The sequence below is a fragment of the Roseibium sediminis genome, assembly GCF_008711325.1.
Taxonomy (GTDB): Bacteria; Pseudomonadota; Alphaproteobacteria; order Rhizobiales; family Stappiaceae; genus Roseibium; species Roseibium sediminis.
On sequence record NZ_VXDB01000001.1, the window covers coordinates 1 to 57,671 of the forward strand.

General features: G+C 55.4%; 47 protein-coding genes (1 of these 47 running past the window's edge). 30 read left to right on the forward strand and 17 right to left on the reverse strand.

Translation table 11 applies throughout. The features are described from left to right. From F0155_RS00005 to F0155_RS00020, 4 genes are all read right to left on the reverse strand, one after another. On the reverse strand, positions 1 to 1,876 hold a 1,876-nt coding region (locus F0155_RS00005; RefSeq protein WP_150522416.1), incomplete at its 3' end, for a cadherin repeat domain-containing protein. A gap of 129 nt (positions 1,877 to 2,005) precedes the next feature. Beyond that, positions 2,006 to 3,313 (reverse strand): HlyD family type I secretion periplasmic adaptor subunit, encoded by a 1,308-nt coding sequence (locus F0155_RS00010; protein ID WP_150522417.1) that lies wholly within the window; start codon positions 3,311 to 3,313, stop codon positions 2,006 to 2,008. A 54-nt stretch (positions 3,314 to 3,367) separates the two neighbouring features. Next, positions 3,368 to 5,575: a peptidase domain-containing ABC transporter gene (locus F0155_RS00015; RefSeq protein WP_150522418.1), complete on the reverse strand. Its 2,208-nt coding sequence runs from the start codon at positions 5,573 to 5,575 to the stop codon at positions 3,368 to 3,370. Further along, on the reverse strand, positions 5,572 to 7,272 hold the full coding sequence (locus F0155_RS00020; RefSeq protein ID WP_150522419.1) for an ABC transporter transmembrane domain-containing protein: 1,701 nt from the start codon (positions 7,270 to 7,272) through the stop codon (positions 5,572 to 5,574). Before F0155_RS00020 ends, F0155_RS00015 begins: the two co-directional genes overlap by 4 nt. A 414-nt stretch (positions 7,273 to 7,686) precedes the next feature. Between F0155_RS00020 and F0155_RS00025 the strand changes: the two genes are divergently transcribed. After that, on the forward strand, positions 7,687 to 8,028 hold the full coding sequence (locus F0155_RS00025) for a RidA family protein (protein WP_208999060.1): 342 nt from the start codon (positions 7,687 to 7,689) through the stop codon (positions 8,026 to 8,028). Between the two features lie 51 nt (positions 8,029 to 8,079). Here the strand turns inward: F0155_RS00025 and F0155_RS00030 are convergent, their stop codons facing one another. From F0155_RS00030 to F0155_RS00045, 4 genes are read right to left on the reverse strand one after another with little or no spacing between them, the layout of a single operon-like run. After that, on the reverse strand, positions 8,080 to 8,310 hold the full coding sequence (locus F0155_RS00030; protein ID WP_161599729.1) for an Hpt domain-containing protein: 231 nt from the start codon (positions 8,308 to 8,310) through the stop codon (positions 8,080 to 8,082). Between the two features lie 7 nt (positions 8,311 to 8,317). Then, complete coding sequence (locus F0155_RS00035; RefSeq protein ID WP_150522422.1) at positions 8,318 to 9,541, reverse strand: HlyD family secretion protein; 1,224 nt, start codon at positions 9,539 to 9,541, stop codon at positions 8,318 to 8,320. Between the two features lie 3 nt (positions 9,542 to 9,544). Further along, the gene (locus tag F0155_RS00040; RefSeq protein ID WP_150522423.1) at positions 9,545 to 10,807 is read right to left on the reverse strand and encodes a glycosyltransferase family 2 protein; all 1,263 of its coding nucleotides are present in this window, start codon (positions 10,805 to 10,807) and stop codon (positions 9,545 to 9,547) included. Next, complete coding sequence (locus F0155_RS00045; RefSeq protein WP_150522424.1) at positions 10,804 to 13,584, reverse strand: TackOD1 domain-containing metal-binding protein; 2,781 nt, start codon at positions 13,582 to 13,584, stop codon at positions 10,804 to 10,806. Before F0155_RS00045 ends, F0155_RS00040 begins: the two co-directional genes overlap by 4 nt. 238 nt (positions 13,585 to 13,822) lie before the next feature. Between F0155_RS00045 and F0155_RS00050 the strand changes: the two genes are divergently transcribed. From F0155_RS00050 to F0155_RS00070, 5 genes are all read left to right on the forward strand, one after another. After that, positions 13,823 to 14,212, forward strand: coding sequence for a response regulator (locus F0155_RS00050; protein WP_204934364.1), 390 nt, complete (start codon positions 13,823 to 13,825; stop codon positions 14,210 to 14,212). A gap of 53 nt (positions 14,213 to 14,265) precedes the next feature. Further along, positions 14,266 to 16,530 carry an ATP-binding protein gene (locus F0155_RS00055; RefSeq protein WP_161599730.1) on the forward strand — a complete coding sequence of 755 codons (2,265 nt, stop codon included), beginning with the start codon at positions 14,266 to 14,268 and terminating at the stop codon, positions 16,528 to 16,530. 330 nt (positions 16,531 to 16,860) lie between these two features. Continuing rightward, positions 16,861 to 19,161, forward strand: a complete 2,301-nt coding sequence (locus F0155_RS00060; protein ID WP_161599731.1) for an ATP-binding protein — start codon at positions 16,861 to 16,863, stop codon at positions 19,159 to 19,161. 214 nt (positions 19,162 to 19,375) lie between these two features. Beyond that, on the forward strand, positions 19,376 to 22,132 hold the full coding sequence (locus tag F0155_RS00065) for a hybrid sensor histidine kinase/response regulator (protein WP_150522428.1): 2,757 nt from the start codon (positions 19,376 to 19,378) through the stop codon (positions 22,130 to 22,132). A gap of 392 nt (positions 22,133 to 22,524) precedes the next feature. After that, positions 22,525 to 23,790 carry a beta-propeller fold lactonase family protein gene (locus F0155_RS00070; protein ID WP_150522429.1) on the forward strand — a complete coding sequence of 422 codons (1,266 nt, stop codon included), beginning with the start codon at positions 22,525 to 22,527 and terminating at the stop codon, positions 23,788 to 23,790. An 84-nt stretch (positions 23,791 to 23,874) separates the two neighbouring features. On the opposite strand, the gene F0155_RS00075 is transcribed toward F0155_RS00070, so the two are convergent. The 3 genes from F0155_RS00075 to F0155_RS00085 all read right to left on the reverse strand — a co-directional run bounded on the left by F0155_RS00075 (position 23,875) and on the right by F0155_RS00085 (position 26,131). Further along, entirely contained in the window at positions 23,875 to 24,441 is a 567-nt protein-coding gene (locus tag F0155_RS00075) for a cytochrome b/b6 domain-containing protein (RefSeq protein WP_150522430.1), read from the reverse strand. Positions 24,442 to 24,448: 7 nt separating this feature from the next. After that, positions 24,449 to 25,402, reverse strand: coding sequence for a cytochrome P460 family protein (locus F0155_RS00080; RefSeq protein ID WP_150522431.1), 954 nt, complete (start codon positions 25,400 to 25,402; stop codon positions 24,449 to 24,451). 105 nt (positions 25,403 to 25,507) lie between these two features. Further along, entirely contained in the window at positions 25,508 to 26,131 is a 624-nt protein-coding gene (locus tag F0155_RS00085; protein ID WP_150522432.1) for a cytochrome P460 family protein, read from the reverse strand. A gap of 243 nt (positions 26,132 to 26,374) precedes the next feature. Here F0155_RS00085 and F0155_RS00090 point away from each other — a divergent pair, with 243 nt between their 5' ends. Then, positions 26,375 to 27,010: a peroxiredoxin-like family protein gene (locus F0155_RS00090; protein ID WP_150522433.1), complete on the forward strand. Its 636-nt coding sequence runs from the start codon at positions 26,375 to 26,377 to the stop codon at positions 27,008 to 27,010. A gap of 71 nt (positions 27,011 to 27,081) precedes the next feature. Here F0155_RS00090 and F0155_RS00095 read toward each other — a convergent pair whose 3' ends face one another. After that, positions 27,082 to 27,972 carry a LysR family transcriptional regulator gene (locus tag F0155_RS00095; protein WP_150522434.1) on the reverse strand — a complete coding sequence of 297 codons (891 nt, stop codon included), beginning with the start codon at positions 27,970 to 27,972 and terminating at the stop codon, positions 27,082 to 27,084. Positions 27,973 to 28,399: 427 nt separating this feature from the next. Further along, on the reverse strand, positions 28,400 to 29,287 hold the full coding sequence (locus tag F0155_RS00100) for a LysR family transcriptional regulator (protein WP_150522435.1): 888 nt from the start codon (positions 29,285 to 29,287) through the stop codon (positions 28,400 to 28,402). A 437-nt stretch (positions 29,288 to 29,724) separates the two neighbouring features. Here F0155_RS00100 and F0155_RS00105 point away from each other — a divergent pair, with 437 nt between their 5' ends. After that, positions 29,725 to 30,501, forward strand: coding sequence for an IclR family transcriptional regulator (locus F0155_RS00105; RefSeq protein WP_150522436.1), 777 nt, complete (start codon positions 29,725 to 29,727; stop codon positions 30,499 to 30,501). 112 nt (positions 30,502 to 30,613) lie between these two features. Here F0155_RS00105 and F0155_RS00110 read toward each other — a convergent pair whose 3' ends face one another. After that, positions 30,614 to 31,675, reverse strand: coding sequence for a Gfo/Idh/MocA family protein (locus F0155_RS00110; RefSeq protein WP_150522437.1), 1,062 nt, complete (start codon positions 31,673 to 31,675; stop codon positions 30,614 to 30,616). Further along, entirely contained in the window at positions 31,672 to 32,124 is a 453-nt protein-coding gene (locus tag F0155_RS00115; RefSeq protein WP_150522438.1) for a MaoC family dehydratase, read from the reverse strand. Before F0155_RS00115 ends, F0155_RS00110 begins: the two co-directional genes overlap by 4 nt. A 112-nt stretch (positions 32,125 to 32,236) precedes the next feature. On the opposite strand from F0155_RS00115, the gene F0155_RS00120 reads away from it, so the two are divergent. The 15 genes from F0155_RS00120 to F0155_RS00190 all read left to right on the forward strand — a co-directional run bounded on the left by F0155_RS00120 (position 32,237) and on the right by F0155_RS00190 (position 45,528). Further along, the gene (locus F0155_RS00120; RefSeq protein ID WP_150522439.1) at positions 32,237 to 32,800 is read left to right on the forward strand and encodes a MaoC family dehydratase; all 564 of its coding nucleotides are present in this window, start codon (positions 32,237 to 32,239) and stop codon (positions 32,798 to 32,800) included. After that, complete coding sequence (locus F0155_RS00125; RefSeq protein ID WP_150522440.1) at positions 32,793 to 33,926, forward strand: ABC transporter substrate-binding protein; 1,134 nt, start codon at positions 32,793 to 32,795, stop codon at positions 33,924 to 33,926. Before F0155_RS00120 ends, F0155_RS00125 begins: the two co-directional genes overlap by 8 nt. After that, on the forward strand, positions 33,923 to 35,098 hold the full coding sequence (locus tag F0155_RS00130) for a CaiB/BaiF CoA transferase family protein (protein WP_150522441.1): 1,176 nt from the start codon (positions 33,923 to 33,925) through the stop codon (positions 35,096 to 35,098). The genes F0155_RS00125 and F0155_RS00130 overlap by 4 nt, the downstream gene beginning before the upstream one ends. Before the next feature lie 75 nt (positions 35,099 to 35,173). Further along, positions 35,174 to 36,496 (forward strand): ABC transporter substrate-binding protein, encoded by a 1,323-nt coding sequence (locus tag F0155_RS00135; RefSeq protein WP_150522442.1) that lies wholly within the window; start codon positions 35,174 to 35,176, stop codon positions 36,494 to 36,496. Positions 36,497 to 36,571: 75 nt separating this feature from the next. Further along, positions 36,572 to 37,471: a carbohydrate ABC transporter permease gene (locus F0155_RS00140; protein ID WP_150522443.1), complete on the forward strand. Its 900-nt coding sequence runs from the start codon at positions 36,572 to 36,574 to the stop codon at positions 37,469 to 37,471. Beyond that, a complete protein-coding gene (locus F0155_RS00145; protein ID WP_150522444.1) occupies positions 37,468 to 38,325 on the forward strand; it encodes a carbohydrate ABC transporter permease in 858 nt (285 codons plus the stop codon). The genes F0155_RS00140 and F0155_RS00145 overlap by 4 nt, the downstream gene beginning before the upstream one ends. A gap of 4 nt (positions 38,326 to 38,329) precedes the next feature. Next, positions 38,330 to 39,424 (forward strand): ABC transporter ATP-binding protein, encoded by a 1,095-nt coding sequence (locus F0155_RS00150; RefSeq protein ID WP_150522445.1) that lies wholly within the window; start codon positions 38,330 to 38,332, stop codon positions 39,422 to 39,424. Beyond that, positions 39,424 to 40,542 carry a mandelate racemase/muconate lactonizing enzyme family protein gene (locus F0155_RS00155; RefSeq protein WP_150522446.1) on the forward strand — a complete coding sequence of 373 codons (1,119 nt, stop codon included), beginning with the start codon at positions 39,424 to 39,426 and terminating at the stop codon, positions 40,540 to 40,542. Before F0155_RS00150 ends, F0155_RS00155 begins: the two co-directional genes overlap by 1 nt. Position 40,543: 1 nt before the next feature. Continuing rightward, the gene (locus F0155_RS00160; RefSeq protein ID WP_150522447.1) at positions 40,544 to 40,873 is read left to right on the forward strand and encodes an L-rhamnose mutarotase; all 330 of its coding nucleotides are present in this window, start codon (positions 40,544 to 40,546) and stop codon (positions 40,871 to 40,873) included. Then, complete coding sequence (locus tag F0155_RS00165) at positions 40,866 to 41,516, forward strand: RraA family protein (protein WP_150522448.1); 651 nt, start codon at positions 40,866 to 40,868, stop codon at positions 41,514 to 41,516. The genes F0155_RS00160 and F0155_RS00165 overlap by 8 nt, the downstream gene beginning before the upstream one ends. 11 nt (positions 41,517 to 41,527) lie before the next feature. Then, positions 41,528 to 41,854, forward strand: coding sequence for a UxaA family hydrolase (locus F0155_RS00170; RefSeq protein ID WP_150522449.1), 327 nt, complete (start codon positions 41,528 to 41,530; stop codon positions 41,852 to 41,854). Next, positions 41,851 to 43,044, forward strand: coding sequence for a UxaA family hydrolase (locus tag F0155_RS00175; protein ID WP_150522450.1), 1,194 nt, complete (start codon positions 41,851 to 41,853; stop codon positions 43,042 to 43,044). Before F0155_RS00170 ends, F0155_RS00175 begins: the two co-directional genes overlap by 4 nt. A gap of 25 nt (positions 43,045 to 43,069) precedes the next feature. Then, complete coding sequence (locus tag F0155_RS00180; protein WP_150522451.1) at positions 43,070 to 43,807, forward strand: SDR family oxidoreductase; 738 nt, start codon at positions 43,070 to 43,072, stop codon at positions 43,805 to 43,807. Between the two features lie 16 nt (positions 43,808 to 43,823). After that, positions 43,824 to 44,675 (forward strand): fumarylacetoacetate hydrolase family protein, encoded by an 852-nt coding sequence (locus tag F0155_RS00185; RefSeq protein ID WP_150522452.1) that lies wholly within the window; start codon positions 43,824 to 43,826, stop codon positions 44,673 to 44,675. A gap of 4 nt (positions 44,676 to 44,679) precedes the next feature. Further along, positions 44,680 to 45,528 carry an amidohydrolase family protein gene (locus F0155_RS00190; RefSeq protein ID WP_204934366.1) on the forward strand — a complete coding sequence of 283 codons (849 nt, stop codon included), beginning with the start codon at positions 44,680 to 44,682 and terminating at the stop codon, positions 45,526 to 45,528. 6 nt (positions 45,529 to 45,534) lie between these two features. Here F0155_RS00190 and F0155_RS00195 read toward each other — a convergent pair whose 3' ends face one another. Then, complete coding sequence (locus F0155_RS00195) at positions 45,535 to 48,747, reverse strand: 2Fe-2S iron-sulfur cluster-binding protein (RefSeq protein ID WP_208999061.1); 3,213 nt, start codon at positions 48,745 to 48,747, stop codon at positions 45,535 to 45,537. Positions 48,748 to 48,835: 88 nt separating this feature from the next. Beyond that, a complete protein-coding gene (locus F0155_RS00200; RefSeq protein WP_150522454.1) occupies positions 48,836 to 49,285 on the reverse strand; it encodes a MarR family winged helix-turn-helix transcriptional regulator in 450 nt (149 codons plus the stop codon). Positions 49,286 to 49,398: 113 nt separating this feature from the next. Between F0155_RS00200 and F0155_RS00205 the strand changes: the two genes are divergently transcribed. From F0155_RS00205 to F0155_RS00235, 7 genes are all read left to right on the forward strand, one after another. Beyond that, entirely contained in the window at positions 49,399 to 50,415 is a 1,017-nt protein-coding gene (locus F0155_RS00205) for a TRAP transporter substrate-binding protein (protein ID WP_161599732.1), read from the forward strand. 5 nt (positions 50,416 to 50,420) lie between these two features. Then, complete coding sequence (locus F0155_RS00210; protein ID WP_150522456.1) at positions 50,421 to 50,915, forward strand: TRAP transporter small permease; 495 nt, start codon at positions 50,421 to 50,423, stop codon at positions 50,913 to 50,915. Next, the gene (locus tag F0155_RS00215) at positions 50,912 to 52,216 is read left to right on the forward strand and encodes a TRAP transporter large permease (protein WP_150522457.1); all 1,305 of its coding nucleotides are present in this window, start codon (positions 50,912 to 50,914) and stop codon (positions 52,214 to 52,216) included. Before F0155_RS00210 ends, F0155_RS00215 begins: the two co-directional genes overlap by 4 nt. A 163-nt stretch (positions 52,217 to 52,379) precedes the next feature. After that, positions 52,380 to 53,699 (forward strand): extracellular solute-binding protein, encoded by a 1,320-nt coding sequence (locus F0155_RS00220; RefSeq protein ID WP_150522458.1) that lies wholly within the window; start codon positions 52,380 to 52,382, stop codon positions 53,697 to 53,699. Positions 53,700 to 53,838: 139 nt separating this feature from the next. After that, the gene (locus F0155_RS00225; RefSeq protein ID WP_161599733.1) at positions 53,839 to 54,732 is read left to right on the forward strand and encodes a carbohydrate ABC transporter permease; all 894 of its coding nucleotides are present in this window, start codon (positions 53,839 to 53,841) and stop codon (positions 54,730 to 54,732) included. Further along, a complete protein-coding gene (locus F0155_RS00230; RefSeq protein WP_150522460.1) occupies positions 54,729 to 55,556 on the forward strand; it encodes a carbohydrate ABC transporter permease in 828 nt (275 codons plus the stop codon). The genes F0155_RS00225 and F0155_RS00230 overlap by 4 nt, the downstream gene beginning before the upstream one ends. Positions 55,557 to 55,560: 4 nt before the next feature. Next, on the forward strand, positions 55,561 to 57,671 hold the 5' portion of the coding sequence (locus tag F0155_RS00235; RefSeq protein WP_150522461.1) for an alpha-mannosidase. 1,033 nt of this gene lie beyond the right edge of the window; the window shows 2,111 of its 3,144 coding nt (coding positions 1–2,111); its start codon is at positions 55,561 to 55,563; its stop codon lies off the right edge, out of view.

A 57,671-nucleotide genomic window follows, 5' to 3' on the forward strand; every position in this document is an offset into this window, starting at 1 on the left:
TTGACCCATCCGTCGAGGTCGCCTGGACAATGACTGTGACGCTCGTTCCAGCCTCGTAGTCGAGCTGAGAACTGTCGGCGACGGTCACAACACCTGTGGAAGCATCGATAGCAAACGGACCATCCGTGATGACATTGCCGGAACCATCAACAAGCTGATAGCTGACGCTGTCCGTGCCATCCGCATCAGAGGCAGAGGCCGTGATCCCGACAAGCGTTCCAGCGGCAGCAGACTCGGAGACCGTGTTGGTCGCAGAGTTGTTGTCTGTAACAGCAGTGACATCGAACTCGTCCACATCGGTCAGATTGACCGTGAACGTCTCGGTGGAGGTCGAGCCGTCCGTTGACGTCGCCTGAACATTGACCGTGACGCTCGTTCCGGCTTCGTAATCGAGCTGCGAGCTGTCGGCGACCGTCACAACACCTGTGGAAGCATCGATGGCAAACGGGCCGTCGGTGATGACATTGCCCGAGCCATCAACAAGCTGATAGCTGACGCTGTCTGTACCGTCGGCGTCGGAAGCAGACGCCGTGATCCCGACAAGCGTTCCAGCGGCGGCAGATTCAGACACCGTGTTTACCGCAGAATTGCTATCGGTGACAGCTGTGACATCGAACTCGTCAACATCGGTCAGGTTGACCGTGAACGTCTCCGTCGAGGTCGAGCCGTCCGTTGAGACGGCCTGGACAATGACCGTGACAGAGGTACCTGCCTCGTAGTCGAGTTGAGAACTGTCGGCGACGGTGACAACGCCGGTCGTGGCATCGATGGCAAACGGACCGTCCGTAATGACATTGCCCGAGTCATCGACCAGCTGGTAACTGACGCTGTCTGTGCCATCGGCGTCGGATGCAGACGCCGTGATCCCGACGACGGTACCAGTGGCGGCAGATTCAGACACCGTGTTGGTCGCAGAGTTGCTGTCGGTCACAGCGGTGACATCAAACTCGTCAACGTCGGTCAGGTTGACCGTAAAGGTCTCCGTTGAGGTTGAACCATCCGTCGAGACAGCCTGAACGATGACCGTGACGCTCGTTCCAGCCTCGTAATCGAGCTGAGAACTATCTGCGACAGTGACAACACCCGTGATGGCATCGATGGCAAACGGGCCGTCCGTGATGACATTGCCCGAGCCGTCGACCAAATAGAACCGGACGCTATCGGCGATATCTGCATCCGATGCTCGTGCAGTGATGCCTACACGTGTCCCGACTGCAGCGTTTTCGGAAATGGTATTGGCAGCGACGTTGGTGTCTTCCACCGCGCTGACCGAGCTGAAATTCTGTTCCTGCGCTCCGCTCCCGTCCGGGTCGGTCGCGGTCTCGTCTGCTTGGGCAACGTCTTCCGACGTACCTTCTTCAACCGCAAGGGCTTCACCTTGAACAATATCGGCAGGTGAAAAGGTCTGAACCAGAGGGGTGGAACCGCTTTTTACAGGGGCAGAAAGCGCTTCACTTTCACCACCGTTCAGCTGAAGCGAAAACTCTTCGCCAGCTTCGATTTCAGCCGCCTGTTTTTCTGTTACGGCTTCTTTTTCGCCGGTCTCATCTGCAACCCGAGTATCAGATTCTGAATAATTCATTGTCTGGGTGTCGGTGGTAACCTGAACCCTTTCGACGTCTGACAGGTCACCTGTCTCGGTAGAGGCGGTCCGACCAGCAGAGGCCGGTCGCGAAAACCCTAGAAGAGACGCCAGACTGACCGCCAGAGCAGACGGAGAGATCTTCAGTGCCTCCCCTTCTTCCTGCGGTGCTTCGTCGGCGAAATCACGCCGGTTCTTGCCGCTGAAGACGTCCTCGGCCTCAGAGGTCGAGCGGGCCAGTTCCGCTTCAACTTCCTCAATACGCTGCTTCTGGGACTGATCGTCTTCTTTCACGACTGCAACTCCAAATCAAATGCATCGCGGACAATAACTTGCGGTGAATTAGACACCCCCGGACTGGGCCTGTCAGTGCAATTCCGGGAGCATCCTTAAACCTTTGCTAAGTCCTTCGCAGACATCGCATCACGCTTCCGTAAAGGCCTTGTCGGAAATGACACGCAGCGGCTTCAGCATGTATTCAAAGATGCTTTTCGAGCCCGACTTGATGTCAGCTACTATTGTCATGCCCGGCATGACCTGAAAGCCTGCGGACGAAGCACCTACGTGCTCCTTGTCAAGCTTCAGCTTCACGGTGAAGACCGCGCTGCCATCGTCCTTGACCACGCTGTTCGGCGAGATTTTCTCGACAATTGCCTCGATGCTTCCAAAACGGACATAGTCAAAAGTCAGGACCTTGACCTTTGCAGTCTGGCCGACCTGGATCAGACCGATTTTTTCGGCAGCCACCTCGATTTCCGCGTAGGCTTCTCGGTCGACAGGAACCACATCCAGCAAGACCTGCCGCGGCGAGATCACTTCACCGGGTCCGCGAACCGCAATGTTGTCGACCAGGCCGTTCACCGGAGCCTTGACAAAGGCACGTCCGATCCGCGAACGAAGCTGTTCGATCAGGGCCTTCAGTTCTGCTTGTTCGGTCTGCAGCTGGGCGATCTGGTCTGCCGCCTGCACATTGAGTTCCGATTCCAGTTCGGCCAATTGGGCACGGCTGCGCGCATTACGAGCGTCCGCCTGCTCAACCGCATTCTCCATGCGAATGATTTCGACTTCCTTCTCAATGCGTTCGCGCTGAATACCCTCGAATTGACGCCGGCTAACGATGCCCTTTTCAAGAGCTTCCGACAGCGTAACGCCCTGTTGAGCCACGATCGCCAAATCCTGCCGCAGCTTCTCCAACTCCAGCAAGTAGCCCTCACGCTGACGATCTGTCAGACGGATATCGGCTTCCACCACTTCCCGGCGTTTGTCGCGATAAGCCTTGGCGTTGAGAAACGCCTGCTTCTGACTATCGGCAATGAGACTGAACCCGGTATCGCTGCCGGGATCGTAATCCACATTGCCGGAGATCGCCTGTTGCAAGCGCGAGACAGTCAGCTCTACTGCAGCCAGTCGAGCGGTTGCCTTCCTCAGCTCCGCGTCGCTTTCGGTCGTATCCAGCTCCGCAATGATGCTGCCTGCGGAAACAAGTGTCCCGCTTTCAACGTTGAGATTGCGAACGATGCCGCCCTCAAGATGCATGACATGCTGCACCTTGCCTGACGGCAGGATGCTGCCACCACCCGATACCACCTCATAGACAGGTGTGTAGCAGGCCCAACCGATGAACCCTGCGACAGCCAAGGCCGTAAGAAGAATCGACACACGAGCCGGGCGGGTTGCCTTGCGCTCTTCAAGCAATGCGCTCGTGGTGAAATTATCAAATTTTGCGGGCATGAGCTTGTCTCCGCGCTTTCATATTGGAGAAATCTGTAGCGAACATCATGACGGCTATCCCGCCATCGCTTGTTTTCGCAGGGGCTGCAAAATGCCCCGTTCAAGCTTGAGAACCGTGTCGGCCAATTCGGCCTGCTGCTCATGGGAGGTGACCATGATGACCGTCACCTTTCCGCGGCAACTTTCCAGGAACCGACCCAGCACATCGTTCAGTTCTGTTCCGCTGGCGCGTGGCGGCTCGTCCAGCAGAATAATCTGCGGCTTGCGCAACATGGCCTGCGCTAGCCCCAGCGCCTGGAAAAACCCGACCGGGAGATGTGATTGGCTTGCTTCGTTCAATCGCGTGTCAAAACCGCTTGGCAGGGGTTGAATGAAATCATAAAGGCCAAGCGCATCCATGACCGAGCGAATATCCTCATCCGTCGCGCCGGGGGCACACAGACGCAAATTCTGCGAAATCGTGCCGTGGAACATTTTCGGGTTCTGCTGCACATAGCCGACATCTGCCCGAAGATCCGAAGCCGGAATCTGCGAGATGTTCACCCCGTCCAGCTGAATGGTCCCGGACTGCGGTTGGTAGAGGTTGAGGATGAGTTTCACGAAGGTAGATTTCCCCGATCCACTCTTGCCAAGTATGGAGACAAAGTCTCCTTGACGGATCGACAGGGACACGTTGGTCAGTGCCGGAGCAGAAGCGCCCGGGAAACGGAAATACACCTGCTCCATATCCAGATTGCCGCGAAGGCGAGCACGGGAGCGTCGACCGGAGCTCACCGGTTCTTCCGGCAATTTCATGAAGCGGTCAAATCGACGGACTGTATCGGCAACATCCGACAGCCGCATCATCATGAGAAAGCCCTGCTGGATCGGTGTGAGGACACGCCAGGTCAAAATGGTGACGAGGATCAGACCACCAACAGTCAACGAGCCGTTAATGACCAGCATTGCCCCAAAAATGACTGTCAGCCCGCCAATCATCGTGACCAGCGTCGTCGAAGACGTCGACAACATGCGATTGGCAGATTGCACCCGCATCTTGGCGAGACTGGATTCCCGAACGATCTGGTCAAACCGTGTCAGCACGGACTCTTCACACCGGAAGTGATGCACCGTCGGCAGTTTGGACAGGACGTCGAGAGTAAACCGGTATTGGGCCGAGCGGCTTTTTGAGGTCTTTTCGGACAACCGGCGCAGGTGCGGCAACCAGAACGCCCCAATGACCGCAAAAACAACGATCAAACCGACAGAGACAAAGGCTAGCGGCCCTCCGACCACAAACAATACACCCAGCAGCACCACGATAAACGGAGCATCCAGCACCAATGCCGAGAGCGTTCCGCCGAAAATATCGCGAAAGTTCTCGAATTGCTTGAGGCTGGCCACCTGCGCACTCACCGAAGAAGCGGCAATCGTATTGTAGGGAAGCTTCAGAAACTTCTCGAAAACCGCGCAGCAGATTACGAAATCGAGACGGCTTGCCAGATAGGCAATCATGTTTGCCCGAATGTTCCGGAACCAGAGTTCGAGAACAACCAGAGCGCCGATCCCGACGGCTATCATCGTCAGCGTGTCCATCGCCTGACTGGGCAGAACCGTGTCGTAGATGAACATGACTGCAAGCGACGACAGCAAGGTGGCCCCGTTGATGAACAGGGAAACCAGAAACAGAACTGTCAGGTGCGTCTTGAACCGGCGCAGCAAGCCGGAAAAGGTCGTTTCTTCAGTAGCCGGATCGATTTCCTCGTTCTTTTCAAGGAACACCACCACATCGAATGTAACCCATTGTTCCTTGGAGCCGAACCGTTGACGAACACCGGCCTTTGTAAGGAACAGCTTACCATTTTTATCCCGGTCGACGACGAGAATCTCACCCCGCCGTTCGATCAGGGCCGGCAGGTGATACTGGGCGATCTCTTCCAGTCTGGCCGACTGGATTTCGCTCTTAAGCCCAAGACGAGCACAGGTCTCCCGAATTTCGGTCAACCCGAACTTTTCCGGCAGGTGAGGAAATGCCTGCGCAAAATCTTCAACCGAAACGCTCCAGGACCGGCGCTTGAGCACCGTTAGCAACGCTTCCACCACGTCGGAGGAAATTGGTTGGCTGTGAGCGTCCGGAGCCGTCATCAAGCGCCGCATGCTTCCAATGGCGCTCTCCTGATCCTCCGTGAACTCGGCACCGAATTCCGCATTCAGGCGGGCCCGAAGGCCGCTGATGGTGGTATCACCCCGTACCACCGTATTTGCTGTGGTTTGATTGGTCATGACGCCACCTTTCCATTGTTCGGAAGTGCTTTGCGTCGCACCGGTTTGCGCGCCTTCAAGGCAGGCATCGGCTTGAGAAGACCACCGTCAACCAGATAGGTCCGATCACACATATTGGTATACGCAGGATTATTTGAGGAAATGACCAAGGCCACATGCTCGCGCTGGCGCAGCAGATAGTTGCGCAATCGCTCATCAGCATCAGCGTCGAGATTTTCATTCGGATTATCGAAGAGGATCAGCTTTGGTGACCCCAAAAGACAAGCAATGATCGAAACGGTGTCCAGAACGGATCGCGACAGACCGTTTTGTACACCGGTCTGAAGCTTGGCCGACAGCCCGCCCGGATGGCGCGCGAAGTACTCAAGAACGCCGAATTCGTCAGCAAGCGCAATTGCTTCGTCGTAGTATTTTTCCTTGTTGAAACGGCACAAGTTGTCGAGGATCGTGCCATCAAGAAGGACATGACGGCTCGGCAGATAGGCGACCTGATCGCGATACTGCCAGTAGTCCATCTCTTCGATATTCCGGTTGTTGTAGCGCACATAACCACTTGTCGGCGTCAGGTCTCCAGCGATCAGCGGAAGGATCTGAAGTCGGCCCGAACTCTGCGAACCGGAAAGTCCAACGGCCTCACCAACCTTGCAAGACAACGAAACGCCGGCAAGCCCGACACGGGCCCGACCGGATGGCTTCGTCTTGACGTCAAGAACATCGAGGCTCTGGAAGTCATCTATACTCCCGATCCCGGAGGGTCTACCTTCAATCTCGAAGATTTTCTTGATTTCACGTTCGTTCTGACGGGCATCGTGATTGCCCAGCAAAAGACCATCCAGCTTAAGGATCGGCGAGACGACACGGCTGGCCAGAAGCGTACAGGCAGCCAACGTACCCACCGTCAGCTGATCATTGATATAGAGATACGCGCCTGCACACCCGGCAACGATCGGCGCACTTTTCACACATGTACCGACAAAACCCTGCGCAAGCTGGGTCGTGCCGATCAGCTGATTGTTGAACCGGGCACCGGTCACCTTCATGCGTTCGTAGCGGCGTGCCATGAACGGACCAATTCCAAGTCCCTTGATCGCATCCATGCCACCAAGAACTTCCAACAGGAAGGAATGGCGACGGCCCTCGAGTTCAGAGCGGCGATCCACCGTCTTTCGCGATTGGCGCGAGCTGATCCAGGAAGCAAACAGGGTGACCGAAACAACACCCAGGAGGCAAATTGCGATGAGCGGCGCAAAAAAGCCGATGAACCCCAGGAACAGGATCGAAAAGGGAATGTCGAGGAGGGCCGTGGCGGAATCGCCGGATCGGAACTCTCTCACCTTGTCTATGGCCGCAAACCGATCAATGTGTGTTCCAGTCGCTTCCCGCTCGGCCTGCCGCAGGTCGGCTTGCAGGTAACGGGAGAGAGCCGCACGGGACGTATCATGTTGATAGGTCGCACCGGAGGAGATCAGCAGCTTCGACAGCGCCGTTCGGGCAGTGAATTCGATAACCGCAGCCACGACGATTGCAATACCCAGCACGAACAGCGTCGTGTAGTTCTGCGCCGGGATGGCCCGATCATAGATTTGTAGAAAGGATAAGGGCAGCACCAATGCGCTGATATTGGCAACCAATGAGGCCACCAGAATGTAAATACTGTAGGCAGAGTTGCCTCTGCGCATAACTTGCGGTTTGAACATTTGATACTTGCCGCTACTAGATACAAAAAACGGGCACGCGCTTTCCGCGACCAATTCAAACCTTGAAAGTGGCAACCCTGTAATCCGCCGATGCCTTCCCAAGAGTCACCCATAGACTTGCATCAATTGGTGTATCTATTATTAATGAGAAAGCAGGTTTTATCAGGGGTAAATTAATGCAACCGCAGATTTATATCATCACTTCTATCAAATACATTCATATTACTTAAGGGGTTTTCACAAAGTAATCTTGGACCGATAACGTTAAGACATTCAGCCCAACGCAACTCTGCGTCGTACCCTCCCCACGCTACACAAGTACAAGCTCTCCCCTTGACCAGCAGCAACATTTCCCTCTATCGACCGGACCGCGGCAGATGTTTCAGCCGCCCCGCCCCCAGCAACAGGAATTCAATGATGATTGAACGGATCGAAACCGGCACACGCATGAGCAAGATCGTAAAGCACAATGGCGTGGCGTATCTATGTGGTCAGGTTGGAGCAGGCACCACAGTTGCCGAACAGACACGCGACTGCCTTTCCCGTGTTGACGCCCTGCTTGAGCAGGCCGGCTCCTCCCGCGAGAAGATGCTTCAGGCCATCATCTGGCTGGCTGACATGGCAGACTTTGCAGAGATGAACGAAGTCTGGGACGCCTGGGTCCCGGCGGGGCATGCACCGGCAAGAGCCTGCGGCGAAGCAAAACTCGCTCGGCCGGAACTGAAGGTAGAAATCATCATAACGGCAGCCTGCTGAGGCTGCTGTCGGCCGAAAAGCTGAAGCCTGCATGCGATAACCGTGTTCGCTTCAAGAGCTAGCGCCATGAAGGGTCTGGTTATACAGCTTTGAATCATCCGGTTTGACGCCGTTTATAAGCCGCGCCAAACCGGTCAGCACTTCCAGTTGCCGCGCTTCATAAACCCCATCCTGCTCCGACGGCCATTCCTTCAGTCCGGCTTCGAATTCAGTGGCTGACTGATTGATAGCTGAAAACCCGATAGACCCGCTACTCCCCTTGAGTTTGTGCAGGACACCCATCGCCTCCTCATTCGGCTTCGTCCCGACCGTCCGGTCTCCATAAAGAGAGAGAAACTCGCCGAACATCTGCTTGATCGTGGTGCAGTGTCTCTCCACCAACATGTTCAACTGCGCGGAAGACATTTTCTATCCTTTCGTTGAATGCAATCTTCCCGGTCGGCACATAATCGGGCAGTGTTTCACCACTATTGCTCCAGATTTCAGCCAGTTTGTCACCCAAAGCCCTGCCCAATCCCTCGATGGTTTCCATCTTTCGCTTGATGGTAATTTTCGTGTGTAGCGGCAAGTCCAGTTCCTCAACGCGGATTCTTGCCAGTTGGCTTTTTTCCGGCGGTTTGAACGAATTCTGGAACTCCTTCGGCAACTCATCCGAAACCGGCAAGACATCCTCAACAACACCTTGAACGGTCCTTGCGCCGGAATAGACCAACACTTGTTCGCCAACGGTTACGGGGAACAAATGTCGATTGGGCAGATAGGCCTGTATGAACCTTTGGCCGGTGTAAACTGACAAGATGCGCTCCCCTGTCAGGAAGGTCTGGCCACGAACGGGCACCTCGCTTCCCAAGACGCCATCGACGGGTGAGGTTACCACCCCATCAGCATAAAGCAGGGCGAGTTGGGCCAAGGCGGTCTCGACATCTTCCATCGAGACACGGAGCCCCCTTACCAGATTTTGCTTGCTCTCCAACTCTTCGCGGATGCGAATGACAGCCTCCTCAGCTCCATTGTTCTCCGAAAAAACTTCGAGCAACCGATCCGTCGTGATGAGCCCCTTCGATTTGGCCTCCAGAACGGCCTTCTTCATTTCACGGCTTTCCATCAGGCGCTGCTCTGCAAAGGGCAACAGCTTCTTGCCGATACGGATCGCCTCCTGGTTCTCAATCAGACGGCTATTGAGCTCCGACTGGCGCAGTTTCAACTCGGCCAGACGGTCCGCTATCTCAAGGGAAGAGATTTTGGCGAGGACCTCACCCTTTTCAACCTTTTGTCCGATCTGGAGAGGAAACTCATCGAGATGGCCAACATATCGGGCCTCAATATCCACCCGATCCTGCGCAACGATCCCATTGGCCCTGAAAAGGACCATATCGCCCCAGACGTAGTCGAGAACGGAAAGCCCGAGCACGCCAATCAGCCCAAGATATACCCAGCGACCATAGCCCTTCTTGACCGTTCTACGGTCGTTCTTGTGGGCGTCTGTTCTGGTTCTCTTGTTCAGTCGCTTCATTTTCTAGCCGCCTCTGACATCATGTACTTTTTGAGGGACGTAGCTGTCCTTGTAGGAACTCTTGAAAATCCATTCGTCCACATAGGCGGCAAGACGGACGCACCGCATAAACAGCCCATTGTAGAAGTTGTACGCCAAAATAAATGGAAATAATTTCAGGGAATTTACATGCGGAGTGCACATTGCAGCTAATATAAATACATAAAAGTCTATTATCATCAGTAAAATTTTAACTGAAAGAAGGATCACGAAGGCATGTGACCCGAACTGATAAAACAGCCAGACAATATAAAACGGCAGTATGCTTGCCCCCAGTATGTTGAAGATCAGGAACTCCAACTGGTGCGCAAGTTCCGAGACTCGAAACTGAGGATGAAACGGGTTCATGGCGTAACTGTATTTTCTGAATCGCAAACGCACCGCGTCCCGCTCCCACCGAAATCGCTGGCGAACAAGAGCCGCTACCGTGTCCGGAACATCCGTGTAACAAACGGAGTCAGACCTGAATCCGATCTTCCACCCATAGGCGCGAAGCCTCAGGGTGGCATCGAGGTCTTCGCCGCCGCCGGCATCATTGCCGCCGATTTGCTCAAGCGCCGAACGACGAAAGGCTGAATAGCCGCCGGAAGCACAGGTCACCTGATCAAAAACGAGGGCCGCCTGCTTCCCAAGCGAAATGGTGATCATGTACTCGATCGCCTGACAGGCCGCGATCAGGCTTGCATCGGCATTTCTCACCTGAATATTGCCTGCAACGCCCCCTATTTCGGGATCGTCAAATGGTTCAACGATCCGGCGGATGGCATCCCGGTCAAGAGAACAATCACAATCGATATTGACGATTAGGTCGCAGGTCGCCATTCGCTGACAAATATTGAAGCCAGCCGACTTCCCCCCGCGCAGATCCGTCCACATCGCGTTATGGATCTTGCCCTTGGCGAGAAGATCCCTGAGAACCTGAGGCGTCCCGTCCGTTGAGCCGTCACTGAAGGCAATGATCTGGTCCGGCGGGCGGCTTTGCTCCATCAGTGAATCGACGCATCTGGGGAACGACTCCGCTTCATTATGCCCCGCGACGATGACTGCCACGCTGCGCCGGAAGGACACATCAAGCGGCTGTTGCCGAGGTCTTTCAAAGAAGGCTGCCACCAGAAAGAGCGCCAGATAACGGGGGATCTCGAAGATGATCACCAACGCAAAGAGCGACAGGATACTGGCCGAACTCTGAGCAGAGATATAGTCGAAGCTTTCCGTGATCAGGTTCATCCGAAGAGCTCCTCCGGGCCGAAAGAGGCAATTCTCGGGTTCAAATCGATCTTGAGACCCGACAAGGCGACCTCGTTATAGGTCTCGATATTGGCGCGGCAATTTTCGACCGCCAATCGATTGACCAGAATATAGTCGTAGTCGGTGCCCTGATGGGTTATGGCCTGATCGCCGAAATAGTTGCGGAGGTTCTCGACCATCTGGGATCTGGAAACCTCGACCAGACGGAACCCGTGCTCTGACGTCAGCGCGCGGCGATCCGGATACCCGATACTCATCAGGCAGAACGGACGGCTTGTTTCCGTGAACTCGCGAGCGGATTTGTTCAGCTCGATAACCAACTCAAGCGGCAATTCAGCGAACTTCAGTTGCTTCTGGCCCCCACCAATGACAATTGGCCCTTCTTCGATGAAGGCCACGCCCTTTTCGGTCAACTCGTACTGAAAGACGTCCCGGGTGCGGATCATTTCGCCATCGGTGTGCTGACCACAGGACAAGCATTTGAACCCGACCGCCGCATCACTGGAACTTGCTCCACACGCACCGCAATTGATGACGATGCCCGGCTTGTCATAGTCGACGCCAAAGTGACGGAGTTCGCGAGAGCACTTGGGACAAACGAGATCAGACCCCTGCTGGAAGTCCTGCAAGGGGCCCTGATAAGCGCACCGGAAGTGGTGAACGAGCGTGGTTTCCGACAAGTTTGGACTTCGGCATTCGAAGCATTCCTCGCGCACATTGAGATGCGTCGACTGGCAACCGTTGCAAACATGGAAGCGATCGAAAAACTTTCGCTGGAGGAGTTTTTGCTCTGTCAGATTTGTGACTGCGGAGAGAATTTCCTCATCTTCCTGCGCACAGTCATAAGTGAACCCCAGTGCATTCTCTGCGCTGTATTCCGGGGTCAGAACACGTTTTCGAACATAGATGCTCGCGGCCAGCTTCTCGGATGTTTCCTTGCTTTGCCTGACCTCGATATGCACCGACTGGCGAGCCTCACGAAACTCCTGCATTGTGCCTTCGAGAAGACGCCCGACAACACCTCTGGGAAGAGATGGAATGGACACATCGGCCTTGGGGCCCAACTGGCCGGTTTCATCAATAATTGGCAGGAGATGAAGGTCTCCAAGTGTCCAGAGATGGCGGAGGTCGTGGACAGTTGCACGCTCGGAGATCAGCACTGCATCAAAGTCGCTGCCTGCGGCCATATACTGACGTGCAGCAACTGAAAAACCGGCCGGGCCAATGTCTTCCGGCCATCTCAGGACCCGGGCAGAGACCCCATAGCTCTCAAGCCCTCTGGCAACGTCAGCCGAATATTCCTTCAAATTGACGGTTGGAGCGGCTGCCGGCGCCAGGACTCCTGCAGTTATGGCAGCTCCATCGTTTGCCACTCCACCAAGCACGCTTTCAGCGACTTCCTCGATGTAGGCACGCACTTCATCGAAATTGAAAGGCTTGGCAAAGATCTTGGAGAATTTCTCGCCATACTTGTCTGCCAGAACCGCACTGGGTTCTGCGGTCATTGCTGCAAAAATCGGCAAGGCACGGCCCGAGATCTCCTCAAGGCAGTGCTTTATGACCTCCGTCCCGTTCAAGCCGGGCATATTGTAGTCCATCAGAGCCACGAAATAATTCTTGGCCTTGATCATCTTGAGCGCTTCAGTGCCATCCTGAGCGACATCGACCTCGTAGCCGGAGGACGACAGCAACAACTTCAAGATATCTTGCGTGACGGGGGAGTCTTCAGCGATCAGCACAGCCCTGCTGTAATCGGCCGGACCAACTTCAGCCTCCGCATCCTCTTCAGGGGCATCAGTTCCTTCATCACCCGCTGGCACGGCATTAGCCTGCTCGGCAGGGAAACTGCCCTCGCGCGCGACAGGCATCAAGGCATCCAACCTGTCGGTCAGGTCCTTTTGTGTTTCGATCGCAGGCGGCCGATCTGTCTCAGCAGGCTCTTCGACCTGCGTGACCTGTTGAGCGGCACCATTTTCTTCCTGCTGTACGTCTTTGATCTGCGACAGGTTTTCGGATCCCGGCACCAATGAAGCAAGCATATCCTCCAATGCCTTTTGAGCACCGGGCCTTAGCTGCCTGATGATTTCCAGAGGATCATCGCTTGAGGTAGATGCCGCTCCATCGTCAGACTGTTCCAAGCTTTCAAAGAACGCGGAACCAGGCATCAACGCATTCAATCTGCGCGCCAGCTCGTCCTGGTCAAGAAGACTTTCTGCTTCTGGCGTAGCGTCGACTGCAATCTCCCGCTCCGCTTCCTTTTCTTCGCTCGATAGCGGAAGGACCGCCGCACTTTCCGCCCCGGATCGGGCCGCAATTGCTGCATCGCTGCTCTTGCCCGCACGAACACTTTCAACAAAGCTCAAGACCTCTTCAAACTCGAAGGGCTTGGCGAAAACCGTATGAAAAAAGCGGATCTGTTCCCTGTCATTCAGGATTGCGGCGGGATCGGCAGTAATCGCACCAAAGATGGGCGAAGAACCCTCACCCTTCTGCCCGACAAACTCACGAACCACCTCGCTGCCATGCATATGAGGCATGTGGTAGTCGATCAGAACGACATCAAAATTTTCAGCGTTCATGGCTTTGAGGGCGCTTCGACCATCCCCCGCCAGATGCACCTTGTGCCCCGCCGCTCGCAACATCTCCTTCAAGACATCCTGAGTTACAGGCGAATCTTCGACGATGAGGACATGAAGAGGCTCAGCAGCACGACCTCCCGAAGGGGAACCTGAAATATGTGCAATATTATTGCCCATAAGCAAAACGACTCCTGAGCACAAACGACAAAAAACTGATAAACTGAATTTGTAAACTTAGAGTTATTTATGTAACAGGACGATTTTTCCTAATATATAGTACTGTTATTTTATGCAATGCCGAATAGAATACATAAACAAGAGGGAGAAAATAGAAAACAACGTAACAATATATTCAACTTCCCGAGAGACACTCTCTTTAGTTGCGATTATAGAAAATGCAGTTGGAGTTTTGCGTTTGTCCAGCCTGAACACGATCGTGTACGCCGACGACGAGCCCGATATTCGGGAGGTCGTCCAACTGACCCTCAGCGCGATCGGAGGGTTTGAGGTCCACTCATGCGAAAACGGTGCTGAAGCGGTTGAGCTCGCCAAGACCAATCGCCCAGACCTGATTTTGCTCGATGTCATGATGCCGGTTTGCACCGGCCCAGAAGCATTGGTCGAGATTCGGAAGCTGGACGAACTCAAGGACACTCCGGTCGTCTTTATCACCGCCAAGGCCAACACCAACGAGATCGAGGAACTGATGAGTTTCCCGACAACGGGGATCGTTTCGAAACCTTTCGACCCCATGACCCTTGCTGATCAAATTCGCAAGATCTGGACCGACTTGACGTCCGCATAAGATCTCTCATCTGAACACCTTTAGAGGGTCGAGTGATGCCGAGCCGCAGTTCCATGACCAAGGTCGAAACCCCTACTGCAACACCCACGATTTTGGAAGTTGTAACCCTCTTCCATGAAATGGCGCCGCATTATGACGATATAGGCAGCGCATTGTCGCAGATTTGCGCACTGTTCGGATCGCGGCAAGGTGCGATCATTGAAGTCGAGCATTGCAGCAAATCGCATGGCTTTGAATACAGCGTAATGGCGATATCGGGTTTTGGGTCAAAAAAGGAAGCGGAAGAACAATTAATCGTCGGGTTGCCCGCCAATTATGATGAGGGAATGTCCTCCGTGTCTCCAGATATCAAACCGCTGATAAAGGGGGATGAGCTTCTTGGCTTTATGTATCTGGAAGGGGCAAAACACGCTCAATGGAAAGATTTGAAGCCAATCCTGACGGGACTGACTCTCGGCTTTCATCAAAGAGCCAGCGACAGGAAACATCTTGAGGAACTCGAAGTCTTGCAAGACGCATTTGAGGCAACCGCGGAAGGATATGTCGTCTACGACCCGGATGACCGTCTTCACTTCTGCAACACAGCCTATAAGGAACTATACAGCCACTCCCGAGCCGTTATGACACCCGGAACCAAATTCGAGGACATCCTTCGATACGGGCTACTAAGAGGTCAATACGCTGAAGCAGGACAAAACCCGGAAGAGCAAGAGGCTTGGCTTAAGGCACGCCTGATGCTTCACAAAAAACCAATGCATTCGGTCACGCAAAGACTAGGCAATGGAAGTTGGCTAAAGATAAATGAACGGCGCACGTCCCGAGGATATACCGTTGGTGTACGAACGGACGTGACTGAATTCAAGGATACGGAAGATGCCCTGCGGCGCAGCGAAGCAGAATCCAAGCGCCTAGCACTCGTTGCAAGCAAGACAAAGAACCACGTCAACATTCTCGATGCGGCAAGCAAGATCGAATGGGTCAATGACGCCTTCATGGATACCACGGGCTACACGTGCGAAGAGGTCATGGGACAAACCTTTGGCGAGTTCATGATCGGGCCGGGCTCCGATACCGGCACCCTCTCCTATTTCCGACATTGCATGGAAAACGGTCAGTCTTGCCGGGAAGTCATTCACAGTTACAAAAAGGACGGGACCCCATTCTGGAACCTGATAGAAATTCAGCCGATCTTTGGCGACGATGGCAAGATCGCAAACTACATCGTCATCGGACAGGATGTAACGAAGGAAAAAACATCCGAGCTTGCGATCAAGAGAAGCGAAATGAAGTTCAGATCGCTGGTGAACCTCGCGCCTGTCGGTATCTTGCAGACCAGCCGCGACGGGCGGTTTGTCGATTGTAACGAAACCTTCGCCCGCCTGAGCTTCCTTACAAAACAGGAACTCGCCAGAACCGATTTCGGAAATATCTTCAGCGCCTTCTCCGATGAAGATCGTCAATATTATCTAGAAGACGTTGAAACCCACGGCCATGTCGGACCAGTCGAAGTCGAGTTCGTCTCCGGTTCTGACCGACACTACGCCATCATCAACTCTCTTCTCGTTGACATTCCAGGCGGCATGCCAATCATCTGGACAATACTTCAAGACATCACCGAACAAAAACGAATAGAAAAACTGAAGAGCGAATTCATCGCTGTGGTAAGTCACGAGCTACGCACCCCCATCACGGCGATGATTGGATCCTTGGGTATCATTACAAGCGGCGCCTTCGGACCACTTGGCGACAAGCAAAAACCACTACTTGAAATGGCTCAAAAGAATGCCGTCCGCCTGAAAAGCATGGTGGATAATATTCTGGATTCAGAGAAGCTTGAAGCGGGCCAGCTTGCGGTAGATATCGCAGAGGTGGACCTAGTCAAGATCGCGCAAGACACAGTGGTAGAATTCCGGTCCTACTGCGCTGACCGCAACATCGACATCAACTTGCAGACGGAACTCCCGACGGCAATCGCGTATGCAGATTCCATGCGGGTCAGCCAGATCATGCTCAACCTTCTATCCAACGCGGCCAAATATTCGCCCGAGAATTCCGAAGTAACAGTGAGCGTCAGCCAGATCGACGACAACTATTCCATCGCAATCACAGATCGGGGCACCGGAATTCCCGAGGAGGCTCTTGATCGCTTGTTCGAACGTTTCTACCAGGTGGACAGCACGGACAAACGGGCAAAACAGGGCACCGGTTTAGGGCTATCCATTTGCCAGGCACTTGCCGATGCCCATGGATCGCGAATTGACGTTGCAAGCGAAGTTGGCAAGGGAAGCACCTTCAGCTTCAAGCTATCGGCAGCGTGAGACTACCGATCGCCATACTGTTGCATTCTCTGACCGATTTCAGAATTTCTTAGTGACGATGCATTTTTCCCAGAACAATCAATCCAGTACACTGCTCCGTTTAGATTTACGCAACGTAAGAAAAGTACACTACTTTAGATTGCGATCCGAAAAATCTCTCAAAAAAGGAGAATTCGAACCGCATCGTAAACCGGGAATTTGTGCTGTCCGGTCGACCGTATCGGAACTGCCGAATGCCTCTGAAAGGCAAGGGAAGTGAATAATCCGATGCTGGACCACACGAGAGAAGCGAACCGTAGAAAACATCCTGCAGAGAAGACAAAATCGAGGATGAACACCGGTTCAATGCAGAACCGGATCATTGTCCTTACCCTCGTATGCGGCCTCGTAAGCGCCTTTGCCATAGGCGGGTTTGCCTTTTCGGAAATCTGGACACTGACAAAACAGCAGGCTCTTGAAAAGCTCGCGAGCGAAACGCGTTTAATGGCGACACAGTTTGCAGCCGGTTATCGAACAATCGAGGAAGACCTTCGCGCTGTGGCAAGCACTCCCCCCGTACAAGGTCTTGTCAGAGCTGCAGAAAATGATGGAGAAGACCCCAAGGACGGCTCCACAACGGAAGACCTCCATGCCCGATTGGCCACCATTTTCTCATCCATCCTGAGCAATCGTCCCGAATACATACAGTTTCGTCTTATTGAAGCTCAGCAAGACGGCCGTGAACTTGTTCACGTCTTCAGATCTGATTTCGGCTTGCGAACCGTACGCCCGGGCAAATTGAAAGCCGTAGGTAGTGAAAACTATTTTGCCGTCGGCATGTCCGCCAATCTCAACCAGTTGGTATTTTCCAACGTCAGTTTTCTCGCGGCTGACAATGCGGATGGGGGACAGCGAGTTCCCATACTTCGCGGGATGCTCCCGGTTGACGACCCGCTGGGAACACGCTTTGGGGTTCTTGTCATTGACGTTGACTACAAGAAGATGCTCGAGGCGGCTTTCCTCAACATTTCGCCCTCAAGCCAAGTCATCGCGGTGAACGGGAACGGCGATTACATGGAAAACCTGCCCGGAGAACAGGGTTTGGAACGAAACCTGTTCATTTTCGGGGATGACGCCTATCAGCCCAATTCACTCGTGAACGCCTATCTCAAATCTGGACGTTCTGAAGGTTTGATAGAAGAAGACACCTCGTTCGCATATTTCTCGCATGTCGCCAACAAGAGCAGACAGACATCCGCCGCTCTTGGCATCATCCAGCAAATCTCGAAGGCTGAGCTCTTTTCAAATGCCAACAAGCTGGGCATCCGGGTAGCTGGTGTGGGGCTGATCATCATATTGGTCTGCGCCGTCGGCACCGCAATTGCCGGCCGGGAATTTATCCGCCCGCTGATCAAGCTCGCAAAGCAAATCGAAACGAAAGACAACAAGGAGCTCATCCGCGAGCTGCCTGATGACCGTAACGATGAGGTGGGTTACCTCGCCCTCGCGATAAAGCAGAGAACGCAGGCACTGATTGAAAGCAAGGCGGAAGCCTCAGCACTGGTGGATCATGTTGCCGAAGGCGTCATCATGATCGACGACCAGGGCAGGATCGAGAAGTTCAACCCGGCGGCCGAGCAGATCTTCGGCTTCAGCCAGGAAGAGGTTCTGGGCAAGAACGTGGGAATGCTGATGCCCGAGAAAATGGCGTCGGTCCACGACACTTTCCTGACCACTCGAAACAGCCAGAACGAAGGCGACGGCTGGCGGTCCTTGCGAGAACAGGAAGGTCTCAAGAAGAACGGGGAAACAGTGCCGATCGAACTCAGTGTGAGCACACTCACGTTGAATGACCGTCGGCGCTACATCGGCGTCGTGCGTGACATCACGGAACGCCGAGCCATCGAGCAGATGCGTGACCAGTTCGTATCCACTGTCAGTCATGAGATGCGCACGCCCCTTACTTCAATCCGGGGCACGCTGGTTCTGGCAAACAATCTGTCGAAGGATGGTTCGGTTCCTGAAACCATCGCCAAAATGATGGAACTGGCGCTGAAGAACTCCGAGCGTCTCAACCTTCTGGTCAACGACATCCTGGATCTGGAGAAACTTCGTTCAGGCAAGATGTCATTCGACATGGAGCCGGTCGACCTCAATGATCAAGCTCAGGAAGCTGTCGACCTGAACCAGCATTTTGCGCAAGGCCGGAACGTCAGCCTTGAAACTGTTAAGGACCAGAATGCCGCTGTCACTGTCGCCGACAAGCATCGGCTGCAGCAGGTACTGTCGAACCTGATTTCCAATGCCGCAAAATTCAGTCCTGAAAACGGTACGGTTCAAGTGAAGGTCACCGCAAACAAGGACAAGGTCACAATATCTGTCATCGACACAGGGATGGGTATCCCGGAAAGCTTCCAGCCCTACATTTTTGACCCATTCAGTCAGGCTGGCGGGGCAGAGTGCAAGGCCAAGGGCGGCACTGGACTCGGGCTCAACATTACCAAGCGCATGGTTGAGGGGATGGAGGGCAACATCGGCTTCGTAAGCGAAGAAGGTGTCGGCACCACCTTCAACATCGAGTTTCCCGCTGGCGAAGGCCACTTTGCCAATCAGAGTGAAGAAAATGTGGTCGCTCGTTCAAACCGCATGTAAATGGCGCCGACTTCGGCACCCTTCAGATCGGCCATCAAAATACGTTAGAAAAATGTTCCAAACTGGTGATGTTTTTAATCAAACCGAGACGACCTACTAGACTGTTACTTGATCTCGTTTTGATAAGCTGAAGACATCGAATTGTGAATGCCCTGAATCGATCAATATTGAGATCTGTCGACCCATCTAACAGCCCAATGTAAGAAGCATCAATATGTCCAAAACCCGCGAGTGCACCGACAGACCTTCCGAAAAAGCCTATCGCGCGCCTCCCGCCGGTTTCGCATCCATACGAACGCGGTTTATTGCCCTGACCTTGGCATGCGGCGTATTCACTGCAGTATCGGCGGGCGGGTTTGCGTTTCTGGAATTCCGGTCGGCCTTGAAAGAACAGGCCATCGAAAAACTTGCCGACGAAACTCGTCTGATGGCGGTCCTTTTCGCAAATGCCTACCGCGGTATAGAAAACGATTTACGCCTCGTGGCGGAAGCCAAACCCGTTCAGGCTCTCATTCGCGCAATGGAAAACGATGGGGTCGATCCTCTGGACGGCACCTCCGCGGAAACTCTTGCGTCCCGATTGTCAGTCATACTCTCGACGGCAATCCGCAACCGCCCTGAGTATTTCCAGTTTCGGATGATCGGGATGGCCGATGCTGGCCGGGAACTGGTTCGCGTTGATCGGACAGAATTAGGTGTTCTGCAAATCTCATCCGATCAATTGCAACAAAAGGGCGAGGAGCCTTACTTCAAGATTGCACAATCCGCCAGAGTAAATTCCGTTGCTTTTTCAGAAGTGACGTTTAATCGGGAGCACGGAAAAATAGATAGCCGCAGCATTCCGACACTGCGTGCAATGCTCCCGATTGATGACAAGCTGGGCCGCAGAGCTGCCTTTCTGGTTATCAATATCAACTATGAAGACTTGCTTCAGTCAGCTTTCACAAACATATCCTCTGGCAACAAAATTATCGCCATCAACGGAAATGGCGACTACATGGTGCGCGATCCTCGGTCAGGTGCAGCCCTGGTCTCAAATCTGCAAATGAAGGAGTCTGCCAACTACGTGGCTGAACCGCATGTTACTGAGTTTCTTGCCACAAAGGATCGGGAAGGCGCGCTTCCGGGTGGCGAAACGACAGCATACTTCATCCGGGACACAGATTCTTTCAACGAACAATCTGCCAAGATTGGATTGGTGCAGATTGTTCCGACATCGGCGCTTTACGCCAACGCGCAATCCCTTGGAAATCAACTGTTGCTTGCCAGCCTATTGATACTGGGCCTGTGTGCAATCGCAATCGCATTTGCCGGGGACCGCTTCATTCAGCCCCTCATTCGGCTTGCAAGGCTCATTCAGCGGAACGACCCGCATGATCTGGTAAAAGTCCTCCCCGACGATCGTCAGGATGAACTTGGATATCTGGTTGCAGCAATCAGGGACCGCACCCAGGCTCTGTTGGACTCAGAAAATGAGTCTTCAACCATCATCGAACAAATAATCGATGGCATTGTCGTCATCGACGCCTCCGGACACATCGTCAAATTCAGTACGGGTGCGGAGAGTATTTTTGGCTACTCCGCAGACGAAGTGATCGGAAAGGATGTCGGTGCGCTCATGCCAACCGCCATCGCAAGAGTGCATGGCAAGTATCTTTCGAACCGAGGCACTGAAAACGAGTCAGCTGGATGGAAATTCCTGCGCGAACAAGTAGCGGTTTCAAAAACAGGAGCCGAAATTCCGATCGAACTTAGCGTGAACACCCTCTACCTCAATGGAGAGCGCCATTTTATCGGCGTCATTCGCGACATCTCGCATCGGAAAGAAATTGACCGCATGCGAGACGAATTTGTTTCAACTGTAAGTCATGAGTTACGCACCCCTTTGACCACCATTCGGGGATCCCTGGTTCTTGCCGAAAAACTGGCCTCATCAACAGCTCTCCCCGAAACCTTGACGCGAATGCTTCATTTGGCGGCAAAAAATACTGATCGCTTATCCTATCTGGTCAACGAAATACTGGATCTTGAGAAACTCAGGTCCGGCAAGGTGCGGTTCCAGATGGAGTTGGTTGACCTGAATGAGATGGCAGAACTAGCTGGCGATCAGCATATCGATCTGGCCAATGACCGCAATATTTCGCTGGTCGTGTCCAAAGCAGACAAACCGGTTTATGTGCTTGCAGACAAGGCTCGTTTGAAACAGGTACTCGCCAACATTTTGTCAAATGCCATCAAGTTCAGCTTCGATTGCGGTAATGTTGATCTACGTGTGACACGCCTGAACAAATTTGCCCGCATTTCTGTGACTGATACCGGATGTGGAATACCCAAAGAATATCATGGAACAATTTTCGACCCCTTTAGTCAGGTCGATAGCTCCGATAGTCGGGAAAGAGGCGGAACAGGCCTCGGCCTTTGCATAAGCAAGAAACTTATGGACGGAATGGACGGCAAGATCCGCTTCGCCAGCGAAGAAGGTGTGGGAACAACGTTTACTGTAGAGTTTGAAGAACAGAAGAACACTGACATCCTGCACCCGGCCGCAAAATATGATCCCGCCGAATTATGTGGCCTGCATCTTGAGGATGATACCGATTTTGCCGAAGTTCTCTGCGCTACGCTGGATAACAATGTTACCTATGTTCACGAGACGACCCTTGAAGGAGCTCGGGAACGCCTGAAAGAGCGCAAGTTCGACTTCATTATCATCGATATCGACCTGAACTCGAACTCTACAACCGGCCTTGATCTTCTGGATGACATTCCAGACCCCAGAAACACCGTGGTCGTTGTGCTCTCGGGCAGAGAACAGGAACTGGATCACCCGGCCATAGACGCTGTTCTGCTCAAGTCGGCAACCGGCGAAAGCGATATCGTCTCGATTGTCGTCGGTTTCCTGGCCGAAGCGAAAAAGCTGCAAAAGGGGCAAACCCCTAGATTGGTCAGCTCGAGCGCAAGTATGAAATAGGCCGAAGCATTTAGTATTATAGCCTGCATCGGAGTGGGACCAAGACCGACCGTTGACCAGCATACATCTTGAGAATTATTGTCAGGGAGAAGTTTCCCTGGCTTTTATATCTTCAACTCACCCCCGCAAAGACTGCCAATGAACGCAAAAAATATCCGCGGCTCGTCGAAAAATTACTTCACCCTATGGAAATAATTCAACAATTCAATTTCATCTCCCTCTAGGTAATTGTCAATATGACCGACATCCGGCGAGGCTTCGTAAACCAATGACGACCTTTGTCCTCCTTCTCCATCCAGCAACGGCATGGAGCAGACGCAGGACAAATCTGGTCTGGTTCTCCACATGGTTTGAGCGCCTCCCCGGCAACATAAACCCTCGGGAGAAACCGAATGAAAAAAATATCCGGACCGTTTCTGGGTGCCCTGCTTTGCTCGACAATGCTTGGGCTCGGTGGAGCGCATGCCGCCACATTTTATAGCGTGACCAACAAGACAGATGCGAACACTGTCGTCGCCTATACATCCGACGCTTCGGGCACCTACTCGGTCATGGGCGAATTCAAGACAGGTGGGACAGGCACTGGCGACCTTGAAATTCCGGCCTTGCAGAAGGATGAGTCACACCCGCTGCTGAACGGCGATGACCCGCTTATTTCCGCAAACTCAATCGAGAAAACCGCAGACGGCAAGCACCTTGTTGTCGTGAACCCGGGTGATGGCACTGTCTCCCTTCTGAAGGTTGCCGAAGATGGCGCCCTGACAGCCGTCAACTCCGTCAAGGCAAGCGACAAGTTCCCCGTTTCCATCGCGATCAACGGAGACAATGTCGTTGTGGCGAGCGTGGGCAACGACAACAGCTCCGGCAGCATCGGTGCGTTCCAGATCAAGGACGGCGAACTCCACGAAGTAGCCGGTTCTCGCAGGGACCTGATGGCTCGCCCCTCCACGATCCGCTTCTCCAGCGACGGAACGCATGTCATCGTCAATGAGCTTGTGACCGGCAAGATCCATGCCTTTGCCCATGACGGCTCCAACCTGTCCGATGCGCCGGTATCCACCGTCGACTCGCCGCGCGCTGAAGGTCGTTTCCAGGCGATCCCGGTCGGCTTCACCATCGCACAGCGTGGCGACAAGGACATCGTCCTGATGTCGGAAGCCCGGTTCCTGACACCAGACTTCCAACTGCGGGCCGGCACTGGCGAGGTTGCACTGAGCCCGGGCTATAGCTGGCAGACAAGCTCCTTGTCGACCTACAGCCTGAGCAAGGACGGCAAGCTCGAACTTATCTCCGGCGATGTTCTGACCGGATATGGCGGCGTTGAAGGTGGAGAAATCTCCAATTGCTGGGTTGTTCTGTCGAAAGACGGCAAGACCCTTTGGTCAATGAACCCGCTGTCCAGCTCTTACAGCTCGTTCGACATTGCTGAAGACGGTTCTGCCCGGTTGAAACAGGCACAGGCCCTCAAGGTCCGCCCGGAGACCTTGTTCTTTGGCGATGCAACCCTCAGCCCGAAGGGTGACCAGATCTTCCAGCTGATCAGCAATACCGGTCAGGTGATGGTTGTTGACATCGACGAGAACAACGTGCTGCGTCCCGGCCAACTGATCGGCGGTCTGCCGAGGATCGGTGCCTATGGCATGGTCGCAATCGACTGATTGATTGATACAGAACCACCAAACTGAAAAGCCGCTCCGAAAGGAGCGGCTATTTTTTGTCCATCCATAAGACGTGAAGAACCGTCAGTCCCGCCGAGAGGTCTCCGACCTGGAGAACATTCCGCGCCAGACACCATCCTTCAGGACAACCGCGTGATACAGGGCACCCGCAATGTGGCCTAAAAGAAGAAAAGCCAGCAACTCCACCAGCAGCTTGTGCTTGTCCAGCAACCAATAAGTAAGCTGACTTGTTGGATGAGAGACCAGATTGTACGGCGATATCAGGACGTATAGCTCTTCCCACCGGCCATCCAGGGCGCGTGCGATCCAGGGAAGACAGGGGACCAAAAAGGCCAGGACCAGAAGAAACACATGATAAGCACCGAGCGCTGTCGGCATCTTCATCCGTATCCCGGACCTTAGGCTGCGCGCCAACACGAGACAGCCCCACGTGACGACAAGACAAATGCAGAAAACGCCCGCAAGCCGGTGAATGTTAAAGAGAGTATCCCGCAAGCGGATAGGCATTTGCACATCGAAGTTGAAAGCAATTCCACCTGCTGCAAATGCAAGTGTCATAGTCGCGATCAACATGAGATGAAGGTATCGGATGGCCGGTGTGCGGCCATCCGAAGCGTTCCTGAACAGCATTGATGCCTTACTGCGTTTTCAAAAACTCGATCACGGCCTTGCGGTCCTCGGCCTTCTTCACACCAGCCGGAAACACCTTGCCCATCTTGTTTCCCGGAATGAAGTTCGGGACATCCAAAAGATGCGCGTCGAGAGTTTCTGCATTCCAGACAACATCCGAATCCAGCATTGCCTGAGAATACTTGTAGCCCTCGGCACCTCCCGCCTTGCGTCCGAATAGACCGGCAAGGGATGGACCGGTTCTGTGCTTTCCGGCTTCCAGGGAGTGGCACGCTTTGCAGCGGCGAAACACCTTTTCCCCCTGCTTCAAGACTGCTTCGTCAATACCGCTGTCAGCCATAGCCTTTTCTTCCGCCTTGGCGGGAGTAACTTCCGCTTTGGGGGCAAACTTGCTCACTTCATCGCCCAGGACAGGATAGCCATAAACATACGTCCAGTCGGCATCTTGAACCGGGACATGGCAGCCCAGGCAGTCAGACTTGTAATCCGAGGCAACCTGCTTGGTCCGGTCCTTGCCTTCATACATGGCCCAACCCCAACCTTCACCCCAGAGAGCGTTATCTGGGAACCGGTTCTGCGTGTCCTTCACCATGATGAACCACACAGCCACATCCTGCGCCCAGAAAGCTTCGCCTGTCGTGTGCGTGGATCCGCGCGCACCGCGCACTTCCTTGATCATCATCGCCCCGTCAGGGAACTCGTGATTTTTCTGATAGTATTCAACGACATCGCGCGGCGCGTAAACATTGTGCAAGCCGCTGGCCTTTTCACCTTCCAGAACCGCCCAGCTGCCCATGTGGACCCACTCGAGCAGAAAATTCTCGGGAAGTGCGATGTTGCCCTTATCGTCTACATACTTTCCATAAGCAGATACGATGTCGGCCTGCGCACCCTGAATGGCGGCCACCAACAAGGCAGCCGAAAGTAAGAGTTGCCCGCCGATTGAGCGTAGGGATTTCATTGAAGGGTCCTTTCCCAGTTGCATCATCAGAAATAAAAGGGCCTCCGCAGCCGAATTTTGTATTCGACAGCGGAAGCCTGCACATCTCAAAGGATGTTCGAACGCTTAGTTCGGCAACGGAGTGAGGATCGGCTTGTAGAGATCCACATAGACCATGTCTTCATCTGCGTTATCGATGTGACACTGGGCGCAAGCTTCTTTCGGAGCAGCCGGAGCACTGGCCTTGTAGGGGGGAGCATGGTGACCGAAGTTGAAATAGCCCCAGCCGTTGGAGTCAGCAAACCGCTTGGTGTCCTTGACGGCTACGTCCATGCCGTTGACTGCACCCGGGAAATAGCCACGACCAGAAACCTCATAGCGAGAACCGTCTTCCTCTTCGCCCGGATGATCAGTAAGCTGCAGCTCCTTGAGCATCATGGTGCCTTCCGGCCACTTTCCAGTCGCCCGGTAGGCGTGGAAGGCATCCGGCTGAACGTACACATTGTGATATTCGGGGAAACCGGCGGCTCCACCATTCAATGCGTTCGGCGTGAAAGGAGAACCAATGAAAACCCAAGTATGTCTGAAACCTTTTGGACGGATCAACTCGCCTTTTTCGTTCCACTCAGGTATAATGGATACACCATAGTTGTTTTTTGCTTCTTCGGCCTGAACGGTCTTTGTCGACAGTGCAGCACCACCTGTGACAATTACGGCCATTGCAGCAGCAGCCATTAGCGCGTATTTCATCTACGTTATCTCCAGATTTGACACTGGCAAAAATCTAGAGGGTGGCAGCCTTCATATGAAATTGATTTGCTTTATGGTTTTCATAAGTCGAAGTAAATTATTGAAATAACAAAAACAAAAGGCGTTCATTAAGTTCATTATTGAAATTGAAACCAAGGGATGATGCATATATATTGAGATGAAGTAAGAAACCTTCTCACTGGCTAGTTTTTTGCGACCAAATCGAGCGGAGCAAGAACCCCGTTGACCAAACTGCTGATGGACACAGTAAAACGGATTGCTCGCGAAACGAGTGACGTTTACGCAGAGCACGACTCCCGGATGGCTGCCCTACTGACGCAGATCAACCAGAGCGAAAGACGCATTCCGGCTGGAGAACGCGCGCCTGACTTCCTGCTTCCCAACACCCAAGGCAAACTGGTCAACCTGGCATCGCTGATGGGAGAGAACGGCCTTATTATTCTCTTCATGCGCGGACTGTGGTGCCCGTATTGCAATGCCCAGCTAACCGCTTTTCGCGAAAATCGGAAGGCCATTCTAGAAAAGGGCCTCAATGTCGTAATCATCACCCCAGAGGTAAACGGCAGGGCAGCAGAAACGAAGACAGCTCTCGACCTGCCGTTTGAAGTTCTCTGCGACGCGGACAGCATCACCTGTCTGGAATATGGCTGCCTGTTTCGCATACCGAATATCGATCAGGACTTTTTCAGATCTCTCGACATTGATCTTGGTCAGTACTACGGGAATGATGCCTGGTTCCTGCCACTTGCGACCACATTCCTGATTGGCCCGGATCACATCGTAAAACAGTCATTCAGCGAAAACGATCAAAGATGGCGGACCGGACCGGAAGTTGTCCTTGATAGCTTCGGCGTCTGAACAACGGTTAGCCTGCTATTATGGTGCGGAGCATTTGAACGCCCAGCAACCTTGAGCAAGCCGCGCAGGACTCACCCTCTTTCGTTCGGCGGATAGCTCCGGGCCCGGAGCTGACGACTCAAGGCCAGCAACGCACCTGATGACGGTTTGCCCCGCAACTCCGCCAAACCCATCGTGCGCGTAGGCAGGGCTTCTTCCAGCTTTCTCGTAACAACACCGTCCAGAATTTGCTCGCGGTCGCCTACAAGCGCAATTCCCAATTCCGCCAGAACCATCATCTGGGCATCTGCCGACTTCTTGGCCCAATGTTGCTGGGAAACATTGATCCCGTTTTTTGACGCCAAGGTGATGAACTCGGTATGAAGATCGGATTCTTTCAGGCAAATGCACGGCACATCGTCCAATTTGCTCATCGGCACAGTTTCCATCTGCGCCAGTTCCCAATCTTCCTTGATCGCCAGACGCATCTGCTCTGTATAGAGCGACATGAACCGGAAGTGTTTTTCCTCTGCCGCCATCTGCTCGACGATTATGAGGTCGAGATGCCCGTCCAGCGTCATTTCAACCAGATGATCATCGGACCCGACAATAATATGCAACTCCAGACCGGGTATACTGCGATTTATCTCCGATACCGGCTTCAACAAATACACAAGGTTGAAAGTATCACTTACCCCTACGCGAACCGGCGTTCGGTCTCCGCGACTAAGATCATCGGCGATCATTCTGGCCGCCTGACTGCTCTCGTAGACCTGCTCAAGAAATGGCAGGATCATCTGTCCGAGATGCGTCAAGTGCGTCCGATTTCTCTGCCGAAGGAGAAGCGGTCCACCCAACTCCTCTTCGAGTTTTTTGATCGACTGGGTCAATGTCGGTTGGGTCACCCGACATTCTTCCGCAGCTCGCGTAAAATTGAGTGTACGAGACAGAGCCAGGAAGTATCTTATTTGTCTTAGTTCCATACGACCAACCTCGAGCGCACGATCTGCGTCAGGGGGAAATACCCCCAGTCGAGCGTGCTATCTAATTGTTGTTTTGCCCCAAATCACCCTGGATAGTTTTTTCCTATCATAAAGTACTATAGATGAAATCTATTATTTACCCATATGATCTCCTATACAACTTTAGGTAAACTTGTAATATAGACCCGCAACAAACCTAGCGTAAAATTTCAGTATAGATTTATCTTAGTATCAAGCATGGTCAGAAGCGGATCTCGCATCTTGCAGCTTGGGAATACTTGAGTGCCGAAAGACTTCCAAACCGCTTTGGCTTCCTGCACTCACAGCAGCCTCCTGACTTCACGTTTCCGTGAATTTCAGTTTTAATTATTAATTTCCTGAACATTTTGAATAGGTTTGAAGCTCTTTCAAATCAAACATGCCCAATTTAATGTAGCGGCAAGTACGTTTTTGATCGAAGCAAGGCACTTAGAGCAAGAACTGCAGGCGACGAAGGTTTTCCACGCAATTCTGCAAGCCCAATTGTTCTGGCAGGCATTTCATCAGAAATTGAAAGGCTCCTGGCTCCGTCAGGCAGGCGCTCACGATTGCCGACAAAGGTATACCCAAGGCCCGCCTGCACCATAACCAGAGCCTCAAAGAGGCGCTGGACCCAATGTCCCTGCACCAGCCTGTAACCTGACTTAGACGCCGAGCTGACAATATCCTGAAAGACCTGTGAATCGCGCATTCCGATACAAGGCAACGCGTGCAGGTCGGCAAACGAAACCTGATCGCCAATTCCGGCAATTGGCAACCTGCCGCTCACAGCAACCTTGATGGTTTCCGTGTAAAGCGGAGAAAACCTGAAATGCGTTTCATCCGCAGCGCCCCTGCTGATAATCGCCAGATCGATTTGTCCATTGAATGCCAGTTCTGCGAGCTTGCTGTCATTCTCCGTGAGAACGTGAAGTTCCAGTCCGGCAAAGGAAGCGTTCAGTTCCCGCATCGGCTCGCCCAGCAAGTCGATGTCGAACGCATCACACACGCCCAGTCGCACGGGCATACGCCCACCCTTGCTGATATCATCGGCCAGCATCGTTGCAGCGATACTGCTGTCAAACACCGCCTGCAAATAAGGCAATACGGTTTGGCCAAGATGTGTCAGATGGGTGCGGTTTCGCTGGCGAAGCAACAAGGCCCCGCCCAATTCCTCTTCAAGTTTCTTGATGGACTGCGTCAAGGTTGGCTGTGTGACATTGCATTCTTCGGCAGCCCGCGTGAAGTTCAGAGTTCGCGACAGCGCGAGAAAATACCGAATTTGCCGCAGTTCCATTCAACACTCCCGTCAGGTCGCTAAGCTCACGTTAGCGCCGACAACATGACGCAACATATTAAGGCAGGTGAAATAGGCGCTTTAGACTTTCGTCGCAAATAAACAAATTATTTCAAGAATACACACGAATTGGTTAATTCATGCATTAAATTGAAAGTCCTCATTGAAAATATAGCGAGACGTTCGGGAGTTTTATTTTTGAGCATCGCTAGATATTACATATTTATACTTCTATAAGCTGAGTCAATGGAATCCAGAGGGAGTCAACTCCGGTAAATACGTAAGTCACAAGGATTTGAATTTCCGTGATTAACCATGCAAAAGACCGCAGCTGACCGCGAATTTTCAAAGAGACGTACAGCGAGTTTTGATTATTGTCGTAAGCGGCTAGAGTTGCCCGACAGCAGAAAACAAACGACCTTGGAAACAGGCTCGAAGTGACGACAGAACAGAAGAAATACACCGCTCCGGCACTTGAGAAAGGGCTGGACATAATCGAGCTCCTGTCATCCGAAGACGTTGGCCTGAGCCTCTCCGATATTGCCCGGTCGCTCAACAGATCTGTCAGTGAAATCTTCCGAATGCTCGCAGTTCTGGAGCAACGGGGATATGTCGCCCAGGACATCACGTCGGGCCGATACGTTCTAACCACTTACCTGTTTGAAATTGCCCATCGCCTGCCGATCGTCAGAAGACTGACGTCCATTGCAGGGCCCCGCATGGCGATGCTTGCCCGTGAAATCCGCCAATCGATCCATCTGGGCATCATCACGAACAACGAGGTTCTTGTCGTCGGGCAGACAGACAGTCCCTCAAATAACGTCCTGAGTGTCCGTCTGGGAGCCAAGATCCCGCTTTGGTCCGCCTCCAGCGGACGGGTGATCATGGCTTTTCTCCCGCCGGATGAAATTGACCGCATTTTCAGCGAGGCTCCACTTCCGGAAGGAACCACTCGGGAGGAGCTGGAGAAGGATCTCGCAAAGATCAGGGCTGAAGGCTACGAGGTTCGAGACAGCTTCATGGTCCGCGGCATCGTCAACATTTCCGCTCCGGTGCTCGATCACTCCGGTGTCGCCATTGCAGCGTTAACAGTGCCGCATATCGAGCGAATTGGCGAGGAAATCGAGTTTCAGACCTGTGTCGACCGCCTGAGGGAAACAGCACGCGACCTGAGCATCGGGCTTGGGGCGGGCAACAACGCCCCAGCCAACTAGCGCATTCCACGCATTCACTGAAACGCCCGACGTGCTCTAAATATCTGATTTATAGCGTTTCTGACGACGAACCGGCATACCCTTCGCTTGCAACCGCTCCAGCAAGAAGCCATCAGTCTAGAACCAGAGGCACGCCCGGCTGCTCCATCGATTTGAAGCACGCCTCGACAAGCGCCATGGTTTCATAGGCGTCCTCAGTCGAGGCATAGAGCGCACTGTCTTCACCAGCGTCATATCGCTGGACATTGCGCATGGTGCCCATGAAGGCATCAATGAACCAGCTCCCTTCAAGAGCGATTTGCTGCCAGCTCCCGCCGTTCTCGCAAAACCACAGTTCGTCAGCCTCGCCATTCGGATAGTCGTAGCAGACGCCGAGCTTCACCATCATCGTCCCCCTCGTTCCCTCAAAACGGAACCACGCCGACTGGTGTTCGCGGCCATGCTGATGGTTGTGATTGATGGACAGAACACCTCGTAATCGATCTCCGTAATCGAGGATGATCGATGTCCGGGTCTGGGCGAAGTCGCTGGCTCTTGGGTCACGCAGAGACCGGGCAAACACGCCTTGCGGGTTCCCGGCAATGGCCCGGATCGTATCGAGATAGTGGATGGAATGCACGGCAATCTCGACACGTTTCATGGGAATGAGAAACGGAAAAATCTGCCATGGTGTGTAGATGTTCAAATGAACCTCGATATCGAGCAGATCACCAAGCAAGCCCCGCGTAACCGCGTCCTTTACGGCCAGCATCATCGGCGAGAACCGCAGCTGGAAATTGATGGCGGACTTCAGTGATTTCTCTCGGCATAGGCGCCGGATTTCCCGCGCATCCTCCTGATCCGACCCCATTGGCTTTTGAATGAGCACAGCCGCTCCATCGGGCAATTGCGGCAAGAGGTTCCGGATTACATGTGGAGGGGTCGCGATGTCATAGACCACACTCGTCCCGTTTGCGGCTACGGCAGCCGCGAGATCAGGATAAGCGGTCAGATCATGTGTTGATGCCAGCTGCATCCGCCGCTCCTCATTGGGATCGACGACACCCAGGATCGGCAATCCCGCTTTCCTGTAAGCCGGGATATGGGCATCCAGAATAATCCCGCCCGCACCGATGAACACGATTGGTTTCGGATGGGTCGGCGCTGGCCAGGACTGCTTCAGTTCGAAGGTCATTTGCTCCCGCCTTTCATCTCGACGATCAGAATGTGCTCAACATACATCACCGTCTCCCCGTTCTGGTTCGTCACCTCCTTGGCCTCGATCACCTTGCCAAAGCCGGGTCGTTTCGCATCGGCTGACTTTTCCCTGATCGTCACCGTGGTGCGAATGGTATCGCCTGCGTGCACCGGACGCGGAAATCTCAGCCGCTCGTAGCCATAGGTCATGGCTCTCGGATTTATCTCAGTCGCTGTCAGCCCGATCCCGATCGTAAACGTCATGGTCCCATGGGCAATAGGGCGCTTGAACGGCTGTGTCTTGCAGAATTCCACGTCGACATGATGAGGGAAGTAGTCCCCGCTATGACCGGCATGAAGCACGATATCCGCATCGGTGATCGTGCGCCCGAAGGTGCGTCGCTGCGCTCCGATTTCATAATCCTCGAAAAACTGCTCACGCTCCATTCCAACCTCCCCAGCAGACAATTGATATTTTCATTTATAAAAAACATTTTGACATACAAAAAGCAATGCGATTATTGTCGAGGCAACAAGTGACGCAGGGAGAAGTGGGAGCATGGCCGAGATTGGAGTACATCCGCGTTCTTTGCCCGGTTTGCCGGAAGAGCACGCCGCCATCCCCGCATGGAATTCCGAAGACTGGTATTTTGAGGATTTCAAGGTTGGCGACCGCATTCGGTCAGTGCGCCGAACCATCTCCGAAGGCGAGTCGATGCTGTTCAACTCGCTGGTCATGGATCACCACCCCTATGTGTCCGACGAGAGATTTGCCGCCGAGGAAGGGGTCTTTGGAAAACGGCTTGTCGCCGGCGCAATGGTTTTTTCCTACGGTCTGGGGCTGGTCGCGACCAACTGCCTGAACTCGTTTTCCTATGGCTATGACCGGCTCCGGTTCATCAAGCCCGTCTTCATCGGCGACACGATCTACACCATTCGCGAAAACCTCTCGAAGGTCGTCCATAACGAGACCATGGGAAAGCTTCGGGTCTCCTATTCGGTCTTCAAGGGAGAAGGAGAACAGGTCCTCTACGCCGAGCATCTGCTGACGGCCCTCTATCGTGAACCCTCGGCTTTCCGCGAGGAAGTCGAGCTTCTGCGCAAGGCAAAAGCCGATGCCTGAAATTCATCTGAAAGGCATGACCTGGGACCATAGTCGCGGCTACGACCCGATGGTCGCGACCTCCGCCGCATTCGCAAAACAGTATCCAGGCGTCAGCATCAGCTGGGAGAAACGCTCTCTTCAGGCATTCGCAGACCGGCCAGTCGAAGAGATGGCCAACCAGTATGACCTGATGGTCATAGACCACCCGCATGTGGGAGAAGTGGCCCGCAATGGCTTGCTCTTGCCTCTCAACGATCAGGGGCGTGACAACGATCTTGCCGTTCTGGCCGAACAATCGGTGGGCGGCTCCCACCAATCTTACGAATTCGACGGCCAGCAATGGGCGCTTGCCATTGATGCAGCAACCCCGGTCGCAGCCTTCAGACCCGACAGGCTGGATCACCCCCCAGCCAATTGGAGCGAAGTTGTGGAACTGGCGCAGGAAGGGTGCGTCGGCTTTGCCCTCATTCCCATCAACGCCCTGATGACCTGGTTTGGTCTGGCGCGGAGCCTCGGACATTCGATCGCGGAAGGTGACAGCCTCATTGATCCTGATGCAGCAACGCATGTCCTTGAGTTGATGTGCGAAATCACGGCCCTGATGAACCCCAGATGCCTCACGCTGGATCCGATTGGGATCTATGAATGGATGGGCCGATCTGTTGATGCTCCCCACTATTCTCCCTTCGGCTACGGGTACACGAACTACAGCCGACAGGGATATTGCCGCTTTCCCCTCACCTTTACGGACGCACCGGGCATCAAGAACAACGGCCCGCGTGGAACTGTCCTCGGAGGCACTGGCATCGCCATTTCCGCAGCAACCAAGCACCCCGAGGTTGCCCTAAACTATGCCTTCTGGATCGCGAGTTCAGAGTGCCAGAAGGCTCTTTTTTTCCAGAGCGGAGGGCAACCCGCCAACGCTGCGGCATGGGATGATGAGCATTGCAATCTGGCCTCGCGGAATTTCTTCAAAAACACACGCCGGACATTGGACACATCGTGGATCCGACCCCGATATGACGGCTACATGCGTTTTCAGGAAACAGGCGGCAACATCGTTCATGCCTGCCTGCGCGGTGAGAGCAGCGTCAAGGCGACGGCCGACAAGCTTCAGGCAGCTTATGAGGAGAGCCTGTCATGATCTCCTTGCCGCAATCAGAACGCCCGCTTGACGGCCTGCTCGTGCTCGATTTCAGCCAATTCCTCTCCGGCCCTCTTGCCACGCTGAAGTTGGCTGATCTCGGGGCTCGGGTGATCAAGGTTGAGCGCCCTGGCACAGGCGATCTCTGCCGCCAGCTGTATTTGTCTGACGTGGATATCGACGGTGCCAACTCACTGTTTCACGCCATCAATCGCAACAAGGAAAGCATTACCGCTGATCTCCGAAACCCGGATGACCGCAAACTGCTGGAAGCCCTGATCGCCAGGGCAGACGTTATGGTCCAGAACTTCCGGCCGGGCGTGATCGAACGGCAGGGTTTGGGTTATGACGCGGTATCAGCCATCAACCCGCGAATTATCTACGGGTCCATCTCCGGGTATGGCGAAGACGGTGAATGGGCTCCGCTTCCCGGACAAGACCTGCTTGCCCAGGCGCGTTCAGGCCTCCTCTGGCTCACAGGCAGCGACAACGACCCACCCATGCCGATGGGCCTTGCCGTGGCGGACATGCTGGCAGGCAACGCACTGGCACAGGGCATTCTTGCTGCTCTGGTTGGACGCGGAATACACGGCAAGGGCGCCAAGGTTGAGACCAGTCTTCTGGAAGCCATGGTCGACTTTCAGTTTGAAGTGCTCACCACCTACCTGAATGACGGCCATCGCCGTCCCAAGCGCAGCGCCGTTAACGGCGCGCATGCCTATCTGGGAGCGCCCTACGGTGTTTACCCCACAAAGGACGGGTTTCTCGCCCTCGCCATGACGCCCTCGCTGCAGCGGCTTGCCGGGCTTCTTGAGGTTGAGGGGTTGGAGCCGTTTTTCAACGACAAGACAGCGCTGATGCGCGAGCGGGACACTATCAAGACTGAAATTGGCAGATCGCTCGCCCGGCGCACGACAGCAGACTGGCTGGCGATCCTGCAGCCGGCCGACATCTGGTGTTCGGAAGTGCTCGACTGGCCCGGCCTCATGGCAAGCGAAGCCTGGTCGCATCTCGGTCTTGAGCAAACCATCCGCCGCAACGGCAACGTTGAACTTAAATCCGTTCGCGGGCCGATCCGACTGAACGGGCAAGGCCTGTCTTCGGAACGGGCAGCCCCGGATCTGGGCGCTGATCTTGAGAGGATCAAGCAAGAGCTTCTGCCGGGCATTTGACCTGCGCAGCATGAGCGGGCCGAGCGGATTGTGGAGCCATCCGCCAACCGGCCTGAAATGAATTGGGAGGAGATTATGAGGAAGTCATTCGCGTTTCTGGCATCGGCTGCAATATTGCCCCTGATGCTGACGGGCATAGCCAATGCCACCGACTACGGCAAATTTGACGGCTATACACTGCGTGTGAAGCTGATCGGCGGCGCTCAATACGAGCCGCTTTATGCGGAAATTGCAAAATGGGAGACCGCGACCGGAGCCAAGGTCGAGATCCTCTCCCGCAAGAACCATTTCGAACTGGATCGCGAGATCAAGCAGGATATTGCAGCTGGCACCCTCGACTGGTGCGTTGGCTCAAACCACACAAGCTTCGCCCCCCAATACGGCACGATCTATCGCGATCTCAACGGAGTAATCCCGGCGGAAACCCTTGCCGGCTTTGATGCACTTGCCATCAAGAACTCCACGGTGGACGGCAGGCTGGTCCAGCTGCCGCGCCATTCCGACATTTCGAACCTCTTCTACAAGAAATCGCTGTTTGAGGATCAGGCCAACAAGGATGGCTTCAAGTCCGAGTTCGGCTATGAGCTGGCACCGCCGGAAACCTGGGATCAGGTGAAGGATCAGGCCATGTTCTTCGCCGATGCGCCGAATTTCTACGGCACCCAATATGTCGGCAAGGACGAGGCGATCACAGGCCGCTTCTATGAAATGCTGGTTGCAAATGGCGGAGCATTGTTTGACGAGGACTGGAACCCGACTTTCAACTCCGAAGCCGGTGTGATGACCGTCCAGTGGTTCAAGGACCTTTATGATGCCAAGGCAGTTCCGGCTGGTGTCCTGAATTATCTCTGGGACGACACCGGCCTTGGCTTCGCGTCTGGAACCGTTGCGCTCAATCTGGACTGGGCCGGTTGGGCCTCCTTCTTCAACGATCCGGCGAACTCCAAGGTAGCAGGCGATATCGGTCTCGTTCGCGCTCCCAAAGGCGCTGGCGGCAAGCGCACCGGCTGGTCGGGCAGCCACAGTTTCTCGATCACCGAAACCTGCGACAATGTCGACGCAGCAGCGTCCTTCGTTACCTTCCTGACTGATCACGACCAGCAGATGGTCGAAGCCCGCAAGGGTCTTCTGCCCACCCGCACACAGGTCTGGACGGACGCCAAGAAGGAATTCGCCGATGCAGGCAATGACTTCCTCGTCACCGTGTTCGACACCTACAAGGTCTCGATGTCGGAAGATGCCTTCACACCGCCGCTGATCGAACCGTGGATTGAAGTTTCAAACGAGATCTGGCCGCGTTTGCAGGCCGCAATCCTCGGCGAGATGGAAATCAAGGCCGCGCTCGATGAAGCTGCCGAAGCCACCCGCACAATCATGGAAGACGCAGGTTACCTCTGATTGTCCTCCCAAGGGGGCGGCCGCTTCTGCGTCTGTGGCCGTCCCACCCCATTTCTAGCGTTCGACGGAGCTGACATGCGCTGGCGCGCCGAAAAACACACGCCTTATCTGCTGCTAAGTCCGGCGATCCTGACGATCCTGTTTGTCGTGGCCGTGCCACTGGTGTTTTCCCTTTACACCAGCCTGACACCCTACCGGCTGACAAAGCCGGACAGCATCAACCAGTTCATAGGTCTGCGGAACTACGAACGTCTTCTGGACGACACCAAATTCTGGTGGGCGTTCGGGCGAACGATCCTGTTCCTGACCATCGCTTTGAACCTTGAGTTCCTGCTCGGTCTTGGCATTGCACTCTTGATCAACCGCATCACCTGGGGCCAGCGTACACTGCGCACCATCATGATGTTCCCGATGATGTTCTCCCCGATCCTTGTCGGGTTCCAGTTCAAGTTCATCTTCAACGACAACATCGGCATCCTGAACAACGCGCTTCAGTCGCTCGGACTGACGGATGGCGCCATTCCCTGGCTGGTGGAACGTGACCTTGCCATGTTCTCCATCATCTTCGCCGAAGTATGGATGAGCACGTCGGTTTTCGCGATCCTGTTGCTGGCAGGCCTGTTTGCCATGCCGAAGGATCCTCTTGAGGCGGCAAAGGTCGACGGCTGCACGCCGTGGCAGGTGTTCCGCCACATCACCCTGCCCTTCATCATGCCCTTCGCCTATATCGCAATGACAATCCGCTCGCTCGATGTTGCCCGCGCCTATGACATTGTAGATGTCATGACCGGAGGTGGCCCGGCGGGGCGCACGGAACTGCTTTGGACGCTCATCGCCCGCGTTGGATACGACAATGCCAAGATGGGGCAGGCCAATGCCATGGCCTATGTCTCTACGATCCTGTCCATCCTGTTCACCTGGTACTTCTTCACCAAGCTGGTTGCCGCTCGCCGGTACATGGGAGGGGCTGCATGACAAGTCTCCACAAAAGGCAGGTGAAAGCGGTTCTCACATGGATCGCAACCTTCATCCTGATGATCGTCATGTGCGTTCCCGGCCTCTGGGTGGTCCTCTCGGGCTTTCGGCCAAATCGCGAAATCCTCGCAAAGCCCCCGGTCTGGATCCCCGAAGACCTCACGCTGGACAACTTCGCCGCCATTTTTGGCCTGTCGGACGCGCAGGTCGCGATCCCGGTGATCGACTATTTCGCCAACTCCATGATCATCGCGGTCACATCGACCGCCATTGCGCTGCTTGTCGGAATGTCCGGTGGCTATGCCTTCGCCCGGTTCCGCTTTGGCGGCAAGAACGCGCTGTTTCTGGGGCTCATGCTGTCGCGAGCAGTTCCGGGTATCGCGCTGTCCCTGCCCGTCTTCATCATCTGGAGCCACCTTGGATTGATCGATGCCCCCATGGGTCTGATCATCGTCTATGTCGCGTTGAACGTGCCCTTCACAATCTGGCTGATCGACGGCTTCTTCAGGCAGATCCCGAAGGAACTCAGCGAAGCCGCGCAGGTCGACGGCTGCACGAGATGGCAGGCCTTCTGGAAGATAGAATTTCCACTGGCCAGGTCAGGGATTGCCTCTGCCGGGGTATTCGCCTTCCTCACCTCCTGGAACGAATATGCCCTCGCCTCTCAGCTGACCCGCTCGACCGACAGCAAGACTTTGCCGGTCGGACTGATGGACTTCACCGCCCAATTCACCATCGACTGGGCCGGGATGTGCGCCATGGCGGTCATCATCATCATTCCAGCCCTCATCCTGACCTTCCTTGTTCAGAAACATCTGATTGCCGGACTGACCTTCGGTGGCGTGAAAGGATAAGAAATTGGGAAACATCACACTCAACAAGGTCGTCAAGGCTTACGGAAAACTGGAAGTCGTCCACGGGATCGATCTGGACATCGCCCATAACGAGTTCGTTGTCCTTGTCGGCCCTTCCGGCTGCGGAAAATCCACCACCTTGCGCATGATCGCGGGCCTTGAGGACATTTCGGGCGGCGAGATCCACATCGCCAATGAGCTGGTCAACGACTTGCCCCCGCGCAAGCGGAATATCTCCATGGTGTTCCAGAACTACGCGCTCTACCCCCACATGTCGGTGCGCGAGAATTTGGGCTTCGGGCTCAAGATCGCAAAACAGCCGCAAAACGTCATCGACCAACGTGTCAACGAGGCAGCTGAAATCCTTGGCCTTTCCAGTTTGATGGAGCGCACCCCGGCCGAACTTTCCGGTGGCCAGCGTCAGCGGGTGGCGATGGGCCGGGCCATTGTCCGCCACCCGGAGGCTTTCCTGTTCGACGAGCCTCTTTCCAATCTCGATGCGAAACTCCGCGTCCAGATGCGGACAGAAATCAAGAAGCTGCATCAGAAGGTGAAAACCACGGTCGTCTATGTCACCCACGATCAGGTGGAGGCCATGACACTGGCCGACCGGATTGTGGTCATGAAGGACGGCTATATCGAACAGGTCGGTACGCCGATGGAAGTGTTCAATCACCCGGTCAACACCTTCGTTGCCTCCTTCATCGGCTCACCGCCCATGAACCTGTTGCCCGCCTTGATCGTCAGTGGAGCTATATGGTTTGACGAAAACACATCAATTCCGGTTCCTTCTCGCCTTGCTCCCCATGTCACCGAGGGACAGGAAGTCATTTTCGGACTAAGGCCGGACGATCTGACACCGGAAGGTCACGGCATCCATGACAGTGGCGAGGGCACGTTTCTGGAGCTCAAGATCGACCTTGCAGAACTGCTGGGCACCGAGACCGTACTCTACACGCAAATTGCCGGGTCCGAGGTTCAGGGCAAGATGTTCGTGCCACGCGACGTTACTCCGGGCGAAGTGCTCAAGTTTCGAATTGCGCTTGAAAAAACCCATCTGTTCGACGCGAAAACGAAGAAGTCGGTGAGGATCAGCTGATGGCACGGATCGTTGCAGTTGAAATCTTGATGATCGACTTGCCGCCCAAGGTCCAAAGGGTTGATGCGATCCAGTCCTTCGTCAGTCAGGAAACCCCCATGGTCCGTATCACGGATGCGGACGGGCATGTGGGTACGGGGTACTCCTACACGATCGGAACCGGTGGGCCCGCGATCGTCAGCTTGCTGAAGGAAACCCTCGCGCCAAAGCTCCTTGGGCGCGATGCGGAAGAAATTAACGGCATCTGGCACGACCTCCTCTTTACCACCCACGCAACGGCGGTCGGAGCCATCACCTCCCTGGCCCTTGCGACGATCGACACCGCGCTTTGGGATCTGCGCTGCCGCCGTGCCGGACTACCGCTCTGGAAACTGGCAGGTGGCGTGAAGAAGAGTGTACCGCTCTACTCAACGGAAGGCGGTTGGCTGCACCTGTCCACCGAAGCACTTGTAGCCGATGCAATTGCCATGAAATCCAGGGGTTTTTCCGGATCAAAATTCAAGATCGGGAAACCGTCACTCGCGGAAGATCGCACCCGCATTCGGGCCGTTCGCGAGGCGGTCGGGGACGACTATCTGATCCTTGTCGACGCCAATCAGGCGTTCAGTCTGGCCGAAGCGCGCAGGCGTGCCGCCATGTTGGCCGAGTTTGATGTCTTCTGGTTCGAAGAACCCATGCCTGCCGATGACGTTGGAGCCCACCGCGAACTGGCAAGCGCCTCAGAAGTACCGATTGCCGTTGGCGAGAGCATGTATTCCCTGTCCCAGTTCAAGGACTATCTGGTGCAGAATGCGGCCTCCGTTGTTCAGGCAGATGTCGCGCGTGTCGGCGGGATAACTCCGTGGCTCAAAATCGCGCATCTGGCCGAAAGCTTCAACGTGCCCATCTGCCCGCACTTCCTCATGGAACTGCACGTCAGTCTGGTTTGTGCCGTACCCAATGCCCCTTTGCTGGAATACATCCCGCAGCTGGACGATGTCACCAAATCCCCGATGAAGATCGAAGACGGCAAGGCGATTGCGCCTGATGAGTCGGGACTCGGCATTGACTGGGACTGGTCCGTGATCAACAGCCGCATCGTCGAGGGCACCAACCACATCCTGAAAGCGGAGGCATGACATGCAGCGCATGGGCATGGTGATCGGCCTGAACGCCGAAAAGGTGGCGGAATACAAGGAGCTGCATGCCAATGTCTGGCCGCAGATCCTTGCTATGATTTCCGCCTGCAACATCACCAACTATTCGATTTTCCTGAAGGAGCCGGAAAACCTACTCTTCGGCTATTGGGAATATACCGGCACGGATTTTGACGCAGACGCCGCCAAGATGGCTGCCGACCCCGAAACCCGACGCTGGTGGGATGTCTGCATGCCTTGCCAAAAACCGCTGGACACCCGAAAGGATGGCGAGTGGTGGTCCATGATGGAAGAGGTCTTCCATCATGACTGATCAAAGGCTCGAACACTTTCAGACCTGCTACACCAGCGTGATCCACGACGTCATGCGCGCCATGGGGCAGCGCAATTTCACCCTGCCGCCCCGGATCACGCCTCTTCAGCCGGAGGTGATCCTGTGCGGCCCGGCATGGACCATTGAGGGCCGTGTTGACGAGACAGCGGACGCGCACGAAACGCTGCTCGCCTGGACAGGCCTGCTTTCAAAGGCAAAACCCGGACATGTCTGGACCTGCCAGCCACACACCCATGACATTGCACAGATGGGCGAATTGTCTGCCGAAACCCTTCACCGCAAAGGAGTGCTCGGCTGTGTCATCGACGGGGCATTGCGCGACACAAACTTCATCTTGAAACTGGGATTGCCCTGCCGGGGAACACACAACACCCCGCGCGATATCGTCGGCTACTGGCTGCCCACGGCAACAGAAGTCGACATCATGATCGGCGAAGTCCTGATCCGACCCGGCGACTGGCTACACGGCGACCGCGACGGGATGGTCTGTATCCGTAAGGAAATCCTCGACGAGGTTCTGGACAAGTCCCTCGCCGCAATGGCGACGGAAAGCAGGGTTCGGCGGGCCATTCTGGACGGTATGGACCCGCAGGAAGCTTATCTCAAATTCGGCAAATTCTAGGATAACCCCAATTGAACGACACTGATCCGCGACTACTGCTCTTGCATCCGGATGACAATGTTCTGGTGCTTCGGGCCGCAATCCAGCTCGGGGAAACCATTCGCATCGAGGGTGTCTCAATCGATTTCACCCGGAACATCTCGATGGGGCACAAACTGGCGCGTCGCAACCTCAAGACAGGGGACAAGGTGATCAAATACGGCGCTCCAATTGGCTCTGCGTCTCGCGACATCCAACTTGGCGACCATGTTCATCTTCTCAATCTGAAGAGCGATTACACCCCCACCCATTCGCTGGACGCAGATGCCGTCGAATTTTCCGGGAGTAGCAAGCCATGAACCAGCTGACAGGGTATGAACGGGCTGACGGTCGCAAGGGCATTCGCAACGTCGTTGCTGTCGCTTATCTGGTGGAGTGCGCCCATCACGTTGCGCGCGAGATCGCCTGGCCGTACCGGGACGACGCTCATGTCATCGGCTTTCCGGGCTGTTTTCCGAATGACTATGCCCAGCGCATGATGGAGCGCCTTTGCACGCATCCCAATGTTGGTGCTGTCCTTCTTGTCTCCCTGGGCTGCGAAAGCTTCAATCGCTTCAAGTTGGAAGCCGTAATTCGCGAAAGCGGACGGGACGTTGAAACGCTGGTGATCCAGAAGAACGGCGGTACGGCCAGTACAATCCGCAAAGGTCAGCAATGGGTTGAACAGGCAACCGAACGGTTGGACGCAACACCCTGCGTCCCGATGGATATCAGCGAACTGGTCATCGGCACTGTTTGCGGCGGGTCCGACGGGACCAGCGGACTATCTGGCAATCCCGCAGTCGGTCGTGCCTTCGACCGTTTCGTGTCGGAAGGGGCAAGTTGCATCTTTGAAGAAACCGGCGAACTGATCGGCTGCGAAAACATCATGGCAGCCCGTGCGGTGACACCGGAATTGGCCACAGAACTCAAGGCCTCCGTTGAAAAGGCCGCGCGCTATTATGCCACTTTGGGCTACGGCAGTTTTGCTGCCGGTAACGCCGATGGCGGGCTGACGACCATCGAGGAAAAATCGATGGGCGCCTATGCGAAGTCAGGCAATTCAAAAATCTCCGGCCTGATCAAGCCTGGCGACATTCCCCCGCAGGGCGGCCTTTATCTGCTGGATGTGGTGCCCGATGGCGAGGTTCGGTTCGGCTTTCCCAACATATCCGACAACGCCGAGATCGTGGAAATGATGGCATGTGGAGCGCATATGACATTTTTTGTCACCGGGAGGGGCTCTGTTGTCGGAAGTGCCCTTGCGCCAGTTATCAAGATTGCCGCTAATCCGGATATGTTCGCGCAGCTTGAGGGCGACATGGACGTGAATGCCGGGAGGATCATCGAGGGAACCGCCTCGCTGGACGAGATCGGCGATGAGATTCACGACCTTGCCCTTCGTGTTGCCTGTGGCGAGCAAACGAAATCCGAAGCGCTGGGGCATCAGGAATTCATCCTGACCTACAAGAGCTTCGAACCGATAGGACCGGCCTGTCTGCCGGTCTAGGCGGTAACGGAAAACTGGAGGAGACATGGGAAGACTGGAAGGCAAAACATGCCTTGTGACGGCAGCAGGACAAGGAATTGGACGCGCGTCTGCCTTGGCAATGAAGGCGGAAGGGGCAACCGTTTGGGCATCGGATGTCAACGAGGCAGCTCTGGGCGAACTCGCCGGACTTGGTCTCAAGACCCTGCGTCTGGACGTTCGCGACCCGGCCTCCATTAAATCGGCTGTCGAAACAGTGGGGGCGGTCAACGCCCTGTTCAACTGCGCTGGTTTTGTCGCTCATGGATCCATATTGGACTGCGATGAAGACCAGTGGGGCTTCTCGATGGATCTGAACGTGACGGCCATGTATCGCATGATCCGCGCCTTCCTTCCGGCCATGCTTGAAAATGGCGGCGGCTCGATCATCAACATGTCATCGGCGGCCTCATCCGTGATTGCCGCCCCGAACCGTTTTGTCTACGGCACCACCAAGGCGGCCGTGATCGGCATGACCAAGGCTATTGCTGCAGACTTCATCACCAAAGGCGTCCGCTGCAATGCCATCTGCCCGGGCACCGTTGAAAGCCCGTCGCTGGAACAGCGCCTGAAAGACACCGGCGACTATGAAGCCGCCCGCAAGGCCTTCATCGCCCGCCAACCCATCGGTCGCATCGGCAAGGCCGAGGAAATCGCCGCGCTGGTGGTGTATCTCGCCTCCAACGAAAGCGCCTACACAACTGGAGCCGCCCACATCATTGATGGCGGCTGGTCCAACACCTGATATCCGGGAGAACAACATGAAACTCGTCCGTTTTGGAGAAGCCGGTGCCGAGAAGCCGGGCGTTGTCGACGCCAATGGCGCGATCCGGGACCTCTCCGGCATTATTGATGACGTGGCAGGCGCTGCCATCGACCCCGCCAACCTGAAGAAGCTGGCCGGAACCGACATCAACGCGTTACCGCTGGCGCCCGAAGGCGCTCGCCTTGGCCCATGCGTCGCGGGAACCGGTAAGTTCATCTGCATCGGCCTGAACTATGCGGATCACGCCGCCGAAAGTGGACTGGCTGTTCCGCCCGAACCCGTCATGTTCATGAAGGCTACGAGCGCGATCTGCGGCCCGAACGACCCGATCATCATCCCCAAGGGCAGCACCAAGACAGACTGGGAAGTCGAACTGGCCGTCATCATCGGCAAGCGTGCCAAATATGTCAGTGAAGCCGACGCCCTCGACTATGTGGCCGGGTATGCGGTCACCAACGATGTGTCGGAACGCGAATTCCAGATCGAGCGTGCTGGCCAGTGGACCAAGGGCAAGTCCTGCGACAATTTCGGGCAGATCGGCCCGTGGCTGGTGACCAGGGACGAGATTTCCGATCCGCAGAACCTTTCCATGTGGCTCACGGTCAATGGCGAGAAGCTGCAGAACGGCTCCAGCTCCACCATGGTCTATGGGGTTGCGTTCCTTGTGTCCTATCTCAGCCAGTTCATGAGCCTGCAGCCGGGTGATGTCATCTCCACCGGCACGCCTCCCGGTGTGGGCCTCGGCCAAAAGCCTCCCCGCTACCTCAAGCCGGGCGACGTCGTTGAACTCGGCATCGAAGGTCTTGGAACCCAGCGACAGGACGTGATCGCCGATCCGGAGGCCTGACACCATGATCCCCCTTCTGGACACCCATCAGCACCTGATTTACCGGAACAAGGTCGGATATGACTGGACCGGTGGCATCCCCGCTCTTGCGCAAGGCGACTTTACGCTGACCGACTATGCTGTCCTCACAAGGGACAGCGGGATCAGCGGATCCCTCTTCATGGAGACCGGGGTGAACGATGCCGATTATCAGGCGGAAGGCCGCTTTACAGCGGAACTTGCCGAGGATAAGGCATCCGGATTGAGGGGGATCATTGCGTCGATCCGTCCGGAAGAGGATGAGGGCTTTGACGCCTGGCTGGAAGAAAGCGTCGCCCTTGGCGTCGTTGGGTACCGGCGTATCCTGCATGTGGTCGACGACGAATTGTCGACCACGGCAACCTTTCGTCGCAATGTTTCAAAGATAGGCAAAACGGCACGCACATTCGACATGTGCTATCTCTCCCGCCAGCTTCCGCTCGCTGCCGAACTGGCCAAAGCCTGCCCCGACACGACCTTCATTCTCGATCACTGCGGCGTGCCCGACATTGCCGGGAACGGGCTCGATCCATGGCGGGCCAACATGACTGCGCTGGCCAGTTTGCCGAATGTAAACTGCAAGCTGTCCGGCATTCTTGCCTATTGCGCTCCGGGAACAGCGAGCCTTGAGACCATCCGCCCCTATCTTGACCATGTGCTGGAATGCTTCACGCCGCAGCGCATCGTCTGGGGAAGCGACTGGCCTGTCGTCAACCTTGCGAATGGACTGCCGGACTGGATCAACGTCACCAGATCAATCCTCGACGAATTGTCTGAGGATGAAGCACACGCTATCGGGCATCAGAACGCGGAACGCATCTACGGTCTCGCCTGATTGTTGTTAAAGGTCGATCTCGACGACACCGCCAGCTTGCGCGGCGCGCGATTGACACAGGATGATGCTGTTCTCCCGCTGCTTTTTCGACAGCACAAAGTCCCTATGTTCGACCTCTCCGGAGACAAGACCGCATTTGCAAACCCCGCATATGCCGTCCGAGCATTTCACATCCACATGAATGCCCCGCGCCGACAGTGCATCCGTTGCCGTCTCTTCCGCCCCCACCTCAAGAACCAGATCGGATTTCAGGAGCTTCAATGTGAAGGCGTGGTTTTCATAGTCCGGCATGTCCGGAACATTGAAATACTCCACATGCCGCTCCTCATCGGAAAACCCGGATTTTTCCGCCGCAGCCATGACCGCGTCCATATAGGGAACCGCCCCGCAGCAATAGACGTGATCACCGGGCTGATAGCCGCCCAGAACCGTCTCAAGGTCGGCCCGTGAGCCCTCGTTGCTGATATGGAGATGGACCTTTTCGAACCACGGGAACTTCGCAAGGTCCTCAAGATAGCCCGCGCTAGACCGCGACTTGCAGGAATAGTGCATCTCGAAATCCGCCTCGATTGCATGCAGCCTGTGCGCCATCGCGATCATAGGGGTGATGCCGATCCCTCCCCCCATCAGGTAGGAGCGCCGTGCCGTTTCCACGAGCGGGAAATGATTGATCGGCTTGGAAATGAAGATCCTGCGTCCCTTGCTGAAGATCCGGTGCAAGAGCAAGGAGCCGCCGCGTCCCGCATCTTCCCGGAGGACGCCGATCTGATACCTGGTCCGGTCTGCCGGATTGCCGGACAGCGAGTACTGCCGCAGAAACTCCGGAGCCACCACAATGTCGATATGGGCGCCAGCCGTCCATTCCGGCAGCAAGCTGCCATCAACAGCAGCAAACTCGTACTTGGTGACGCCGTCGGTCATCTGTTCGACTTCAACGATTTCGACCTGAATGACAGGCGCGTCTCCACTGATCTTGTAGCTGTGGACGAGATCGTCTGTCTCACCTCTCGAGAGCTTGGCCTTGTACTGCTCCGCCGTGATCATCGCCTGATAGGCCTCGATGCCCTTCTCCCGATCCATCGGGAAAGGGAACGGCCAGGGATGCGGAGCCAGATTGGCCGGATACACAGCCAACGTCTGGTCTTCGTATTTCAGATCGAGGTCTTTCTGCAAAGCACGCTGGTTGACCGGGTGCTCGGTCGGTCGATAGGCCCCGTCCTCCGCAAGCTCCAGATCCCACCACCACTTCTTGACGACATTCTGTTCGCCATTACCGACAAGATCATCGAGCTTGGCCAGCAACGGAGCCGCCTTTGGAATGTTCATGGCAGCCCAGCGGAACGGCGCTTCGGCGAAAACCCCTTCCAGATTCCACGGGCAGGTCTTCATGCAACGGCCACACATCGCCCCGCCTTCATTGGTGATCCGGTAGGTCGTGCATTTCTGGCTGTCCGATTTCCAGATCTCATAGCCGTTGAACATCAGTTTCGGGCCAGCCGTGATCGCTCCCGACGGGCACTCGCGTGCGCATTTGTTGCAAGCCTCGCAAAAGCTTTGCAAGCCGAAGGAAATCGGCTTGTCATGAGCGACCGGCATGGTTGTCGTCACTACGCCGGATTTCAGCCGTGGCCCAAGGAACGGATTGAGGATCACCTCTCCGATCCGGCTGACCTCGCCTAGCCCTGAAAGAAGGAGGAGCGGCGGCTGTAACACCTCGCCATCAATCACCGTGTGGGCCTTGGCTTCATAGCCGAGATTGCGGATCTGCTGGGCGACGATGCTGCCCAGAATGGAAAACCGCAGATAGGCACGCATGGATTGGGAGACGGCAATCCAGTCGTCACCCGAAGCCCCCTCCATGGTCTCGTAGCCCTGATCGATGACCATGGAAATCGCCTGATCATGCGGCGGATCGATGGGATTTCCCGCCGCATCGTGGGAATACCACGCCCAATCCGGACATCTGGAGATGCCAACAGCATCGACGCCCAGAAAATAGGACATCGCCTTGAGATTTTGTGCATTTTCCTGCGGATCGGATGTCCCCTGACGCGAAGCGGCGGGCTCTCCGTCCTGAAGCAGGACGAACGCACCAAGAGCACGACGCTGCGCCATGGACGGCGCAGACTTGCGAACATATTTTCCGCCGGTCGAGGCCTGCTGCACCTTCTTGCCCAAGTCGCCGAACAGGGAGCGGGCAAACATGTCTGTACGCTTTGGAACCCGTGGTACCCGCGCCTCGTCGATATAGGTCGTCGGCGTATCGACCCGTTTCAGGGTCTCAAACGGATGGGCCCCATCCACGAAACGGCGTTTTTCATACGGATCGAGGTTCCCCGCATTCTTGGCTGTGCGGTAGCCGAACGTCCAGGCAAGGCCATGGGTCTTGGAACGGTGCTGTTCAGCCAAGGGCATGAGCGGCAAGTCATGCGCAAAGGGAAGCGTGGTGGTGACAGCGGCAATTGCAAACTGCTCCCCCAGATAAGGATTGTGAAGCCTGCCGTCTTCCACACTTGCAAGACCCGATGCCACCGCAAGCTGGTTCAAATCAACATCGGACGTCGAATGCCCATGAGCACAGGCTTCATGCCCCAGCAGGCGAATATATTGCGCAAGCACCACGGCAACTTCCATGGCGCGCAGTGCAGACCGATGGCGTTCAGCCCCTCTCAGCCAATCATATCCCGGTTCATCCTCCCGCACAGGCCGGGGTGTTTGAACCAGAAAGACAAGCGCATGCTTGTGGTGGGCAACGGATTTCGGCGGGGCATTCACGGCGTCTCGCAGATCAGCCATGATCATGTCGATGCCCGAAGCAAGGGATTTGCATTGCCCTGTTCGCAGCTTTTCCGCCAGACGGTCCATGTCCGGATTTCTCAGCGGCATATCGAGGAAGGAAACCGGCTGAAGCCCGCAAGTTGCGGCCATCGAGACATCGGAGAAATAGGCAAAGGCCTTGAGATGGTTCTTGCGCTCGACCAGACTGTCCGGAATTTCAGCGCGTGCAGCGTTGACCAGGCCATCACGAACCGCGTCCAACATCGCCTGCGCTTCGGTCATCGCGTTGATGATGTTCTGCGGGCTGTCGGGCCGAGAAAAAACCATGTGGTCCATGTCCGGGACACCGGTTGGCAGCACCGCGCGATCCCGCCGTGCCAGACGTTCCAGCGGAAACGGTCCCAAATGGACGGGTCTCGTCTTGTCCGAGAAAAATCTCAAAATGTCTCTCCCGTGGCAGCTCATTCAGGCGGCCACCCTCTTGCAAAAACCCTTGCGCTCCACCCTCCGTTCCAGTGGAGCCTATCGATCAAAGTCTGGTCAGTTGAACGTCTTCGCCTTCGGTCAATTTGTCGATTGCAGTCATGACAAGGTCGTACACATCCTTATCCAGTTTGCCGGCAAAGTGATGGTTCATTTCCCGCACAAGGACATGGCAAGCTTTCAGTTTGGCCTGCCCCAACTCGGTCAGGGCAACTTCGGTAAACCGCTTGTCATCGCTGATACCGTTTCGCTCCAGAAGCCCTTGTTCTTCCATCGTTTTCAACAAACGGGAGACTGCAGGACGGGCGATGCAGATATAGTCAGCCAGCAGGGACGGCGTCGTAACCCCTTCAAGCCCGACGCCTCTGAGCACACACCATTGCAGCCGTGTGATTCCATGGTCTGACAACTGCTTCTCCAGTCGGCTTTCCATGATCCGGGCAAGGCGCGTCACCTTGAAACCGATCCTGTTGTGCAGCGTGAATTCCTTGGCCATATCACAACCCAGATGAATGATCTTGACTAACTTCAACTCATGACATCTTATTCGATTAACAATGATAATTAATGAAGTTAATTACCAAAGTAAACTATCTTGGGGGAGAACAGATGAAAACCGGATCACACGGTATCAAGGCCGGGATAACCGCAGCGCTGGCAACGGCTGCCCTGTGCATGGGTTTGAACGCAGCTGTCGCAGACGAGTTGAAAGTGGCGCATTTCATGCCGTCCATGCATCCCATGGACAAGGGCGTGATGACCCCGCTCGCAGAGGAAATCAGCGCAGCGACCAATGGCCAGCTGACCATGCGCATTTATCCGTCAGGTGAATTGGGCAAGGGCCCTGTGCAGCAATACAAGCGCGTTGTGACAGGCGTTGCCGACATCGTGTTCGGCATTCCCGAATATACCCCGCAACAATTCGCCAAGACCGGCCTCGTCCACATTCCGGGACTTTTCGAGGATGGCACCCAGGCAACCAACGCCTTGTGGAACAATATCGAGCTGTTTGAAGATGAATACGCACAGACCAAGTTGCTTGGCCTTTGGGCAAACAACCCGTCCGTTCTTATCTCCCGCGAAAAGCCGGTTCGTTCGCTTGCAGATCTACAAGGCATGAAGATCCGCACCCCCAATCCGGTTATGGCGCAACTGGTTGAAGCATGGGGCGCAATCCCTGTCTCCATGCCGACAACGGACACATATAACGCCATGAACACTGGTGTGATCGATGCCGTCATGATCGGCCCATCCGGCATTCGCTCCTACAAGCTTCACGAGACCGCGAAATACGTCACCACAAACATTCCCTCCGCCCTCGACAGCTTTTACCTGCTGATGAACAAGCAGAGCTGGGACGCGCTGAGCGACGAGCACAAGGCAAAACTGGATGAGCTGACGGGCCGCGCAATAAGCCTGCGAGGCGCGAAGGCATTTGCCGAAGCCGGACAGGCAGGCCTCAAGCTCGCGGAGGAAGCAGGCGTTGAACTGATTCAGATCGACACAGCTGCCGAAGCCGAGTTTCGCAAGAAGATGGAACCGGCCATTGCCAAGATCCTGAACCAGAAAAGCGAAGAAACCGGCAAAAATGCCGAAGCCATCGCAGCTGCCCTGAGTGCCCGTTAAGCATCATGGCATTTGAAAAACTTGGAAACTCCACCTCGCGGGAAGCGGGGTGGAGACACTGGCTTGAGGTGCCGCTGGTAATACTCGGCGCGCTTGCAACGTTTGCCCTCATGGGCCTGTCCGTTTCGGACGCCCTGCTCCGCTCCTTCCTGAATGCTCCAATCTTTGGCGCAAATGACTACGCGCAGATCATGCTTTCCTTCATCGTGGCCATCAGTTTTCCACTTTGCGCCCTGTCCGGGCGGCTGATTGCCATCGACACATTGGTGAGAAAGCTTCCTCGCCAGCTACAGTCGCTGACCGACTGGGTCATGACGATCATCGGAATTTGCATTCTCGGCTATGTCTCCTGGCGCGCATTCATCAATGCTCGGGAAGCGGCCCTCTTTGGAGAAACCACCCTCCTCCTCCAATTGCCCTTTGGCCCGTCCTACTACGCCGTTTCCATCGGCTGCGGCCTGTCGGCCCTTGTCCTCCTTGCAGAAAGATTTGGCCGATGAGCCCGGAAACATATGGGGTTTTGGGCTTTCTCGCCCTCTTCGCTCTTCTCGGGCTTGGCGCGCCAGTCGCCATCGCTCTTCTGGTCGTCGGCTTTGCAGGGACTGTCGCCCTTTCAGGGTTTCAAGCCGCTGCCTTCACCCTGAGTGGTCAGATCTTCGCGACCGTCACGGTCTATGAACTCACCATCATCCCGCTCTTCATCCTGATGGGCAATCTCGCCTCGGCGGCAGGTCTGAGCCGCGACCTTTTCGAAGCTGCGCACAAGATCATCGGCCACCTGAAAGGCGGCCTCGCAGCTGCGACCATCATGGGTTGCGCCGGATTTGCCGCCCTTTCCGGATCGTCGATTGCCTCGGCAATCACGATGGGCAAGGTCGCCTATCCGGAAATGCAGCGCTTCAACTACGGCGACAAACTAGCCACCGGTTCCATCGCCGCAGGTGGGACGCTTGGCATCCTGATCCCGCCATCAACGGGCTTCGTCATCTATGCCGTGCTGACCGAGGAATCCATCGGACGGTTGTTCATGGCCGGCGTCCTGCCGGGCATTCTGCTCACCACGCTGTTTCTCGTAGCAATCGCCGTCGTCACCTTCTTCTGGCCGGAAGAAGGCCCACGCGGACCCGTCTTCTCCACACGCGAAAAGCTCGCCAGCCTCTTTCGGGCAACCGGCATCGGCAGCATTATCTTCATCACCATCGGCGGGATCTACACCGGCTTTTTCACACCGGTGGAGGCGGCGGGTGTCGGCGCGTTTTTCGCATTGGTCATGCTCGTCCTGCGGCGCAAATGCACACTGCAGACGCTTTATTCCGTAAGTTCGGAGACTCTGAAAACCACAGGCATGGCGTTCTTCATTCTGGTCGGAGCCAATGTGTTCGCGCCCTTCGTGGCCCTGTCGCATCTTCCGGCAACCATCGCCTCCTCCATGACCGGCCTGGAGCTCGGCGTTTATGGAACCCTGGCACTGATCCTGCTGGGCTATGTGATCCTCGGCATGTTCATCGAAGGGCTGTCACTTCTGGTTATTACCTTGCCCATCGTCTTCCCATTGGTCATGAGCCTTGGCTTCGACCCTATCTGGCTTGGCGTCGTCATGGTCCTTGTTCTGGAGATGGGACTGATTTCACCTCCGGTCGGCGTGAATGTCTTCATCGTCAAGAGCGTGGTTCCCAACGTGAGGATCGAGACGATTTTCGCAGGTATCATGCCGTTTTGGGTTGCCATGATTGCAACGCTTGCGCTGATCGTCGCGTTTCCGCAGATCGCCCTCTTGCTTCCGAACGCCATGTACAATTGAGCAAGCCGCAGCGTCATCAATGCGATGCGGTTTCTCCAAAGCAACCGCATTTCCGACCCTCAATTACCGATTGCACAACAACGTTTGACAGAGACCAGTACAACGTTGTATCAAAATTTTAGTACATCGTTGTACTAGTAGCAAAATCCTTGGGAGGATCAGCATGCGCAATCTTCTTTTGTCCGTTCTCACCGCCAGTGTTGCGTCCGGGGCACTCATCACTGCGGCAGCGGCAGACATCACCATTACCTATCCGGCCGGTTGGGAAGGCCTGATGGAACCGGCATTCGCGGATTTCGAAAAGAAAACCGGCGAAAAGGTTGTTTCCACCGTAGTCCCCAAGGAAATCGACCAGCGCATCACGGTCGATTTTGCCGGAGGAGCCGCCTCGGACGTGGTTGTCTATGACAGCTACCGCACAGCCGAGTATGCAGAGAGCGGATACCTTGCGGACCTGAGCGCCTATACCAGCAACTGGGGCGCGTGGGACAACTACTTCGGGTCGCTGAAGGAGATTTCCACCATTTCCGGTTCGGTTCGCGGCATCCCGGTTTACACCGACGTGCGCATGCTCTGGTACAATCGCGCCATCTTCGAAAAGGCCGGTATCGAACAGCCGTGGCAGCCGAAGACATGGACAGACATTCTGGACGCAGCCGAAAAGGTGAAGGCCACCAACCCGGACGTCGACTACCCGATCTATTTCCCGGTCGGAACCAAGCTGGCCGAAGCCACCACCATGCAGGGCTTCTACATGGCCCTTCTGGGCGCTGACGGCTCCGAAGGCGGTGCCAACCGCCTGCGCGACTGGAACGAAGGCAAGTGGATCGGCGACAGCCCGGCCATCCGCAAGACCCTGTCGCTCTATCAGGAGATCTTCCTCAACAAGGAACTCTCCGGCCGCGAGCTCTACTACACTCCGGATGTCTGGGGCGACATGCGTCGCGCATTTGCCAATGGCGAGATCGCCATCATGGCCAACGGGTCGTGGGAATACAATTCGATCTGGCGCGCAGCCGGGATCGAAAAGACACCGCAAGAGCGTGATGAATTCATGGCGTGGACCCGATTCCCCGGCGATGGTTCTGCAGATGCTCCCCAATTCAGCAATATCTCCGGTGGCTGGAACGTCGCAATTGCGGAGTCTTCCGATCAGAAAGACCTCGCATGGCAGCTGGTCGAGAGCATCTTCGATGCCGACCGTTATGCCGAGTGGGTCGCAGGTCAGGGACGCCCGGCCGTTCGCCGCGATGCCCTTGAAGCACCGGCCTACAAGGCCGACACCTATCTGACATCCCTGTCTCCGCTGCTTGAAGAAACAACGGGCCGTGACACCTATCCGGGTTACTCTTCCGTCTCCGCCTTCGTCCAGCAGGCGACCACGGACATTCTGGATGGCAAGACGATCGACGAGACCGTCGCAACGTTCCGCGAGAACCTTGAAGACGAGTTTGGCGAAGATCAGGTCAAGATCATCGAGTAAATCCAAGTCGGAAAACCCGGCGGCCTTGGTCGCCGGGATTTCTGTTTCGGCAGCCTTTCGGCGGCCAACGGACCGCCCACCACATGAGTGCGATGGTCTGTTAAAAAGGCGCTCCAGCTCAAGCTTGGCGAGACCCAGGATGATTACGACTTCCCATGTGTGGCTCCGTCGGTCGGCAACACCGATGGCCATCGCAGCCATTCCGGCTATCCTTTTTATTTTATTGTTCGTCTTCTATGCCGGATGGACAATCTGGACGAGCTTCACCGATCTCGCCCTTTTGGGACGGAAGTCCGTCAATCCGAACTTCGTCTGGTTTGACAACTACATCCGGCTGGTTACCCGGGACGGCTTCCTTGCCTCCGTCTGGACAACCACGGTTTTCACCTTCTTCTCGGCAATTGTCGGCCAGTGCGGCATTGGCCTGTTGCTGGCGATCCTTCTCAAGAACAGTCGCTTCAAACTGAAGAGTGTCGTGGAATTCGCGATCCTGTTCGGCTGGCTTGCACCGGACGTGGTTGCCGCCTTCATGTGGAACGCCTTTGCCAGTTCCGACGGCATGATCAACGTCATGATCCTGCAGCCACTCGGCTTTGAAAAAGTCAATCTCCTCAATGAATACGCCATCGAGGTCGTGATCATCGCCAATATCTGGAAGGGTACGGCGTGGTCCTATCTCTTGTTCTCTGCCGCTCTTGATACCGTGTCGAAGGAAGTTATCGAGGCAGCCTATATGGACGGTGCCAACGCCCTGCAGCGCCTGCGCCACGTGCTCCTGCCGCTCCTGCGAGCCCAGATTGCCACCAACCTGCTCTTCGTCACCATCTGGACCTATGCGTTCTTCTCCCTGATCTACGCGCTGACCGGCGGCGGACCGGGCCGCGAGACCGAGGTCCTGTCCATCTACATGTACAAGCAGGCCTTTGATGTCGGGAAACTCGGATACGGATCTGCTGTTGCCATTGCGATGATGCTGATCGTCGGTGTGCTGTCCGTTTTCTATGTCCGTCAAAGCAAGGATCAGACGAAATGACCGCCAATCTGAAGAAAAGCCCGGCGCAATCCGTCTCGACAAATGTCCTTTTGGCGATGCTCATCATAGTGTGGCTCAGCCCCCTGTCGTGGCTGATGATGACCTCGGTCAACCCGAACCCGTCCGGCGGGTTCGCGGTTCCCACATCCCTCACCTTTGACCACTTCCTGACAGCTATGTCGGGCACCTCCTTGCGGCAGTTCCTCAATTCGTTGTTGATCGCCTTCAGCGCCGCGACACTGACCACCATCCTTGCAGCGCTTGCCGCCTATCCGTTTTCCCGGCTCAACATTCCCTACAAGAACACGATCCTGTGGAGCCTCGCGCTGCTGCGCATCCTGCCCTCCACGGCGATCATCATTCCCGTGTTCCTGACCGGTCGAGCCCTCGGCCTGCTGAACACCGGCGGAGTGGTTCTGGTCCTGACCTTGATGAACCTTCCTTTCGCGATCCTGCTCTTGAAGAATTTCTTCGACACGATCCCGCCGGAGCTTGAAGAAGCCGGATATATGGAAGGTGCGACCCTTCGCCAGGGGCTGATGTATATCGTTCTGCCGCTCTCCCGCGCAGGTCTTGCCGTCATCTGGTTCATGGCCTTCACCAGCGCGTGGAACGAGTTCCTGTTCCCCTTCCTCATGCTTCGAAGCGACCAGGCATTCCCCATGGCGGTCGGCCTCTACGCAGCCTTCGGCCAGTATGGCGCAACGGATTACGGCTTCCTGACAGCCTATTCCATCATCTACACCGCCCCCGCGATCGCGGTCTATTTCATGCTGAAGCGAAACCTGACTACAGGCTTTGCCGGCGTTGGCGTGAAGGGATGATCCCATGACCCTCGAAAAACGTCAGGCCAAACTAAGACGCTTTCTGGCCGAGTTGAAAAAGCACTGCGAATGGAGTGCCGGTTCGCCTCTGCCATTGCACTACAAGTTCACGGAAGACAGCAACGAGAGCGTCCTTGCCGAGGACTGGACGTATTGGCCGGTTGCAGAGCCCACCCTGATCTGGGGTGGAGCGAAAAAGCATCACTGGTTTGCCACTAGTCTTCAAATGCCGGAAGCGCCCGACGATGCAGAACTGGTGCTCCGCATTCGGGCAGAGAACGTTGTCCTGATGGGCCGCACACAAGGACAGGGCCTTGTCTGGCTGAATGGCAAGATCCTGCAGGGGGTCGACGGCTATCATCCGGAAATAGTGCTGGAGAAGTGCATTCCGGCGGGGGAAATGGCGACCCTGCACATCAACCATTATACCGGAGACACCCGGCAGCTTTGCGGCTATCAGCTGGAACGCCTCTGGCGCGACAAGAATGCCCAGCAGCTCTACTACGACCTCAATGTGCCATTTGAGGTTTCTCTCCGGCTGGCGGACAATGACCTGCGCAAGCACCGGATACTGGACCAGATAGACGAGGCCCTGCTTTCCCTCGACTTTCGGGATCGGGACTGTTTCTCCGCCTCTCTGCCTGCCGCTCTTAAGATTGCGGCCCGGATCTATCAGCTCACGGATACGCAGGACAAACCGACAGCAAGCTGCGTCGGGCATACCCATATCGATGTTGCCTGGCTCTGGCCCGTGTCCCAGACCCGCGAAAAGATGATGCGCTCCATGGCAACCGCCTTGAAGCTGCTGGATGAGAACCCAGACTTCGTCTTCATGTATAACCAGTGTGTCCTGCTGGACTATCTGGAACAGGACGCGCCGGAGCTCTTTGCCCGCATCAAGGAGCATGCGGCCAATGGACGGTTCGAGATCGAAGGCGCCATGTGGCTGGAGCCGGATGTCAACATCATCTCCGGCGAATCCATGGTCCGACAACTGCAGCGCGGCAAGCGTTACCACATGGAGAAATTCGGCGTGGAGCCGAAGATCCTCTGGCTGCCCGACACTTTCGGATATTCCGCGGCCATGCCGCAGATCATGCGCAAGGCAGGTGTGGAGTTTCTGGTCACCAGCAAACTCTCCTGGAACGACACCAATCGTATGCCCAATGACACGTTCTTCTGGCACGGGATCGATGGCACCGAGGTCAAGACCTACTTGATCACCACGCAGAAAGACGACGCGCCAACGATCCGAACCAATTACGGGCCGGACCTCAATGTCTCTTTCGTGCAAGGGGCATGGAACCGCTACGAGCCCAAGCACCTCAATGACAACATCCTGATCCCCTTCGGCCACGGCGATGGCGGCGGCGGCGTCACACAGGAGATGATCGAGGTCGCCCAGCGCATGGAGCGCGGCATTCCGGGAAGTCCGAAAGTTCGGTTTGAGGGAATTGTTCCCTTCCTGGCCCGTCTTGGGGACAATATGGACGCAACACCGCAAAAGTTCGCCAAGTGGGTGGGTGAGCTTTATCTGGAATACCATCGCGGCACACTGACGTCCCTTGGCAAGAACAAGCGCTCCAATCGGCAGGCCGAGGCGTTGCTGAAGGATCTCGAATTCGTCATCGCCCAACTGGCGATAGCGAAAGATGGCGTGGATTTGCATGAAGATGCGCTGAACGAATTCTGGCGCATGACCCTGCTCAACCAGTTCCATGACATTCTGCCCGGTACATCCATCGCGGAAGTCTACGAGTACAGTGACCGCGACTATGAAAGGCTCTTTGCGGCCATTGACGAATTGATGTCTCGGGTGCTCGCAGGCGCTGTCACGGCCCCCATGGCGCTGGTCAATGCAAGCTCGATAAACAGAGACGGTGAGCTGGCAAGCTTCGGACAGTGTCTGGATGAGGCGGCGGCGACAATCGATGTGGATGGCACAGCCCTGCCATTTCAGACCATTCATCGAGCTGACGGGACATTCGAGAAGGCAACCAGACTGCCTGCAGTTCCAGCAACCAGTGTGATTGCAGTCGCCCCTTCAGCAGATCCCGTTGACGGTTCTCACCCTGATCCAGAACTCGCAGTCGATGACCGCCGTCTGGAAAACCG

Bases quoted from the DNA above. Each gene is read 5' to 3' on its own strand.
- F0155_RS00010 (WP_150522417.1), bottom strand. From the start codon at position 3,313: ATGCCCGCAAAATTTGATAATTTCACCACGAGCGCATTGCTTGAAGAG.
- F0155_RS00015 (WP_150522418.1), bottom strand. From the start codon at position 5,575: ATGACCAATCAAACCACAGCAAATACGGTGGTACGGGGTGATACCACC.
- F0155_RS00020 (WP_150522419.1), bottom strand. From the start codon at position 7,272: ATGTTCAAACCGCAAGTTATGCGCAGAGGCAACTCTGCCTACAGTATT.
- F0155_RS00025 (WP_208999060.1), top strand. From the start codon at position 7,687: ATGATGATTGAACGGATCGAAACCGGCACACGCATGAGCAAGATCGTA.
- F0155_RS00030 (WP_161599729.1), bottom strand. From the start codon at position 8,310: ATGGGTGTCCTGCACAAACTCAAGGGGAGTAGCGGGTCTATCGGGTTT.
- F0155_RS00035 (WP_150522422.1), bottom strand. From the start codon at position 9,541: ATGAAGCGACTGAACAAGAGAACCAGAACAGACGCCCACAAGAACGAC.
- F0155_RS00040 (WP_150522423.1), bottom strand. From the start codon at position 10,807: ATGAACCTGATCACGGAAAGCTTCGACTATATCTCTGCTCAGAGTTCG.
- F0155_RS00045 (WP_150522424.1), bottom strand. From the start codon at position 13,584: ATGGGCAATAATATTGCACATATTTCAGGTTCCCCTTCGGGAGGTCGT.
- F0155_RS00055 (WP_161599730.1), top strand. From the start codon at position 14,266: ATGACCAAGGTCGAAACCCCTACTGCAACACCCACGATTTTGGAAGTT.
- F0155_RS00060 (WP_161599731.1), top strand. From the start codon at position 16,861: ATGAACACCGGTTCAATGCAGAACCGGATCATTGTCCTTACCCTCGTA.
- F0155_RS00065 (WP_150522428.1), top strand. From the start codon at position 19,376: ATGTCCAAAACCCGCGAGTGCACCGACAGACCTTCCGAAAAAGCCTAT.
- F0155_RS00070 (WP_150522429.1), top strand. From the start codon at position 22,525: ATGAAAAAAATATCCGGACCGTTTCTGGGTGCCCTGCTTTGCTCGACA.
- F0155_RS00075 (WP_150522430.1), bottom strand. From the start codon at position 24,441: ATGCTGTTCAGGAACGCTTCGGATGGCCGCACACCGGCCATCCGATAC.
- F0155_RS00080 (WP_150522431.1), bottom strand. From the start codon at position 25,402: ATGAAATCCCTACGCTCAATCGGCGGGCAACTCTTACTTTCGGCTGCC.
- F0155_RS00085 (WP_150522432.1), bottom strand. From the start codon at position 26,131: ATGAAATACGCGCTAATGGCTGCTGCTGCAATGGCCGTAATTGTCACA.
- F0155_RS00095 (WP_150522434.1), bottom strand. From the start codon at position 27,972: ATGGAACTAAGACAAATAAGATACTTCCTGGCTCTGTCTCGTACACTC.
- F0155_RS00100 (WP_150522435.1), bottom strand. From the start codon at position 29,287: ATGGAACTGCGGCAAATTCGGTATTTTCTCGCGCTGTCGCGAACTCTG.
- F0155_RS00110 (WP_150522437.1), bottom strand. From the start codon at position 31,675: ATGACCTTCGAACTGAAGCAGTCCTGGCCAGCGCCGACCCATCCGAAA.
- F0155_RS00115 (WP_150522438.1), bottom strand. From the start codon at position 32,124: ATGGAGCGTGAGCAGTTTTTCGAGGATTATGAAATCGGAGCGCAGCGA.
- F0155_RS00120 (WP_150522439.1), top strand. From the start codon at position 32,237: ATGGCCGAGATTGGAGTACATCCGCGTTCTTTGCCCGGTTTGCCGGAA.
- F0155_RS00125 (WP_150522440.1), top strand. From the start codon at position 32,793: ATGCCTGAAATTCATCTGAAAGGCATGACCTGGGACCATAGTCGCGGC.
- F0155_RS00130 (WP_150522441.1), top strand. From the start codon at position 33,923: ATGATCTCCTTGCCGCAATCAGAACGCCCGCTTGACGGCCTGCTCGTG.
- F0155_RS00135 (WP_150522442.1), top strand. From the start codon at position 35,174: ATGAGGAAGTCATTCGCGTTTCTGGCATCGGCTGCAATATTGCCCCTG.
- F0155_RS00140 (WP_150522443.1), top strand. From the start codon at position 36,572: ATGCGCTGGCGCGCCGAAAAACACACGCCTTATCTGCTGCTAAGTCCG.
- F0155_RS00145 (WP_150522444.1), top strand. From the start codon at position 37,468: ATGACAAGTCTCCACAAAAGGCAGGTGAAAGCGGTTCTCACATGGATC.
- F0155_RS00155 (WP_150522446.1), top strand. From the start codon at position 39,424: ATGGCACGGATCGTTGCAGTTGAAATCTTGATGATCGACTTGCCGCCC.
- F0155_RS00160 (WP_150522447.1), top strand. From the start codon at position 40,544: ATGCAGCGCATGGGCATGGTGATCGGCCTGAACGCCGAAAAGGTGGCG.
- F0155_RS00165 (WP_150522448.1), top strand. From the start codon at position 40,866: ATGACTGATCAAAGGCTCGAACACTTTCAGACCTGCTACACCAGCGTG.
- F0155_RS00175 (WP_150522450.1), top strand. From the start codon at position 41,851: ATGAACCAGCTGACAGGGTATGAACGGGCTGACGGTCGCAAGGGCATT.
- F0155_RS00180 (WP_150522451.1), top strand. From the start codon at position 43,070: ATGGGAAGACTGGAAGGCAAAACATGCCTTGTGACGGCAGCAGGACAA.
- F0155_RS00185 (WP_150522452.1), top strand. From the start codon at position 43,824: ATGAAACTCGTCCGTTTTGGAGAAGCCGGTGCCGAGAAGCCGGGCGTT.
- F0155_RS00190 (WP_204934366.1), top strand. From the start codon at position 44,680: ATGATCCCCCTTCTGGACACCCATCAGCACCTGATTTACCGGAACAAG.
- F0155_RS00200 (WP_150522454.1), bottom strand. From the start codon at position 49,285: ATGGCCAAGGAATTCACGCTGCACAACAGGATCGGTTTCAAGGTGACG.
- F0155_RS00205 (WP_161599732.1), top strand. From the start codon at position 49,399: ATGAAAACCGGATCACACGGTATCAAGGCCGGGATAACCGCAGCGCTG.
- F0155_RS00210 (WP_150522456.1), top strand. From the start codon at position 50,421: ATGGCATTTGAAAAACTTGGAAACTCCACCTCGCGGGAAGCGGGGTGG.
- F0155_RS00215 (WP_150522457.1), top strand. From the start codon at position 50,912: ATGAGCCCGGAAACATATGGGGTTTTGGGCTTTCTCGCCCTCTTCGCT.
- F0155_RS00220 (WP_150522458.1), top strand. From the start codon at position 52,380: ATGCGCAATCTTCTTTTGTCCGTTCTCACCGCCAGTGTTGCGTCCGGG.
- F0155_RS00225 (WP_161599733.1), top strand. From the start codon at position 53,839: ATGATTACGACTTCCCATGTGTGGCTCCGTCGGTCGGCAACACCGATG.
- F0155_RS00230 (WP_150522460.1), top strand. From the start codon at position 54,729: ATGACCGCCAATCTGAAGAAAAGCCCGGCGCAATCCGTCTCGACAAAT.